The 56,644-nt window shown below is 61.5% G+C and carries 52 protein-coding genes (1 of these 52 cut by a window edge); 25 read left to right on the forward strand and 27 right to left on the reverse strand.

Annotated features, from left to right (window positions below; all coding sequences use genetic code 11):
* The first annotated feature begins 280 nt into the window (after positions 1–280).
* The gene (rhtA, locus tag H621_RS0121015; RefSeq protein WP_028945251.1) at positions 281–1,168 is read left to right on the forward strand and encodes a threonine/homoserine exporter RhtA; all 888 of its coding nucleotides are present in this window, start codon (positions 281–283) and stop codon (positions 1,166–1,168) included.
* A gap of 184 nt (positions 1,169–1,352) precedes the next feature.
* Complete coding sequence (locus H621_RS0121020) at positions 1,353–1,634, forward strand: hypothetical protein (RefSeq protein ID WP_028945252.1); 282 nt, start codon at positions 1,353–1,355, stop codon at positions 1,632–1,634.
* A 62-nt stretch (positions 1,635–1,696) separates the two neighbouring features.
* Here the strand turns inward: H621_RS0121020 and H621_RS0121025 are convergent, their stop codons facing one another.
* Positions 1,697–3,505, reverse strand: coding sequence for an aminopeptidase P family protein (locus H621_RS0121025; protein WP_028945253.1), 1,809 nt, complete (start codon positions 3,503–3,505; stop codon positions 1,697–1,699).
* A 197-nt stretch (positions 3,506–3,702) separates the two neighbouring features.
* Between H621_RS0121025 and H621_RS0121030 the strand changes: the two genes are divergently transcribed.
* On the forward strand, positions 3,703–4,812 hold the full coding sequence (locus H621_RS0121030; RefSeq protein WP_028945254.1) for a DUF3182 family protein: 1,110 nt from the start codon (positions 3,703–3,705) through the stop codon (positions 4,810–4,812).
* The gene (locus tag H621_RS0121035; protein WP_028945255.1) at positions 4,799–5,569 is read left to right on the forward strand and encodes an alpha/beta hydrolase family protein; all 771 of its coding nucleotides are present in this window, start codon (positions 4,799–4,801) and stop codon (positions 5,567–5,569) included. The genes H621_RS0121030 and H621_RS0121035 overlap by 14 nt, the downstream gene beginning before the upstream one ends.
* Here H621_RS0121035 and H621_RS0121040 read toward each other — a convergent pair.
* The 3 genes from H621_RS0121040 to H621_RS0121050 all read right to left on the reverse strand — a co-directional run bounded on the left by H621_RS0121040 (position 5,548) and on the right by H621_RS0121050 (position 8,543).
* Positions 5,548–5,928 carry an antibiotic biosynthesis monooxygenase gene (locus H621_RS0121040; protein WP_028945256.1) on the reverse strand — a complete coding sequence of 127 codons (381 nt, stop codon included), beginning with the start codon at positions 5,926–5,928 and terminating at the stop codon, positions 5,548–5,550. The two genes, H621_RS0121035 and H621_RS0121040, sit on opposite strands and share 22 nt — an antisense overlap.
* Before the next feature lie 132 nt (positions 5,929–6,060).
* Positions 6,061–7,485: an FAD/NAD(P)-binding protein gene (locus H621_RS0121045; protein WP_028945257.1), complete on the reverse strand. Its 1,425-nt coding sequence runs from the start codon at positions 7,483–7,485 to the stop codon at positions 6,061–6,063.
* A gap of 77 nt (positions 7,486–7,562) precedes the next feature.
* Positions 7,563–8,543: a GlxA family transcriptional regulator gene (locus tag H621_RS0121050; RefSeq protein ID WP_028945258.1), complete on the reverse strand. Its 981-nt coding sequence runs from the start codon at positions 8,541–8,543 to the stop codon at positions 7,563–7,565.
* A gap of 105 nt (positions 8,544–8,648) precedes the next feature.
* Between H621_RS0121050 and H621_RS0121055 the strand changes: the two genes are divergently transcribed.
* The gene (locus H621_RS0121055) at positions 8,649–9,206 is read left to right on the forward strand and encodes a cysteine hydrolase family protein (protein WP_028945259.1); all 558 of its coding nucleotides are present in this window, start codon (positions 8,649–8,651) and stop codon (positions 9,204–9,206) included.
* A 49-nt stretch (positions 9,207–9,255) separates the two neighbouring features.
* Here the strand turns inward: H621_RS0121055 and H621_RS0121060 are convergent, their stop codons facing one another.
* Positions 9,256–9,819, reverse strand: coding sequence for a helix-turn-helix domain-containing protein (locus H621_RS0121060; RefSeq protein WP_028945260.1), 564 nt, complete (start codon positions 9,817–9,819; stop codon positions 9,256–9,258).
* Positions 9,820–9,902: 83 nt separating this feature from the next.
* On the opposite strand from H621_RS0121060, the gene H621_RS0121065 reads away from it, so the two are divergent.
* From H621_RS0121065 to H621_RS0121095, 7 genes are all read left to right on the forward strand, one after another.
* Entirely contained in the window at positions 9,903–10,850 is a 948-nt protein-coding gene (locus tag H621_RS0121065; RefSeq protein WP_028945261.1) for a DMT family transporter, read from the forward strand.
* A 149-nt stretch (positions 10,851–10,999) separates the two neighbouring features.
* A complete protein-coding gene (locus H621_RS0121070) occupies positions 11,000–13,915 on the forward strand; it encodes a monovalent cation/H+ antiporter subunit A (RefSeq protein ID WP_028945262.1) in 2,916 nt (971 codons plus the stop codon).
* Complete coding sequence (locus H621_RS0121075; RefSeq protein ID WP_028945263.1) at positions 13,915–14,259, forward strand: Na+/H+ antiporter subunit C; 345 nt, start codon at positions 13,915–13,917, stop codon at positions 14,257–14,259. Before H621_RS0121070 ends, H621_RS0121075 begins: the two co-directional genes overlap by 1 nt.
* Positions 14,256–15,938, forward strand: coding sequence for a monovalent cation/H+ antiporter subunit D (locus tag H621_RS0121080; protein WP_028945264.1), 1,683 nt, complete (start codon positions 14,256–14,258; stop codon positions 15,936–15,938). Before H621_RS0121075 ends, H621_RS0121080 begins: the two co-directional genes overlap by 4 nt.
* Positions 15,935–16,423 carry a Na+/H+ antiporter subunit E gene (locus H621_RS0121085; RefSeq protein WP_028945265.1) on the forward strand — a complete coding sequence of 163 codons (489 nt, stop codon included), beginning with the start codon at positions 15,935–15,937 and terminating at the stop codon, positions 16,421–16,423. The genes H621_RS0121080 and H621_RS0121085 overlap by 4 nt, the downstream gene beginning before the upstream one ends.
* Positions 16,420–16,698, forward strand: a complete 279-nt coding sequence (locus tag H621_RS0121090) for a K+/H+ antiporter subunit F (RefSeq protein ID WP_028945266.1) — start codon at positions 16,420–16,422, stop codon at positions 16,696–16,698. Before H621_RS0121085 ends, H621_RS0121090 begins: the two co-directional genes overlap by 4 nt.
* On the forward strand, positions 16,695–17,066 hold the full coding sequence (locus H621_RS0121095; protein WP_028945267.1) for a Na+/H+ antiporter subunit G: 372 nt from the start codon (positions 16,695–16,697) through the stop codon (positions 17,064–17,066). Before H621_RS0121090 ends, H621_RS0121095 begins: the two co-directional genes overlap by 4 nt.
* Here H621_RS0121095 and H621_RS29030 read toward each other — a convergent pair.
* The gene (locus H621_RS29030; RefSeq protein WP_028945268.1) at positions 17,063–17,269 is read right to left on the reverse strand and encodes a hypothetical protein; all 207 of its coding nucleotides are present in this window, start codon (positions 17,267–17,269) and stop codon (positions 17,063–17,065) included. The two genes, H621_RS0121095 and H621_RS29030, sit on opposite strands and share 4 nt — an antisense overlap.
* The gene (locus H621_RS0121105; RefSeq protein ID WP_028945269.1) at positions 17,266–17,736 is read right to left on the reverse strand and encodes a hypothetical protein; all 471 of its coding nucleotides are present in this window, start codon (positions 17,734–17,736) and stop codon (positions 17,266–17,268) included. The genes H621_RS29030 and H621_RS0121105 overlap by 4 nt, the downstream gene beginning before the upstream one ends.
* A 317-nt stretch (positions 17,737–18,053) precedes the next feature.
* On the opposite strand from H621_RS0121105, the gene H621_RS28260 reads away from it, so the two are divergent.
* Positions 18,054–18,260: a hypothetical protein gene (locus tag H621_RS28260; RefSeq protein ID WP_084168021.1), complete on the forward strand. Its 207-nt coding sequence runs from the start codon at positions 18,054–18,056 to the stop codon at positions 18,258–18,260.
* Between the two features lie 11 nt (positions 18,261–18,271).
* Here the strand turns inward: H621_RS28260 and H621_RS0121110 are convergent, their stop codons facing one another.
* The 15 genes from H621_RS0121110 to H621_RS0121175 form a co-directional block, all read right to left on the reverse strand.
* Complete coding sequence (locus H621_RS0121110; RefSeq protein WP_028945270.1) at positions 18,272–18,487, reverse strand: hypothetical protein; 216 nt, start codon at positions 18,485–18,487, stop codon at positions 18,272–18,274.
* Positions 18,488–18,602: 115 nt separating this feature from the next.
* Positions 18,603–20,231 (reverse strand): methyl-accepting chemotaxis protein, encoded by a 1,629-nt coding sequence (locus tag H621_RS0121115; RefSeq protein ID WP_425337433.1) that lies wholly within the window; start codon positions 20,229–20,231, stop codon positions 18,603–18,605.
* Between the two features lie 145 nt (positions 20,232–20,376).
* Positions 20,377–20,781, reverse strand: coding sequence for a TraR/DksA family transcriptional regulator (locus tag H621_RS0121120; RefSeq protein WP_028945272.1), 405 nt, complete (start codon positions 20,779–20,781; stop codon positions 20,377–20,379).
* Between the two features lie 306 nt (positions 20,782–21,087).
* Positions 21,088–22,755 carry a PAS domain-containing hybrid sensor histidine kinase/response regulator gene (locus tag H621_RS0121125; protein ID WP_028945273.1) on the reverse strand — a complete coding sequence of 556 codons (1,668 nt, stop codon included), beginning with the start codon at positions 22,753–22,755 and terminating at the stop codon, positions 21,088–21,090.
* On the reverse strand, positions 22,739–23,902 hold the full coding sequence (ercA, locus tag H621_RS0121130) for an alcohol dehydrogenase-like regulatory protein ErcA (protein WP_028945274.1): 1,164 nt from the start codon (positions 23,900–23,902) through the stop codon (positions 22,739–22,741). The genes H621_RS0121125 and ercA overlap by 17 nt, the downstream gene beginning before the upstream one ends.
* 128 nt (positions 23,903–24,030) lie before the next feature.
* Positions 24,031–24,102, reverse strand: a complete 72-nt coding sequence (pqqA, locus tag H621_RS28265; RefSeq protein WP_009394664.1) for a pyrroloquinoline quinone precursor peptide PqqA — start codon at positions 24,100–24,102, stop codon at positions 24,031–24,033.
* Between the two features lie 110 nt (positions 24,103–24,212).
* Positions 24,213–25,733, reverse strand: coding sequence for an acetaldehyde dehydrogenase ExaC (gene exaC, locus H621_RS0121135; protein ID WP_028945275.1), 1,521 nt, complete (start codon positions 25,731–25,733; stop codon positions 24,213–24,215).
* A 164-nt stretch (positions 25,734–25,897) separates the two neighbouring features.
* Positions 25,898–29,791: a dermonecrotic toxin domain-containing protein gene (locus H621_RS0121140; protein ID WP_156905648.1), complete on the reverse strand. Its 3,894-nt coding sequence runs from the start codon at positions 29,789–29,791 to the stop codon at positions 25,898–25,900.
* 765 nt (positions 29,792–30,556) lie between these two features.
* Positions 30,557–31,330, reverse strand: coding sequence for an enoyl-CoA hydratase (locus tag H621_RS0121145; RefSeq protein WP_010224326.1), 774 nt, complete (start codon positions 31,328–31,330; stop codon positions 30,557–30,559).
* Positions 31,331–31,344: 14 nt separating this feature from the next.
* The gene (locus H621_RS0121150; RefSeq protein ID WP_028945277.1) at positions 31,345–32,472 is read right to left on the reverse strand and encodes an acyl-CoA dehydrogenase; all 1,128 of its coding nucleotides are present in this window, start codon (positions 32,470–32,472) and stop codon (positions 31,345–31,347) included.
* 8 nt (positions 32,473–32,480) lie between these two features.
* Positions 32,481–33,674, reverse strand: coding sequence for an acetyl-CoA C-acyltransferase (locus H621_RS0121155; protein WP_028945278.1), 1,194 nt, complete (start codon positions 33,672–33,674; stop codon positions 32,481–32,483).
* 19 nt (positions 33,675–33,693) lie between these two features.
* A complete protein-coding gene (locus H621_RS0121160; protein WP_028945279.1) occupies positions 33,694–34,461 on the reverse strand; it encodes an SDR family NAD(P)-dependent oxidoreductase in 768 nt (255 codons plus the stop codon).
* 12 nt (positions 34,462–34,473) lie between these two features.
* Complete coding sequence (locus H621_RS0121165; RefSeq protein ID WP_028945280.1) at positions 34,474–36,126, reverse strand: AMP-binding protein; 1,653 nt, start codon at positions 36,124–36,126, stop codon at positions 34,474–34,476.
* Between the two features lie 90 nt (positions 36,127–36,216).
* Positions 36,217–37,257 (reverse strand): AraC family transcriptional regulator, encoded by a 1,041-nt coding sequence (locus H621_RS0121170; RefSeq protein ID WP_028945281.1) that lies wholly within the window; start codon positions 37,255–37,257, stop codon positions 36,217–36,219.
* Between the two features lie 74 nt (positions 37,258–37,331).
* Positions 37,332–38,195: a LysR substrate-binding domain-containing protein gene (locus tag H621_RS0121175; RefSeq protein WP_028945282.1), complete on the reverse strand. Its 864-nt coding sequence runs from the start codon at positions 38,193–38,195 to the stop codon at positions 37,332–37,334.
* Positions 38,196–38,307: 112 nt separating this feature from the next.
* Here H621_RS0121175 and H621_RS0121180 point away from each other — a divergent pair, with 112 nt between their 5' ends.
* From H621_RS0121180 to H621_RS0121195, 4 genes are all read left to right on the forward strand, one after another.
* Positions 38,308–39,414, forward strand: a complete 1,107-nt coding sequence (locus H621_RS0121180) for a 2-aminoethylphosphonate--pyruvate transaminase (RefSeq protein ID WP_028945283.1) — start codon at positions 38,308–38,310, stop codon at positions 39,412–39,414.
* A 50-nt stretch (positions 39,415–39,464) separates the two neighbouring features.
* Positions 39,465–40,292 (forward strand): phosphonoacetaldehyde hydrolase, encoded by an 828-nt coding sequence (gene phnX, locus H621_RS0121185; RefSeq protein WP_028945284.1) that lies wholly within the window; start codon positions 39,465–39,467, stop codon positions 40,290–40,292.
* A 227-nt stretch (positions 40,293–40,519) separates the two neighbouring features.
* Positions 40,520–41,101, forward strand: a complete 582-nt coding sequence (locus H621_RS0121190) for a dermonecrotic toxin domain-containing protein (protein ID WP_156905649.1) — start codon at positions 40,520–40,522, stop codon at positions 41,099–41,101.
* A 20-nt stretch (positions 41,102–41,121) separates the two neighbouring features.
* On the forward strand, positions 41,122–41,454 hold the full coding sequence (locus H621_RS0121195; protein WP_256585949.1) for an NEL-type E3 ubiquitin ligase domain-containing protein: 333 nt from the start codon (positions 41,122–41,124) through the stop codon (positions 41,452–41,454).
* A gap of 89 nt (positions 41,455–41,543) precedes the next feature.
* Here H621_RS0121195 and H621_RS0121200 read toward each other — a convergent pair whose 3' ends face one another.
* Positions 41,544–42,098 carry an NADPH-dependent FMN reductase gene (locus H621_RS0121200; protein ID WP_028945287.1) on the reverse strand — a complete coding sequence of 185 codons (555 nt, stop codon included), beginning with the start codon at positions 42,096–42,098 and terminating at the stop codon, positions 41,544–41,546.
* A gap of 151 nt (positions 42,099–42,249) precedes the next feature.
* Here H621_RS0121200 and H621_RS0121205 point away from each other — a divergent pair, with 151 nt between their 5' ends.
* Complete coding sequence (locus H621_RS0121205) at positions 42,250–42,468, forward strand: hypothetical protein (RefSeq protein ID WP_028945288.1); 219 nt, start codon at positions 42,250–42,252, stop codon at positions 42,466–42,468.
* A 6-nt stretch (positions 42,469–42,474) separates the two neighbouring features.
* Here H621_RS0121205 and H621_RS0121210 read toward each other — a convergent pair whose 3' ends face one another.
* From H621_RS0121210 to H621_RS0121225, 4 genes are all read right to left on the reverse strand, one after another.
* Positions 42,475–44,730, reverse strand: a complete 2,256-nt coding sequence (locus H621_RS0121210) for an arginine/lysine/ornithine decarboxylase (RefSeq protein ID WP_028945289.1) — start codon at positions 44,728–44,730, stop codon at positions 42,475–42,477.
* A 77-nt stretch (positions 44,731–44,807) separates the two neighbouring features.
* Positions 44,808–45,557: a DNA polymerase III subunit epsilon gene (dnaQ, locus tag H621_RS0121215; RefSeq protein WP_028945290.1), complete on the reverse strand. Its 750-nt coding sequence runs from the start codon at positions 45,555–45,557 to the stop codon at positions 44,808–44,810.
* Positions 45,558–45,633: 76 nt separating this feature from the next.
* Entirely contained in the window at positions 45,634–46,077 is a 444-nt protein-coding gene (gene rnhA, locus H621_RS0121220; protein ID WP_028945291.1) for a ribonuclease HI, read from the reverse strand.
* Positions 46,078–46,125: 48 nt separating this feature from the next.
* The gene (locus H621_RS0121225; protein WP_028945292.1) at positions 46,126–46,884 is read right to left on the reverse strand and encodes a methyltransferase domain-containing protein; all 759 of its coding nucleotides are present in this window, start codon (positions 46,882–46,884) and stop codon (positions 46,126–46,128) included.
* Between the two features lie 79 nt (positions 46,885–46,963).
* Here H621_RS0121225 and gloB point away from each other — a divergent pair, with 79 nt between their 5' ends.
* The 7 genes from gloB to H621_RS0121260 form a co-directional block, all read left to right on the forward strand.
* Positions 46,964–47,743: a hydroxyacylglutathione hydrolase gene (gene gloB / locus H621_RS0121230; RefSeq protein WP_028945293.1), complete on the forward strand. Its 780-nt coding sequence runs from the start codon at positions 46,964–46,966 to the stop codon at positions 47,741–47,743.
* Positions 47,744–47,842: 99 nt separating this feature from the next.
* Positions 47,843–49,261 (forward strand): transglycosylase SLT domain-containing protein, encoded by a 1,419-nt coding sequence (locus tag H621_RS0121235; protein WP_028945294.1) that lies wholly within the window; start codon positions 47,843–47,845, stop codon positions 49,259–49,261.
* 122 nt (positions 49,262–49,383) lie between these two features.
* Positions 49,384–51,216, forward strand: coding sequence for an extracellular solute-binding protein (locus tag H621_RS0121240; protein WP_028945295.1), 1,833 nt, complete (start codon positions 49,384–49,386; stop codon positions 51,214–51,216).
* On the forward strand, positions 51,213–53,066 hold the full coding sequence (locus tag H621_RS0121245) for an extracellular solute-binding protein (protein WP_028945296.1): 1,854 nt from the start codon (positions 51,213–51,215) through the stop codon (positions 53,064–53,066). The genes H621_RS0121240 and H621_RS0121245 overlap by 4 nt, the downstream gene beginning before the upstream one ends.
* Before the next feature lies 1 nt (position 53,067).
* Positions 53,068–54,141 (forward strand): microcin C ABC transporter permease YejB, encoded by a 1,074-nt coding sequence (locus tag H621_RS0121250; RefSeq protein WP_028945297.1) that lies wholly within the window; start codon positions 53,068–53,070, stop codon positions 54,139–54,141.
* A 1-nt stretch (position 54,142) separates the two neighbouring features.
* Positions 54,143–55,162, forward strand: coding sequence for an ABC transporter permease (locus H621_RS0121255; RefSeq protein ID WP_028945298.1), 1,020 nt, complete (start codon positions 54,143–54,145; stop codon positions 55,160–55,162).
* A 1-nt stretch (position 55,163) separates the two neighbouring features.
* Positions 55,164–56,644: the 5' portion of an ABC transporter ATP-binding protein gene (locus tag H621_RS0121260; protein WP_028945299.1), read on the forward strand. 127 nt of this gene lie beyond the right edge of the window; the window shows 1,481 of its 1,608 coding nt (coding positions 1–1,481); it begins with the start codon at positions 55,164–55,166; its stop codon lies beyond the right edge, outside the window.

Consider the following 56,644-nt stretch of genomic DNA (forward strand, 5'->3'; position numbering starts at 1 on the left):
TCGCTGTCAACCACCTTTTTCACCGCTGCCGATCTTTCGACCGAAGCACTTCCAGCACCACCTGAAACCGCTAACTCTTTGAAACTCAAGGAGTTTTCGGTTCCGACTACGCCGTAAGTGGGGCGAATTATAGAGAGATTAAATTAAGCGTCAAGGGTTAATTGCAAAAATGGCAAATAAAAGAATAATGCGCACTATATTGCTCAAAAATCCCACATTGAGCATCATAAGCCAGGCCCGACCTTGTGCGCCCTCTATTAATAAGGAATACCCACCCCCGATGAAACCCCAACCCCGCAGCCTGGCCGCCACGTTGTTCCCCATCGGCCTGCTGTTGATCGCCATGGCCTCGATTCAGTCCGGTGCATCGCTGGCCAAGAGCATGTTTCCCGTCGTCGGAGCACAAGGCACCACCACCCTACGCCTGATCTTCGCCAGCGTCATCATGCTGTTGCTCTTGCGCCCCTGGCGTGCGCGCCTCACTGCCAGCACCCTGCGCACTGTCATTATCTATGGCATGGCCCTGGGCGGCATGAACTTCCTCTTCTATATGTCGCTGCGCACGGTGCCCCTGGGCATTGCTGTAGCGCTCGAGTTCACCGGCCCCCTCGCTGTCGCCCTTTATGCCTCGCGCCGGGCCGTGGATTTTCTCTGGATCGGACTTGCCGTGATCGGCCTTTTGTTGCTGATACCCATTGGGCAGACAGGCACCGGCATCGACCTTGTCGGTGCCGGCTACGCCCTGGGCGCCGGCGTGTGCTGGGCGCTGTACATTCTTTATGGCCAAAAGGCAGGGGCCGACAACGGTATCCAGACTGCAGCCCTGGGCGTGATGATCGCTGCACTGTTTGTCGCCCCCATCGGTATTGCCCATGCAGGCAGCGCCCTGCTCACGCCAGCGCTGCTGCCAATTGCGCTGGGCGTTGCAATATTGTCCACGGCCCTGCCCTACAGCCTTGAGATGGTCGCCCTCACGCGCATGCCTGCCAGGACCTTCGGTACATTGATGAGTATCGAGCCCGCCTTTGGCGCACTCTCCGGGCTACTGTTCCTGGGGGAGGTGCTGACGACGGCACAATGGCTGGCCATCGCCGCCATTATTACCGCATCCGTGGGCGCCACACTGTCGATGCGCAAGGCCCCCCCGGCGTTGGTTCCTGCTGACTGATTTGAGAAACATTTTCATTTAAATCAAAACAGAACGTTGTGCCGCGCCGCCTACGTCTTTAAGCTGTCATCTTACGTCAACCTTGAAGCTATCTAATCGACAAGACACGGACGCAACGGAGCATCAGGAAGACGCTACAGGTATTAGACCCGGGCGATAGATCCGGCACGTATTAAGGACGGGAATGAAACGAATTTTGCTCATCCTGGCCATGTTGGCCATTGCTGGGTGCGCGGCGACTGCAAAGACCGAAGTCAAGCGCGGCAAGAAAGGCCTGCACATCAACTGCTCGGGCCTCTCGTCGTCCTGGGACAAGTGCTATAGCAAAGCGACGGTGGCTTGCGGCGAAAAAGGCTACAGAGTCATTGCTCGCTCAGGTGAAGACGATTCCGAGCCCGGCGACTACCTCTTCGGGCTCAACCCTGCCGGCTACACCAGCCGCAGCATGATCGTGATTTGCAAATAAACCCTCTTCATCAAAACGGCAGCCACCAGGCTGCCGTTTTCATTCTGAACACACGCTCATGCTCAGAGGGCTTGGGTGCGCACCTGCAACCACTCTAGTGCGCTCCCTTCAAGCAGCGGCGCCAAGCGTTCGCGCACCTGCCGGTGGTAGTCATTGAGCCAACTGCGCTCCTGCTCGCTCAGCAGCTCTGGCAGCAAACAGCGGGTATCAATCGGGCAGAGCGTGAGGGTTTCAAACGCCAGGAAATCACCAAACTCGCTACGTCCCGCCTCACGGTTAAACACCAGGTTCTCGATGCGCACCCCCCAGTGACCGGGTCGATAGGTACCCGGCTCGATCGAGGTGATCATTCCCGCCTGCATCGCCGTCTGGGGAGCCGCACTGGCCTGATACGCAATGACTTGCGGGCCTTCATGCACATTCATGAAATAGCCGACACCATGCCCCGTACCGTGGCCATAGTCGACCTGGTCGGCCCAGATCGGCGCCCGCGCGATGGCATCGAGCAACGGCGAAAGAATGCCCCGTGGGAAGCGCGCCCGCGACAAGGCAATCACTCCCTTGAGCACCCGTGTGCAGTCCTGCTTCTGCTCGATGCTGGGTGTCCCCACTGGCACCATACGCGTGATATCTGTTGTCCCGCCCAGATACTGCCCTCCCGAGTCGATCAGCAGCAGGCCGTCGCCCTCGATACATGCATGCGATGCTTCGGTTGCACGATAGTGCGGCATCGCGCCATTGGCGTTGAAAGCCGCGATGGTCGAGAAGCTCAACGAAACGAAACCCGGGCGGCAGGCACGGGCAGCGCTGAGGCGCTCATCGACCGTCAACTCGGTCACAGGCTCGCGCCCCAGGGCCGACTCCAGCCAGGCGAAAAACTCGCACAGCGCCGCCCCGTCCTGCTCCATCGCCCGACGGATATGCTGCAGGTCCTCTGCGCTTTTTTGCGACTTGGCCAGGGTGGTCGGATTCGGCCCCTCGACCCGTCGCACTGCTGGCTGCAAGTGGTCGATCAAGCCTCGCGTGACTCGTGCGGGATCAACCAGCAAGTGGCTGCCTGCCGGGATGGCGGCCAACCCTGCGTGAATAGCGTCGTAGTCACGTACCTCTATACCGTCGAGTTCCAGTACCTGGCGCACCTGCGAGTCGAGCTTGCCGGGGGCAACGAACAAGATCGCCCGCTCCAGGCTGATCAGCGCGAACGCCACGAACACCGGGTTGTACGGGACATCACTGCCGCGCAGGTTGAACAACCAGGCTACATCGTCAAGGGTTGCGATAAAGTGCCAGTCGGCACCGCGCTCGCGCATTGTCTGGCGCAACTGGGCAAGCTTCTGGCCACGCGCCACCGTCGCCTCTGGAGGCAGGTGCTGGTACACCGGGCAACTGGGCAATTGAGGACGATCGAGCCAGACCTCGGCGAGCAGGTCCTGGTCGGTCAGCAAGCGTGCATTTCGGACAACAAGGCGGTCTTCAAGCTGACGCGCCGATGCCAACGCCATGACGGCACCATCCACCGCCACCACACCCGCCTCCGGAGTCTGCTCAGCCAGCCAGTCCAACGGACCCGGACTACCGGGACGCAGCTTCATCAATTCGATAGTGCTACCGGCAAGCTCTCGCTCTGCCTGCTCCCAATAACGGCTGTCAGCCCAAAGCCCGGCAAAATCCGCGGTTACCACCAAGGTCCCCACCGAGCCCTGGAAGCCGGAGAGCCATTGCCTGCCCTGCCAATACTCAGGCAGGTACTCGGAAAGATGCGGATCTGCCGAAGGCACCAGCAAAGCAAAGATGCCTTGCTGGCCAAGCACCTGACGAATAGCGGCCAGGCGTGTGCTCACCGCTTCCTGCGTTGAAGACTGAGTATTCATGCTGACTCCTGCTGCCACGGCATCCGATGGTTTAGGCGCAAATAATGGAGCAGCCTTCCATCCCCGGCAACCGCCCCACGGGCCTGTAGCCTTTTCCCCGATCCTTCGCAGTGAACTTCCGGGCGTTTGAGCCTTCACAACTCTTAGAGCCCTTAACGGGAAAGCCCAGCATTCCCCAAGCTGCCGAGGATGCGTCCATGCCCCGCTCAACCGACCGGAAACAAGGTGTTGTGCTACTCGACACCCGCGAACACACGCCCGAACACGAACATAGCGTGCACCTCAAGCTTGCCGAGCGGCTGGCGCAGTTGCTCCAGACCCAGGTCGTTACCCCCACCCAGGCGCCCACAGCACGCGACAACTTCTATTACCTGCCCACCGAAACCCTCATCGATCCGGCGCACTACCAGGCAATGGGCATTATCTCCACTGCGGATTTGTTCGGGGGCGTGGTCAGCCGTCCTTACATGGCCACCAAGGCTATTTCTCATCCGCTACCCGCCAATGCCCGTTTCCCCCTCGGCTGGACCAACGACTTTGCGCGCCAGGCCAGGGACGCCTTGCTGCGCGGCTACACCGTTTTCAGCCTGGAGGACGCTACTCAGGCAGCAGCGTTGTTGCTACGCGAAGGCCCGCTACGGATCAAGCCTGTGCGCGCCACAGCGGGACGAGGCCAAACGGTGGCCGCCTCAATGCTGGAAGTCGAGCAGGCGCTGCAAGGCCTGGACCCGCAGGAACTGGCACTCTGGGGCCTGACCCTGGAAGAGAATCTGACCCAGGTGCAGACCTTCAGCGTTGGCCAGGCGCTGGTTGCCGGAATGCTGTGCAGCTACTACGGCACCCAGCAATTGACACGCGACCACCACGGCGAAGAGATATATGGTGGTTCGGACCTGATTCTAATACGCGGCGATTACGACACCTTGTTGCAATTGCCGCTTGAAGATCACCTGCGCCTGGCCATCACCCAGGCCAGAACCTACGAGCAGGCAGCCCTCCAGACACTTCCCGGGTTCATGGCTTCACGCCGCAATTATGACGTCGCGCTCGGCCTGAACGACCAGGGCAAACCGCGCAGTGGCGTACTCGAACAATCCTGGCGTATTGGCGGCGCCAGCAGTGCCGAGGTTCTGGCATTGCAGGCATTTGCCGCCGATCCAGCACTCACACGCATTCGCGCCTCCACCCATGAGGCATTCGACACGCCTGAGCTGCCCACCGATGCGACCATCTTCTATCAGGGGGACGACAGTGAAATCGGAAGAATCTGCAAGTACGCACGGATCCGCGACTATGACCATCCATAGTGAGCCGATCGAAATCCCGGTCGATGACGAAAGCATCGCCGGCACCATCGTCAGCCCCGGCGACAAGATACCCGGCATTCTCTTCGTTCACGGCTGGGGCGGCAGCCAGCAGCGGGACCTGGCACGAGCCAAACAGATCACGGGCCTGGGCTGTGTATGCATGACCTTCGACTTGCGCGGCCATGAGAAAACCGAAAGCCAACGCTTGAGCGTCACGCGTGAGCAGAACCTGGCTGACCTGGTGGCCGCCTACGACCGCCTGGTCAGCCATCCTGCCGTAGACACCAGCGCCATCGCCGTCATCGGCAGCAGCTATGGAGGGTACCTGGCGACCCTGCTCACCGCCTTGCGCCCCGTCAAGTGGCTGGCCATGCGCGTTCCGGCGCTGTACTGGGACGATGAATGGACGATGCCCAAGCAGGGCCTTGATCGCAAACGTCTGACCGATTACCGCCGCCGACCACTGGGGCCGGCCGATAATCGTGCGCTAGGTGCTTGTGCCGAGTTTGCCGGCGATGTGCTGCTGGTCGAATCGGAGCAGGACGACTATGTGCCGCACAGCACCTTGATGAGCTACCGCTCGGCGTTTGTCAGTGCCCATTCACTGACCCACCGGATTGTCGACGGCGCCGACCATGCACTCTCCAGCGACCGCAGCCAGAAAGCCTACAGTTCAATCCTGACGGCCTGGATCAGCGAGATGGTCATCGGTGCTCGACTCGACCATTACCCGCATCATTCGCCCTGGTACTCTTGAGCGGGTGGCAATGGGCAATGCAGGCCATCCGTTGTGCTGCGCGCCAGGCTGCTGAATGTCTGGAAGGCGGCAAAGTTCACGCCCTTGGCCTGGTGCTGACGGATCAGTTGCAGAAATGGCTCCTGCTCGAAGCTGCTGGTCGCCACCTCCCAGGCAGAACGCGACTGCCATTGCAGGTATTGCAGTACACGGCTGCCATCATCACTGGCCTGGACGCTCGCGCCCATCAACCCCGAATGCTTCGATGCCAACAGCTCGCTGCGCTCGACCAATGCCAGGACCAGGGCGTGCTGGCAAGCGGGTATCACCTCGAACTCAATCATCTGGGTAAAGCACAAGCGGCGCTCTGGAACCATCATGGGCATTGTCTCCCTGCCATTGAACTTGAGATGCAACGGCAAGCAGGGTAAAACCTCTAGTTAACTCAAGGTCAAGAGGTTTTTCAGCAATCCGAGCAGTGGCGCCAGGACCTGGCCCGACACATCGGCAAATCATCCCTGAACGGTTGCCAGGCGCAAGGCCAGGGCCTTGGCCTGCAATGCGACATCGGTGACCGCGGTACTTTCCCACCACATCCCACGCAGCGGCGGCCCCAATGCAAACAGGCGATCGCTGAAGTGGCCGTCGGCATGCTGCACGGCCCCGCCAGCATCGGCGCCGATCCCGAGGGCCAACGGCCCCGGCTGAATCAGCCCACGCTGCAGCAATTGCCTTGGCAGAGCTCGGTCCACACGCCGCCAGTCATATTCGATGCCACTGGAATTGATCAGCGCTGCTGCGCGAACCTCCGTGATCGTCGATTGACCACGAAACCGCACGGCGATGCTCGGCGACCCGCCAGGCACCGTAATCACGCGCTGTAGCGAGGCGGCATGAATCCGCAAACGCCCCTCTTGCAGCAGGCGCTGCAACATTGCCGCGCCCTGGGGAGGCGAACGATGGTGATGACTTTCCCACCACGGGCGCACATGCCGCACAAACTGCCGGCGCTGGCGGTCGCTGGCCTGGCTCCAAAGCCTTGCTATATGCACGCGCACCGTGTCCAGCGGTGCCTGCCAGTCAATACCCTGCTCGTATGCCTGCCGACATTCGGCGCGCAATGCCCGCAGCAATTGCAACGGGCTGCGCACGTCGGGATCGGCCGCGAGAAAATCGTTCCAGGCCGGCGGCTGACGGCGCACCTGCGGCAACAGCCCGTGGCGGGAAAACACCTCGACAGGCCCACGATGCCCTGCCACGTCGAGGGAAACCAATGCGTCGACCATGGTCAGGCCAGAACCAATGATCAACACCCGTCCATCTGGATCGATGTTGCCCATGGCGGCTACATCCCAAGGGTCCACTGCAGCGACGTTGAACCCATCGTCGTCGACCCGCGCCGTACGGGCCGCCGCGAACATTCCGGTGGCCAACACCGCACGTGCGCCTCGCAAGGATCGGCCATCGTCCAAGGTGACAACGAGGCCCTGCTGTTCCACCTGCAGGTCGACCACCTCGGCCTGTACATGCTCAAGCCAGGACCCCTGCCGCGCCCCCCACGCCTGGGCTTCGGCCAAGCGCTGACGCGCATAACAGCCGAACAAACCCCGCGGTGGAAACAGCTCGGCAACCGGTACACCCTGCTCGGCGGATTCGGGCCATCCCCCGGCGGCAATGTGTTGCTCCAGCCACTGAGTGAGGTCGTCGGCATTGTCCGGGTCAACGCTCATGCGCGCCGCATTGCCGTTAAGGGTGTGGCCCAATTGGGAGGCGCTGTAGGCCTCACCGCGCCCCAGTGCCTGGCGCGGTTCGATGACCAGCAGGCGGCGGCGTCCAGGTTGACGCAGCAACTGCGCGCCAAGCAGGGCGCCACTGAGGCCGCCGCCAATGATTAACACATCGGCGCTCGAGGATTCGGGTTGCAGCGGCGCACTCATGGGCTTCTCCGTCTTGTTTGCCGGAATAATAAGCAGGCGAACGCGGAAAAAGCAGCCACATCGGTACCAAAGTAGGATTAGCCAGCACTACTTGCCATCTGGCGGCGATAATCGCTGGGGGCAACCCCCGTGACCTTGAAGAACACTTTGCGGAAAGCGCCCGGGTCCTGGTAACCCACCCCCCAGGCAATCTGATCGATGCTGCGATTGGTGAACTCGAGCATCCGGCAGGCACGGCCAACGCGCACCTGTTGGCAGTACTCGGTGGGTTTCAACCCCGTGGCATTGCGGAACCGGCGCAGGAAAGTACGCGATTCCAATCCGGCACACTCGGCCATCGCGGCAAGATTCACATCCCGGGCACCGCTGCTTTGCAGCCAGTGCTGGACCTTCAGCACCGCTTCGTCACCGTGATCCAGACGCGGCGTGAACACACTTCCCGGCCGCTGATTTTCAGTAATGCGCTCCACCGCCAGGAAACGCGCGGTCTCGGCTGCCAGCGTCTCGCCAAGATGACGCTCGATCAGCTTCAACCCCAGGTCGGTCCAGGCCATCAGGCCGGCCGACGTGATGATGTCGCCGTCATCGAGCAGCGGCAGGTTCGCTTCTACCTTGATCTTGGGGAACCGCTCGGCCAGAGACTGGGCAAAATTCCAGTGCGTGGTAGCTGCCCGCCCATCCAACAGGCCGCTGGCCGCGATAAAGAACACCCCCACACACACCGACACCAGCAGCACACCGCTGCCGTGCCACTGACGCAGGTCCTGACAATAGCGATCAAGCAATTCGGGTGCAGGCGCCTGGGTCAGGCTGGGTGGGATGATCATTACACGGGGGGCATGAGAGGAACCTGGATGGCTGTCATATGACACCGCAAGCTGCCCGCTTTCACCTTCACTCCAGTGGGTGACACGTAAAATCGGCCGCTCCAGGGCACCCAGGTCATGTCGCAGCCGACTGGCCACGGCAAACAGGTCGGTCAGCCCATGCACCGCTGCCAGCTGCGCGCCGGGGTACACCAACACCCCGATCTCGGCAACGTCGCACTCTTTAGCCATTGTCAGTTTTTCCCGCCAAATTGTCGTTTGCGCCAATCCGCAAGCACACCGCTCAAGCCTATAACTATCACCACACCGCAACCACTCCCCTACGAGGCTTTTGCAATGAGCAAGCATGCACTGATCGTCATTGATATTCAGAACGACTACTTCCCCGGCGGCAAATGGACCCTGGATGGTGCAGACACGGCTGCAGACAATGCCGGCAAGGTGATCGCCGCTGCACGCGCCAAGGGTGACCTGGTGGTGCATGTGCGTCATGAGTTCGAGTCCAGCGATGCCCCCTTCTTCACCCCAGGCTCCGAGGGCGCGCAGATCTATCCCAAGGCCGCCGCCCTGCCGAGCGAGCCAGTAGTGCTCAAGCACAAGGTCAACGCGTTCCTCGACACCAACCTCCAGTCGCTCCTGGACCAGCACCAGACAGAGGCAGTTACGGTCATCGGCAGCATGAGTCATATGTGCATCGACGCCGCCACCCGGGCCGCTGCCGACCTTGGCTATGCCACAACTGTTATCCATGACGCCTGTGCCACCCGCGCACAGGAGTTCAATGGCGTGACCACTCCGGCTGCCCAGGTCCATGCGACCTATATGGCTGCTCTGGCATTTGGTTACGCCCAGGTGATTTCAACCCAGGACTTTCTGGCGCTGAACAGGGATTGAGCATCGCGGGGCAAGCCTGCACCTATAGGGAGAGAGGCTTGCCCTGCGATCAGATAACCACATTGCGCACAAACCGCGTGGCAACATCGCCTTCATTGCGATAGGCATGCACGCGGTTACTGGCATAGCTGAAAAAGTCTCCCGCCTGCAGCTGATGACGCAGGTCTTCGATGACCAAGGTCAGGCAACCTTCAAACACATACAACTGCTCGCTCCAGCCATCGGCATCGGCTTCGCACTGGTAGACCTCGCCTGGTTCAAGGCGCCATTCCCAAAGCTCGACCTCCCGACTGGCCTGCGAACTCGCCAGCAGCACAGCCTTGCTGCCAGGATGAACACCGGCCCAGGCAAGCTCGTTGATTCGGCTGGGGTCGCGGTTGTCTGGCGCCTGGATCAAATCGGTGAAGGCAACATCGAGCGCCTCGGCAATACGATCCAGCGTGGTCAGGCTGACATTCTTCTCGCCCGCCTCGATGGCCACCAGCATGCGTCGGCTGACCCCGGACTTTTCTGCCAGGGCACTCTGGCTGAGCTCGGCGGCATGACGCAGGCGGCGGATGTTCTGGCTGACATGTTGCAGCACCGAGGCGCGCTGGCTGGAATCTTTGTGCACTATATTGCTCACTGATAGGGTTTGCGCAGTATACTGCCCACTTCGCCGCAATTGTGCGTCGCTCCTCTTCCGTGTGCAAGGCCATGACCCCTACCAACACTACCGAACGCCCTTCCGTTACCTTCCGGCTGAGCAAGGCCGAACTGGTCCTGGTGTTCATCACCATGCTTTGGGGTGGCACATTCCTGCTGGTGCACAACGTCATGACGGTGAGCGGGCCGATGTTCTTCGTTGGCCTGCGCTTCGCCTTTGCCGCCTTGTTCGTCGGCCTGGTTTCGGCACGCGCGCTGTCGGGACTCACTGCGACCGAACTCAAGGCCGGTGTTTTGATCGGTGTCTCGATCATGCTGGGCTACGGCTTGCAGACCTATGGACTGCAGACCATCAGCAGCAGCCAGTCGGCTTTCATTACCGCGCTGTACGTACCGTTCGTGCCCTTGCTGCAATGGCTGGTGCTGGGTCGTCGCCCTGGCCTGATGCCGACCCTCGGGATCGGCCTGGCATTTGTCGGCCTGATGTTGCTGGCGGGGCCTGAAGGCGGCTCGCTGCACATGAGTGCGGGGGAGATTGCCACGCTGGTCAGTGCGGTGGCCATCGCGGCGGAAATCATTCTGATCAGTCGCTATGCCGGCAAGGTCGATGTCCGCAGAGTGACCGTGGTGCAACTGGCGACCGCCTCGGCGCTGTCGTTCATGATGGTCGTCCCCACCCAGGAGCCGCTGCCGGACTTTTCCGGGTTGCTGTTGCTCAGCGCCTTGGGGCTTGGCGCGATGAGTGCGGTGATCCAGGTCGCGATGAACTGGGCGCAGAAGTCGGTTTCACCCACCCGCGCCACCTTGATCTACGCCGGTGAGCCGGTGTGGGCGGGGGTGGTCGGGCGTATTGCCGGCGAGCGACTGCCGGGCATCGCGCTGGTCGGGGGCCTGCTCATTGTGGTTGCGGTGATCGTCAGTGAGCTGAAGATCAAGCGCCGCGAGCCGGAATCCGCGGCGCTCGAAAGCCGGGGCCAGGAGCAGGAAGCAGGGCGCTAGTCGGCAAAACCGGTCTATCCTTTGAAAAAAACTGTTATAAAAAAATCGTTTAATACGCCCTAATCTTAGGGATCTAGCGCCGCTTGTGTGTTGGTGATCGACAGTGCGCCACGTATGATCCCTTACAAACTCCTGCAGATTAGAAATCTATGTCCTTGATAGTGCTACTGCTTCTGCCGTTCGTCGGCAGCTGCCTGGCGGCTGTCTTGCCGCACAACGCACGCAACAGCGAGTCGCTGCTGGCCGGTCTTGTCGCCCTGATCGGCACCGTCCAGGTCGCCTTGATGTACCCGCAGATTGCCCATGGCGGCGTGATCCGGGAAGAGTTTCTGTGGCTGCCGAGCCTGGGCCTGAACCTGGTCCTGCGCATGGACGGTTTCGCCTGGCTGTTCTCACTGCTGGTGCTGGGCATTGGCACACTGGTGTCACTGTATGCACGCTACTACATGTCACCACAGGACCCGGTGCCACGCTTCTTTGCCTTCTTCCTGGCCTTCATGGGCGCAATGCTCGGCCTGGTGATCTCCGGCAACCTGATCCAGATCGTGTTCTTCTGGGAATTGACCAGCCTGTTTTCATTCCTGCTGATCGGCTATTGGCACCACCGCGCCGACGCCCGTCGCGGCGCCTACATGGCCCTGATGGTCACCGGTGCCGGTGGTTTGTGCCTGCTGGCGGGGGTACTGCTGCTCGGCCATGTGGTCGGCAGCTACGACCTGGACAAGGTCCTTGCTGCCGGCGAGCAAATTCGTAGCCACGCCTTGTACCCCATCCTGCTTCCCCTGATCCTCCTCGGCGCCTTGACGAAAAGCGCACAGTTTCCTTTCCACTTCTGGCTGCCCCATGCCATGGCGGCGCCGACGCCGGTATCGGCCTATCTGCACTCTGCAACCATGGTCAAGGCTGGAGTGTTTCTCCTGGCGCGCCTGTGGCCGGTACTCTCCGGCAGTGAGGAGTGGTTCTGGATCGTCGGCGGTGCCGGTGCCTGCACCCTGCTGCTGGGTGCATTCGCAGCCATGTTCCAGAATGACCTCAAGGGGCTCCTGGCCTACTCCACCATCAGCCACCTGGGCCTGATTACCCTATTGCTGGGCCTGAACAGCCCGCTGGCAGCCGTCGCGGCAGTGTTTCACATTCTCAACCATGCCACCTTCAAGGCCTCGCTGTTCATGGCCGCCGGCATCATCGACCATGAAAGCGGTACCCGTGATATTCGCCGCCTGAGCGGCCTGTTCCGGCTTATCCCGTTTACCGCGACCCTGGCCATGGTAGCCAGTGCGTCCATGGCCGGGGTGCCGCTGATGAACGGCTTCCTGTCCAAGGAGATGTTCTTCGCTGAAACCGTGTTCATCACGTCCAGCGCCTGGATCGAAACAGCCTTGCCGGTGATCGCCACGCTCGCGGGGACCTTCAGCGTGGCCTATGCCTTGCGTTTTACCGTCGACGTGTTCTTCGGCCCGCCCGCTACCGACTTGCCCCACACCCCTCACGAGCCACCGCGGTGGATGCGTGCCCCGGTAGAACTGCTGGTGCTGACGTGCCTGGTGGTAGGCATGTTCCCTGCCCAGTCGGTTGGGCCGCTGCTGGCCGCCGCGGCCCTGCCGGTGGTGGGTGGCACATTGCCGGAGTACAGCCTGGCGATCTGGCACGGCTGGAACGCACCGCTGATCATGAGCCTGATCGCCATGAGTGGCGGTGTAGTGCTCTACCTGTTGCTGCGCAACCAGCTCAAGCTGGGGCGCTTCCCTCAACCACCATTGATCGAACGCTTCAATGGCAAGCGCATGTTCGAGCATGGTCAGGTGCTGCTGATGCGCATGGCGCGGCGCATCGAGCGCACCTTGACCACCCGACGCCTGCAGAAGCAGCTGTTCATGCTGGTGCTGGCCGCCCTTCTGGCAGGCCTGCTGCCGATGCTGCAGAGCGGACTGAGCTGGGGCGACCGCCCGAAGATCCCGGGCTCCGGTGTGTTCGTCATGCTCTGGCTGATTGCCATTGCCTGCGCCCTCGGCGCGGCCTGGCAAGCCAAGTACCACCGCCTGGCGGCATTGACCATGGTCAGTGTCTGCGGCTTGATGACCTGTATCACCTTCGTCTGGTTCTCGGCGCCAGACCTGGCGCTCACCCAGCTGGTGGTCGAAGTGGTCACCACCGTCTTGATCCTGCTCGGCCTGCGCTGGCTGCCCCGGCGTATCGAAGGCGTATCGCCCTTGCCGGGCAGCCAGGAGCGGGCTCGCCTGCGGCGCCTGCGCGACCTGATCCTCGCGGTCATGGTCGGTGCCGGCATGGCATTGCTGTCCTACGCAATGCTGACCCGTCCGACGCCCAATATCATCTCGTCGTTCTACCTGAGCCGGGCATTGCCAGAAGGTGGCGGTACCAACGTGGTCAACGTCATGCTGGTGGACTTCCGCGGCTTCGACACCCTCGGCGAGGTGACCGTGCTGGTGGCCGTTGCCCTGGCCGTGTTCGCCCTGTTGCGACGCTTCCGCCCGCCTCGCGAGAGCATGCAACTGCCGGCTCAGCAACGCCTGCTGGCGCCGGACGTGGTAACCGATCTGGTCAACCCTCGTCAGGCCGCAGATACGGCGCTGGGCTTCATGATGGTGCCAGCTGCGCTGGTTCGCCTGCTGCTGCCGATTGCCCTGGTGGTATCGATGTACCTGTTCATGCGCGGGCACAACCAGCCAGGCGGTGGTTTTGTCGCCGGCCTGGTGATGTCGGTCGCCTTCATTCTCCAGTACATGGTCGCCGGCACCCAATGGGTCGAGGCGCAAATGAGCCTGCGGCCGCTACGCTGGATGGGCACGGGCCTGCTGTGCGCCACACTCACCGGCGGCGGCGCGATGCTGCTCGGCTACCCCTTCCTGACCACTCATACGGCACATCTGCATCTACCGGTTCTGGGTGACATCCATTTTGCCAGCGCGCTGTTCTTCGATGTCGGCATCTTCACCGTGGTGGTCGGCTCGACCCTGTTGATCCTCACTGCCCTGGCCCACCAGTCGGTACGTGGACACCGTCCTGCCAGCCAACCCAAAGCCACACAGACAGGAGCCGCCTGATGGAAGAAGTCATCGCAATCGCCATTGGTGTGCTTGCCGCCTCCGGGGTCTGGCTGATCCTTCGGCCACGGACGTTCCAGGTGGTGATGGGCCTGTGCCTGCTCTCCTATGGCGTCAATCTGTTCATCTTCAGCATGGGTAGCCTGTTTATCGGCAAAGAGCCGATCATCAAGGATGGTGTGCCCCAGGACCTGCTCAACTACACCGACCCGCTGCCCCAGGCCCTGGTGCTCACCGCCATCGTCATCAGCTTCGCCATGACCGCACTGTTCCTGGTGGTGCTCCTGGCGTCGCGTGGGTTGACCGGCACCGACCACGTCGATGGCCGGGAGTCCAACGAATGAGCTTCATGAACCAACTGATCATCGCCCCCATCCTGCTGCCCCTGCTGACGGCGGCATTGATGCTGCTGCTAGGCGAAAAGCGCCGCCCCCTCAAGGCCCGCCTCAACCTGTTCTCCAGCCTGCTGGGACTGGCGATCTCCATCACCTTGCTGCTGTGGGTACAGGGCCAGGGCCAGGCCAGCTCCATCGGTGTCTACTTGCCCGGCAACTGGCCGGCGCCGTTTGGCATCGTGCTGGTGGTCGACCGTCTTGCTGCCCTTATGCTGGTGTTGACCGGGATCGTCGGGGTCAGTGCCCTGTTGTTTGCCATGGCCCGCTGGGATGGCGCCGGGGCCAGCTTCCACGCCTTGTTCCAGATCCAGCTGATGGGCTTGTACGGCGCCTTCCTGACCGCCGACCTGTTCAACCTGTTCGTGTTCTTCGAAGTGCTGCTGGCAGCGTCCTATGGCCTGCTGCTGCACGGTTCGGGCCGGGCCCGGGTGAAGGCCGGCCTGCACTACATTGCCATCAACCTGTTCGCCTCTTCGCTGTTCCTGGTGGGCGCGGCCATGCTCTATGGTGTCACCGGCACGCTGAACATGGCCGACCTGGCTGTGAAAATCCCGCTGGTACCCGAAGCCGACCGTGGCTTGCTGCATGCCGGCGCGGCAATTCTGGCCACCGCGTTCCTGGCCAAGGCGGGCATCTGGCCGTTGAATTTCTGGCTGGTGCCGGCCTACTCCGCCGCCAGCGCTCCGGTGGCGGCACTGTTCGCGATCATGACCAAGGTGGGTATCTATACCGTGCTGCGCCTGTGGACCTTGCTGTTTTCCGGGCAGGCAGGGGCCTCGGCTTTCTTCGGTGGCGAGTGGCTGATCTATGGCGGCCTGGCAACCCTGGCCTGTGCCGCCGTGTCGATCCTTGCCGCCCAGCGCCTGGAACGCATGGCCAGCCTGAGCATCCTGGTGTCGGCAGGCACCTTGATGGCTGCCATCGGCTTCGGCCAGGTGGCGTTGACCGCGGGCGCCTTGTTCTACCTGGTCAGCTCCACCCTGGCACTGTGCACCCTGTTCCTGCTGGCGGAGTTGATCGAGCGCTCCCGCTCTGCCAACGAGTTGCCGCTCGATGACGACGATTGCCACCCTTCACCGCTGGAATCGTTGCATCCTCCCAAAGGCATCAACCTCGATGACGAGCAAAAGGCCGTGATCGGCCAGGTGATCCCCTGGACCATGGCATTCCTGGGCTTGAGCTTCATCGCGTGTGCGCTACTGATCATCGGCATGCCGCCACTCTCGGGCTTCATCGGCAAGGTCAACCTGATCGCTGCGCTGTTCAATCCCCAAGGCCTGGGCGTTGCCCCCGAGCAAGCGCTTTCAGTACAGGGCTGGACACTGGTAGCGCTGCTGGTGCTGTCGGGCATGGCCTCATTGATCGCCTTGACCCGGGTCGGCATCCAGCGCTTCTGGACCCCTCAGGAACGCCCATCGCCGCTGCTGCGTCGCTACGAATGCATTCCCATCGTTGCCTTGCTCGGCCTGTGCATTGTCCTGAGCGTGCGTGCAGAGCCCTTGCTGCGTTACACCCAGGACACCGCCGCCAGCCTGCAGGATCCTGAGCAGTACATCAGCGCGGTATTCGGTACTCGGCCGATCCCCGGCCCGACCACCCTGGCCACCCGTACACAGGTGCAACCATGAGACGCCTGTTCCCCGCCCCCCTGCTGTCGTTGTCGTTGTTGCTGCTGTGGCTGGTCCTGAACGTGTCGGTGAGTCCCGGCAACCTGTTGCTGGGAGCCTTGCTGGGCATTCTGGCGCCCATCCTGATGGCACCGCTGCGGCCCTTGTCTGTACGCATCAGTCACCCGGGGACGGTAGTGCGCCTGATCGTGCGGGTCGGCATCGATGTACTGGTGTCCAACCTCCAGGTTGCCAGGAGTGTCTGGACGGCCAAGCGCCACCCACCGCGCTCGCGCTTCGTGCATATTCCACTGGAACTGCGCGACGCCCACGGCCTGGCGGCGCTGTCGATGATCACCACCGTGATCCCAGGCACTATCTGGTCGGAACTGGCACTGGACCGCAGCGTCCTGCTGTTGCATGTGTTCGACCTGGACGATGAAGCGCAGTTTATCGAGCACTTCAAACATACCTATGAACGCCCGCTGATGGAGATCTTCGAATGACTGGCCTGCTTGCCAACGCCATTCTCGCCAGCCTGTTCATTTTTGCCCTGGCCATGGCCCTGACACTGTTCCGGCTGTTTCGCGGCCCTTCGGCCCAGGACCGCGTCCTGGCACTGGACTACCTCTATATCCTGGCGATGCTGACCATGCTGGTGCTGGGCATCCGCTATGCCAGTGATACCTATTTTGAAGGGGCGTTGTTGATCGCGTTGTTTGGCTTTGTCGGCTCGTTTGCCCTGGCCAAGTTCCTGCTGCGCGGAGAGGTAATCGAATGAACAACCTGAACGAGTTGCCGTTCTGGATCGAGTTGCTGGTCGCGATATTGCTGCTGCTTAGCAGCCTGTTTGCCCTGAGCGGGGCACTGGGCCTGATTCGCCTGAAAGATTTCTTTCAACGCATGCACCCGCCTGCCCTCGCCTCGACGCTGGGCACCTGGTGTGTCGCACTCGCTTCGATCCTGTACTTCTCGACGCTCAAGCAGACACCGGTGCTGCACGCCTGGCTGATCCCGATCCTGATGGCAATCACCGTGCCGGTGACCACCTTGCTACTGGCCCGCGCCGCGCTGTTTCGCAAGCGCATGGCAGGTGACAAAGTCCCGGGGGAAATCAGCAGCACCCGTGAGCGGGCAACCAAAGCCTAAGCCGTCAGTTTTTGCAGCTCACGGCGAACCATCGCAGCGAATTCAGGGGGGCCCAGCTGATATAGCTGGGTGGCGACCCAGTCCAACCAAGCCCCTTGCAAACGCGGACGCTGTGCCAACCACTGCTCAGCTTGCTCTCGCGCCTTGGCCTGGTGGCGTGCATGAAACTCGGCGCGCCCACGGGTCTCTATCGGTGCGTTCACTCGCTGGCCTTGAAGGTGGTCAGCTCACCCTTGCGCCATTTGGCGGCCTTGCCGGTGGCAGCCTTCAGAATTTTGCTCAAGCCTTCCTGCAACTGCTGGTGTGCGGCAAAAACCAACACCACACCCTGGCCTTCACGCAAGACGATACCTTCGCCCTCAGGCACAGAGACAAAGGCATAGTCGCCCAGGCCATAAACTGTCAGTTTGATGTCACGAAAACGTACTTCCAGTTTGCCACCTTCGCGGCTGGGCAACACGGCGGCGCGAAAGTGATCGCCAACCTTCAGCTCCAGACGTTGTTTGTCATCGACCACCATTGCAACATCGGTATCGATCTCGGCCATGTACAGGCCTTCCGCGTTTTGCTCGGTAACATAGACAAAACGCGATTGAAACTGTTTGACCAATTTGGCCCGAAGATCGCCCAGGACAAACAGGGCATGGGTATCCAGATTACTGACTGCCAATGAAGAATTCCTCAAAACCGATTACACATCGCCGCCACACGGAAACCAAGGTTCCGTGAAGGCACCGGCACTTCAATTTGAAGTCTGAAAGACTAATGGATAAGCGTACGAATAGCCTGAGCTGACAGCCGCGCAAGTGAGCGGGATTAATTACCTTTCTCTGCCAGCCCAGGCCTGGTGGCGGATGTTCAGCAGAATTCCTCAATCAGAACAGCCATGTCTGACAGCACTAGCGCAATAAAAATGCGATAGATAAAGGCAGGCTCTTCAACAGAATGAGTGCCGGAAAATCATCCGCAATACACAGGGGAGTGAATATGCACGAAAACACCGATTTACGTCGAGAGCTCAATACCCATTCCTGTGCAGATTGTTCTACCACCACGGTGTCGACACCCCGCTACGTGGTGATCCCCGCCGGCAAGTCTTTTTTCCATGTCACCGAGCATGCCACTGGAAGAGTCAAGGGCTTCCGTCGTGAGCACAACCAGGCCTGTGCCCTGGCCCGCGACCTGGAAAGTTGATTGCCACGACCTCAGCCGGCCTGGCGCGCCACGACGGGTCGGCTGCCTGCATTCAATTGCTCAAGCCACGCCGCACGGCACTCCTGGGCTTCGGCGCGGCAGGCAAAGGCCGTACCACGGCGCTCGCCGTTGACCAGCACCACCCAGCACACTCGCTTGCCCAAGGCCTGCAGAGACGGGGGCACACCACTTCCAATCATCACAGCTACATCGACTTGGCTATGCATCATTCCCTCCGGAATTTATTAGCAACCTAACGATATGGCCATGATAAGGCCTGCACCACTGCGGAAAAAGCTATCCACCGCATAGCTGTTTTGCATCAGCGGTAACAAAGCTGACTCAGTTAAATACCGCTTGCTGTGGTCGGTAGCCCAGCCGCAACCCGCCCCAATGACGTCCCTTGACCCGAATAGGTACCGACAAATCGTGCATCAACTCACCCGTGTCGCGCGTGTAGGTCTGTAACAGGACCGCCTGCTGATGGCTGCCGCAGCGAATGCCTGTGCGGTCGTCGAACTTGCGCTTGCTGCGATTGTGCGCGGTATCCACCGCCTCATCGCCGGTCAACGGCTGGTTGAATGCCATGTTATGGGTGGGGACGTAGCCTTGCTGGGTACAGGCGATGGCAAATACCAGCCCCTCATGCTGCTTCAGCAAGGGCTCCTGGATGGCGGGCAGGACCTGATCGGTGTAGCGGTCGAGTCGCGTCTGGTAGCGCGCTGGCGAGGTACTCGCAATGCGCTGGTAATGACGATCGAACAGATCCTCCAGGCCGATTCGCCCCAAGGTAACATCGGCCTCGAACTGTGCCTCGATCTGCTGGGCCCCTTGCCGGGCCAGGTCATAGACCCGCTGGTGGTAATCGTCCAGGCCGACCTCGGCCAGTCGCTCGCTGATACTCTCTGCCTGGCCTTCCAGCTGCACCGCGGCCTGGGCCAGCCGCTGGGTTTGCTGGTCACTGGCCTGCAGATCACTGCGCATGCGTGCCACTGCCTCGAACAGGCTGTCCAGTTGGACCCGGTTGGTCTCGGTACCCTCGGCGATTTCGCCGATCTGCTGCTCCACCCCGGCAGCCAGGCTGGCAATGCTGTCCAGCTGCTCACCGGTGTGCTCGACCTGGTCAACACCGCTGTGCAGGTCATCCGACAATGTGCGGATCTGCTCGACCACCTGGGCCGTACGCTCCTGAATGTCAGCGACCATCAGGCCGACCTCCTGCGTGGCACTGGCCGTGCGCCCGGCCAAGCCACGAACCTCATCGGCCACCACGGCAAAGCCACGACCGTGCTCCCCTGCCCTGGCCGCCTCGATGGCCGCGTTGAGCGCCAACAAATTGGTCTGGCTGGCAATGGACTGTATCACCAGGGTGACCCGGGCAATGTCTTCACTGCGCTGGTGCAAGGCCTCGATCAACTCGCGGCTGGCGCTGGCACGCGCGCTCAGCTGGTGCATCCGCTGGATCGACTCCGCCAGCACTTCGCGCCCACTGGCGCTGCTCTGGTGAGCGGTGCGCGCAGCAGCCAAAGCATGCTGGCTCAGTTGGGAGGTAGCCTTCTCGGTGCCGATCATGACTTCGGCACTGCTGACGATCTGCGCCGCAGCGTCCAGTTGCGACTGCAGCTTGCTCGCCAGCTGTTGCACTGAGAACGCCACACCCGCAGCCGACAGGGCGTTGTGGCTGGTGGTCCTGGCAAGGTCGCGTGTCAAGTCACCCAGTGGGTCGCTGTCAGCCTGGACAACTGCAAGGGGCTTGCGCAAGCGAGGAACCCACAAGGCCAACAATGCCAACGGCAAGCAGACATAGACTGACACCCCGGCAAACGCCATGGCCGCCAGTACCCCCGTCAGCACCAGGCTTTGCAGTAACAGCATCGACCAGGGCGCAGTACCACTCGACGCAACTTCAGGCTCCAGCAAGTCACCAGACAGCGATTCATTTCGCAGCATGTTCGAGCTCCAACGCGGCATGTTGTTATTGTACGGCCATTAAAAGCCACTATAACGCCATTATCCATGCTCCTTTCGGTGTACAGCCTTTACCCTTGATGCAGGACAACAAACGCAAAAACCCCGGGGAGCGATTCCCGGGGTTCTTGTTGGACACCTGTGTCTGTCAGGCTTGACGCTGGTGCTTGTCGATCTGCTCGTGACGCTCTTGAGCTTCGATGCAGTACTTGGTGGTCGGGCTGATCAGCAGACGCTTCAGGCCGATTGGCTCACCGCTGTCGTCACACCAGCCGAAGCTCTCGTCGGCAATACGGCCCAACGCCATTTCCAGTTGTGGCAGCAGACGCTGATCACGTTCGATCGCGTTCACCAACCAGTGGCGCTCTTCTTCGACCGAGGCGGCATCGGCAGGATCGGCAGGCGTATCCAGGCTTTCGATGGTTACACGGCTCTGCTCGATGCGCTCATGGGTCTCAACCTTCATCGACTGCAGCAGCGCGGTGAAGTAAGCCAGTTGCTCAGCGTTCATGTAATCATCGGCCGGCATGGCCAGCAACTTTTCCTTTGTCATTGATTTCTCTATAAAAAATACGTGCATTAAGGCGAATCGGGTGCTCCTGGCGAACAGCTCGCCAGCAGCGGAATTCTTCAAGCACCATCCGGCACTCAATTTACAGGGGGCGGCAGTCTACGGCCGAGATTCGCACTGGGCAACAGGAATGACGGTGCAATTGACCGAAAAGGCCCACAAGTGCTTCCCCTGGCGCGGGTTTATAACAAAAAAACTACCTGCGCGGCGCTTTCCTGGGGACAAACGGTGTATTGGCGGCAAAAAGCTTGTAACAAATTCTCGTCTGCCGCTGTAAGCAGGTTTCCCTCAACCCAGCAACTGGCTCAACACCGCGCGCAACTTGCCCGGCTTCACAGGTTTGTTCAGCAACGGTACACCGAGGCGCTGCATGGCCCGGCGACTCTGCTCGCTGCGGTCGGCGGTGATCATCACGGCAGCGATGCGCTGGCCGAAATGACCACGCAGGTCACGCACCACCTCGCACCCGGTCACCCCATGGTCGAGGTGAAAATCTGCCAGGATCAACTCCGGCACCTGTCCCGCAAGCACTGCCAGCGCTTCACTATAGTCAGCGGCGGTCACCACTTCACATCCCCACTGCTGCAACAGCGCCGCCATACTCTGCTGGATACTCGATTCGTTATCCAGCACCAGCAATCGCCGCCCCGGCAACGGATCACCAAGCGCAGCGTGCACGAAGGCCGTCGCAGCCGGGGCTTGTGGCAGGTACGGCGACAACGGCACCTCGATGCTGAACACCGAGCCACAGCCCGGCCAGGAGCGCACCTGAACCCGGCACTCGAGGATCCGCGCAATGCGCTCGACAATGGCCAAGCCCAGCCCTACCCCCTTGCGATCGGCAGCCCGGCCCACATCCAGTTGGTTGAACTCGAGAAAGATGGATTCGAGGCGATCGGCTGCAATGCCTCGCCCGGTGTCCCAGACCTCCAGCCGCACATGCGCGCCCTGTCGGCGGGCACCGAGCAGAATGTGCCCCTGTTCGGTGTAGCGGCAGGCGTTGCTGATGAAGTTGCGCAGAATTCGCGTCAACAGACGCAGGTCGGTACGAACGGCCAACCGGCCACTGCGAACCCGCAAGCCCAGGCCAGCAGCTTCGGCCACCGGCTGGAACTCCGAGGCCAGGGGAGCCAGCACTTCGTCCAGGCTGTAGAGATCCAGGTCCGGTTTGACTGCGGCCTGGTCCAGCCGGGAAATATCCAGCAGGTCGGTCAGCAAGTCTTCGGCGCCTTCCAGCGCCTGGTGCGCGCGCTCGACCAGCTGTTGCTCGGCAGCGGGCAAACTGCGCTCGCGCAGGGTGGAAATCAGCAACCGCGCGGCATTGAGCGGTTGCAACAGATCGTGGCTGGCGGCCGCCAGGTATTTGTCTTTGCTGCGATTGGCCGCCTGGGCGGCATCACGGGCCTCGATCAGTTCGTTGGTGCGCTCGGCGACCCGCTGCTCCAGTTGATCGTTGAGCTGCTGCAGGCGTTGCTGGGCCAGTTTGCGTTCGGTGATGTCAGCCACAAAGCCTTCCACCACACCCGGCTCGTCCGGACGCAGCAGCAGGTTCATCAGCACGTCGATATGGCTGCCGTCACGCCGGCGCAACTGGGTTTCATAGCCGATTAGCGCTTGCTCGCGTTGCAGTGCCTGGGCAATGGTCCGCAGTTCATCCTGGCCACCGGCGAACAGGTGGCTGGCCAGGTCCCGGCGCGAGAGCAACAGCGCAGGTGCGTCAGGGTAGCCCAACATACGTGCCAGCGCAGGGTTGGCGGCGCGCATGCCATCGACGAGGCTGGCCTGGAAAATGCCGTGCACAGCATGCTCGAACAACCATTTGTAGCGATTGCGCTCTGCTTCCAGTTCCTCCAGGCGTACGGCCAGCTCCGGATAATGACTTTTGCGTACGGTGTGATTGCTCAGCCCCAACAACCCAGCCAGCGCGTCACCCTGGAGGTCAGAGGGCCTCGCCATACACCACCTCGACGTCGCGCTGACTGGAACTGCGCGGGTTGGTGAGGATGCAGGGATCGCCCATGGCGTGCTGGGACAGGAACGGGATGTCGGTCATTCCCACCCCGTGCAGGCTCAAGGTTTCATGAAAGCCAACCGCATGTTTGAGAGCGATCAGGTGCTCGACCAGGCGCTGGCTGATCTGCTTGTGGTTAAGACCCCGGCAATCGATGCCCAAGGTCTGCGCGATCACTTTGAAGCGATCGGGTGCTGCGCTGTAGTTGAATGCCACCACATGCTCGACCAGCACCGCGTTGCACAGCCCATGGGGCAGGTCGAGAAAGCCTCCAAGGCTATGGGACATGGCATGTACCGCGCCAAGAATCGCATTGGAAAAGGCAAGCCCGGCCTGCATGCTGCCAAGCATGATTTTTTCCCGCAGGGCAATATCGCTCGGGTTGGCAATCATCTCCACCAGGTTACCGTTGATCAGGCGCATGGCTTCCAGCGCGTGAGGATCCGTCAAGGGGCCGTGACCGGTGGACACGAACGCTTCGATGGCATGCACCAGTGCATCGATACCGGTACAGGCCGACAGGAACGGGTCCATGCTCAGGGTGGTTTCCGGGTCGATCAACGACACGTCGGGCACCACCGCCTTGCTGACGATAGAGAACTTCATCCGCTCCTGCTGGTTGGAGATAATCACGAACTGCGACACGTCGGCGGAGGTGCCGGCCGTGGTGGGGATGAGGATCAATGGGGGGCTGGGCACACGGATGGTGTCGACACCTTCGAACTCGAGGATGTGGCGACCGTGGGCCACCACAATGCCGATGCCCTTGGCACAGTCCATCGGGCTGCCACCGCCGACGGCGACGATCACGTCGCACTGCTCACTGCGATAGCGCTCGGCACCGCTCATCACTTCCTCGACCCGCGGGTTGGGCGAGACCTCGGTGTACAGGCAGTAGTCAATGCCCTGCCCTTGCAGACTGGCCTCGATATCGGTTACCCAGCCAGCAGCGATCACGCCCGGGTCACTGACCAGCAGTACCTTGCGCGCGCCGAAGGTTCTGGCGTAGTTGGCCACATGATGCCGGCAACCGGCGCCAAAGATGATTTCCGGGGAAACGAATTTGCGCAACTGGCTCAATTTCGGGCTCATGCGAGGCCTGTATCGTTGTTGTAGTCGTAAGCGCCAGCCTACTGCATCCGGGTATGAATGCAATCAGGCCCGAAAGGGCCTGAAACGACAACGCCGGCTGCTGCAAACAACAACCGGCGCCAGAGGGATCAACGATTGGCGAAGTACATCGTCACTTCAAACCCGATACGCAGATCAGTGAACGCAGGCTTTTTCCACATAGGTCCATCCTCTAATGGCACCACAGGATTGCGGTGCTTCTATTAATACACCGTTGTCGGTACGGGTCGAATGCTACTTTGGAAGCGATTTGGTACAGCTACCCGGGCGATCAGAAGAACCCCAGCGGATTGATGTCGTAGCTGACCAGCAGGTTCTTGGTCTGCTGGTAGTGGTCGAGCATCATCTTATGGGTCTCGCGACCGACCCCGGATTTCTTGTAGCCACCGAACGCGGCGTGCGCCGGGTACAGGTGGTAACAGTTGGTCCACACACGGCCCGCCTTGATGCCCCGGCCCATGCGGTAGGCGCGATTGATATCGCGGGTCCACACCCCGGCGCCCAGCCCGAACTCGGTATCGTTGGCAATGGCCAATGCCTCGGCCTCGTCCTTGAAGGTGGTCACGCCCACCACCGGACCGAAGATCTCCTCCTGGAACACGCGCATCCGATTGTGCCCCTTGAGCAGGGTCGGCTGGATGTAATAACCCGTGGACAGGTCGCCGCCCAGTCGCTCGCAGTCGCCGCCAGCCAGCACTTGAGCGCCCTCTTCCTGGGCTATCTGCAGGTAGGAAAGAATCTTGTAGTACTGTTGCTCCGAGGCCTGGGCGCCCACCATGGTTTCGGTGTCCAGGGGGTTGCCGCGCTTGATCTGGCTGATTTTCTTCAGCACCTGCTCCATGAACGGCTCATAGATCGACTCTTGCACCAAGGCTCGTGACGGGCAGGTACAGACTTCTCCCTGGTTGAAAAAGGCCAGCACCAGGCCTTCAGCGGCTTTCTCGATGAACGCCGGCTCGGCCTGCATGATGTCCTCGAAGAAAATGTTCGGCGATTTCCCTCCCAGTTCCACCGTTGATGGAATGATGTTTTCGGCGGCGCACTTGAGAATATGCGCGCCCACCGGGGTGGAGCCGGTAAAGGCAATTTTGGCGATGCGCTTGCTGGTGGCCAGGGCTTCGCCAGCTTCGCGTCCAAAGCCCTGGACAATATTCAGTACACCCGGCGGCAGCAGGTCACCGACCAGCTCCGCAAACACCGTGATCGACAACGGCGTTTGCTCAGCCGGCTTCAGAACCACACAGTTACCCGCCGCCAGGGCCGGGGCCAGCTTCCAGGCCGCCATCAGCAGCGGGAAGTTCCACGGAATGATCTGCCCGACCACACCCAGCGGCTCGTGAAAGTGGTAGGCCGCGGTCATGTCGTTGATTTCGGCAGCGCTGCCCTCCTGGGCGCGAATGCAACCGGCAAAATAGCGAAAATGATCGGCAGCCAGCGGCACATCGGCATTGAGCGTCTCGCGGATGGCTTTGCCGTTGTCCCAGGTTTCGCTGATGGCCAGTACTTCAAGATGTGCTTCGATACGGTCGGCAATCTTCAGCAAGATGCGCGAACGCTCCTGGACCGACGTACGTCCCCAGGCATCGGCGGCGGCATGGGCAGCGTCCAGGGCACGCTCGATATCATCGGCGTTCGAGCGTGGGAACTCTGCAATCGGCTGGCCGTTGACCGGAGAACTATTGGTGAAGTACTGGCCACTGAGCGGCGCAACGAAATCACCGCCGATGTAATTGCCATAACGTGATTTGAAATTTGCAATTGCATCCGGCGTACCGGGGGCTGCATAGATCATGATGGGGCCTCTGCTGATCGAGGCCTGTCGCAACGACAGGCAGTGAGTCGATCTTATTCAGCGAGGCAGGCGGGACGAATCGGCCCTTGGCAGGGAACGACTACTCATTTGGTAGTAAGGCACAGTCCGGGGTAGCAAGGTTGCCTGCCACCCCGGCAACGCTGCTAAAGCCCCAGGAACAAGGCATCGGCGGAAGCCCTGTCGATCAGGCTGCGGTAGATCTGGATCACCACCTGGCTGTTCTGCTCGGCTTTCACTCGATACTGCCCACCATCAAATCGCTGTTCACGGGTTTTCAGGTGGGCTGCGGTAAAGTCACTGGCCGCCGTGTCCATGCTTGGGTAATGAAAGTGGGCATACCACAGGGGTTGCCCGGTTGTGTCGCTGATCACATATTCTTGCAGGTAGTCTTGAGGCCGGCCTGTGCGCCGTGCGCTCGGTTCACGTCCTTTGGGCCGGGTAATACTGATCTCACCCTGACGCTTGAGATAGACGAGGCGACCTACCGTCGGAGGTTGCGCCCTGGTGATCGAAATGCGCAATTCGCGCCCCAGGGCACGCATTGCCACCGCCTTGTCACTCAAGGCCTTGGCTTCGATCGCTGCGTCATGTTCCTGGGTAGCGCGGTCGACCTCGTTCACCGCGGTCAGGGCCTCTTCGATATCGTTGGCCAGCGCCTCCAATGGCGTCGCCTGCTGCACCAGAATCTCCTCCATTTCTACACCGATCGTTGCCGTTCGGGCCTGGCTCCGGGCCTGCAGCATCTGCCGCTCTGCGCCGGCCAAAAGTTTGCCGACACGTTTGAGCAGGTTGCCCAGACTTGCGCGGGGTGCCGCAGTTTGCACGGGTGTGGCGGGAGCGACAGGCTGCCAGACACCCGCTTCGCTGGACTCCTGATAAACCGCCAATTCGCTGTTCTCGATCGGATCAAGCACGACCACTGAATCCGGATTGCTGCCCGTCCCCACCCGCCGCTGACCAACCACCCCTCCTCGATTGCGCGTCTTGATCACTGCATGCCTGCTGTTCGCCCTTGGCTGGGCTGGCTCGCTTTCGCTGGATAACACGCGAATATGCCTGGCCAACTCGCCTTCGGCTTCCAGCAACATCCTTTGAAGCGAATGCACATACGCCTCGACCAAAGGTTTGGCGGCTTCACTCCTCGGCCCCGCTTGATAGTTACGCGCCACCTCCAAGGCAACGGCAAAGTTGCGAACGCTGCCATCGAGCACCTCAACGCGTTCCTGGCTCGTAAACGAGGTATCGCCTTCAAGCGTGGCCTGCATCTGCAGTGCAATACGTGACGACTTCACCGTATCCAGCAACTGCCACACTTCGCCTTGGTCGGCCTCCAGAATCAACACACCTTGCAGGCTGATCTCGCTGGATTGCCATGACCTGTAGGAGTTTGCTCTCCCAAGTTGCTCATCGATTTCGGCGATATTCTGCGGCCCCGTTGGTAATAAGCCGCGCAATTGTCGACGTACCTCACGAATGGCTTCAAAGCTCGCCAAAGCCTCTTTGATGAGTGCCTTGGCGTGACGGGACGCCTGGACAAACCGTTCACGCCTGCCCGCCACACCATTGCCCCCCGCCTGCTGCAGCGGCGGCTCTTGCACGCTTGGCAGTGTACGTGCCCGCGTGACGCTATCGATAAACTGTAAGCGCAACATACGAACCAGATGGATTTGAGCACTCGCCAGTTCGAACAGATTGCTGGCGCGAGCCCGGTTGAAGTTGGCCTGGCTCTTCAGCTGGTTCAATGCCTGAAAACTTTCGTCGGCCTTGATCAACTGCTGACAGTGGTGACGTATGTCGTCGACATACGCCCGCAGGTGCTGCTCGCCTGGATGTTTGTCGAAGCCGAATTCCGCCTCGTTCCGAGCAAGCCGCGCAATTCGCGCCTCGCGTTCGATACTCAAACCAGCAAGCTCATGCTCCAATGCTGTCACCCGCTGCCGATTGGCTTCACGCATTTGCTCGATGCGCCGATTCAGCGGCATGCCACCCCGCAGGCGCAGCCCTAGGTCGAAGGCCCAGACGCCGGGCGTCTGCTGACGCAACCAGGGGCCCAACTGCCCTTGCCCGTCGACGATGCGTGTTCCATCTTCGGTGATCGCGACCTCATATACATTACTGTCGACGCTCGCCCACAGGTGATCGGCGTGCAGGTACAAACCCTGTCGCGGCCCGTGGGGCAGCGCCTCGCCCAATCGACCCAGGGTCAACTCAGCCTTGAACGGCTCCAGCGCCGTGCGCTGCGCACTGGTCAAGCCGGGCCTGGCCGACGACCAACTGAAATCCAGGCCCGCCAGTGACGCAGCGGAGGGCGAACTCGGCGCACGCTCGACAGCGTCATCGACAAGACGCATGGGCACTAACGTCTCGTTGTTCTCCGGCGCACGAGACGGTGCTTTCAACAGCGGCGGCTCGTTCCTGAACGTGAACAGTATCGACGCGACATTGAACAACAACACGGCCAGCCGCTCGCCGTCCTCCTGCGCCTCAGGTAACTGAAGTTCACTTTGCAGGCTGGCGAAAAACTGCAGCATCCAGGCGGAAACGGTCACAGGGCCATTGAAGAAGGGCAACAGGGTGTTGAACATCAGCCATCCCAATTCTTCATAAGCGATCCAGCGGTTCTCACTGTTGGATACCGACTGAGCCTCGGCCAGGGCAACCAACTCCCGCGCGCAAGAAAGGTACAGCTGTCCCAGCATATTTTCGCCCAGGGCCTCCTCGGCCAGGGTGGAAGGTGCAGAGACCTCGATGGGCGAGAATTCCGCACCTTGCGTGAATCGAACGATATGCGGTTGCTCGAATCCGCCTCTGGCATAAAGAGGCCGTGCATTTTCATCAAGGCGCGACAACACGTCATCCTGCAATGCCCCGCCGTCGTACAACGCCTCGCAAAACCCTTGTTCCGTGGTGAACTCGAGCAGCGGCTGTGGATGCAGCGGACGGTACAGCACACAGGGTCCGCCTTCGGACTTCCTGGCGTCGATCAAGTACGCATTCAGGGCGACATCCGCCTTGGCACCGGCGCGACGCCGGAACGCCAGCGGCCGCATCCGCGCCAACGCGACATGACCAGGCACAACGTCACAGATCGATTGCACCAGCTTGACGCCTCGAGAGGTAATGCCATCGGTCTTGCGCAGGTACTTCTCAAGTGCCAGCAGTGGCAGTTGCTCACGCACCTGATCAACGAACAACGTCTGGCGGGCAGCCCGCGCCGACGCATCATCGAGCAACTGCTGGCGTAGCAAGTCCGGATACGCTTTGCCAAGGTCCAGCCGGCTGACCAAGGTTTCAAGGTAGCCGCGCGTCAGCCAGTCGGGCACCGGGGCACCGTTGCGAGACTGCACCGTCACCGATCCTGCCCGCAATGCCGAGCGGTTCTCCAGCGCGAGCTGTGCCAGGCTCAAGCGCACTACCGTGACCGAACCCACCGGGTACAGGTTGCCGCCGCTACCCGCTGCAGCAGCGTCCACCCGTTCGTTGACCACCTCAAAGTCCTCGAGATTCAACCTCGCCGATTGCGGGTGATCGGCCAGAACTGCCGCGCGCACTGCGTCTTTTGCGTAGTCGAGGATCCCAGGTATGTCGAACAGGAATGATCTGCCCGCACCGCGTCGCTGCGCCCTGGCCAGTCGCACCAGGCCGCTGGCATAGGCGTGACGATCGGCGATACTGGACTGCTGCAGCCACAGGGGCAGTTGACGCTGATACAGCAGGCGGGTCTGACGCTGATTGACCGCACAGATATCGATCAGCGACGTGGCCTCATCCAGATACTGCATCAGCAGGTCCGGCAAGTCGGGATCGGTGCCTCGAGTCGCCTGCGCGATGCGCTCAATCAACACCAACAATTGCTCGAACAGCATCGTCACCTGTGCCTGGAACATCGGCCCAGCGATCTTGTGCAGGGTCAATGTAACAGGAGCGCCGTGCCGACTCCCGCGCAGGGCGTTGACCAACGCCTCGCGCGATTCAAAACGGTGCAGCTTGCCCGCCAAGGTATAGACCAACTCCATAGTGCGCTGCTGCTCGGGCACTGCTCGTTCGATCAGCAGCGCACTGGTCCATTCCGGTTCCAGCGCCTGGGTCGTTGTTGCATCGGCGTTGAGCAGCCATACCGTGACATCGGCCATGTTGTCCAGCTGCGCACGCTGCGCCGCCTCCGGGAACGCAGCCACGGCGTTGGCCGTGACAGCCTCGAAGGCGCTGAGCGTACCTGCACTCAGTTCAAGATCGCAGTCCGTCACGAACTGGTTGTGCAGGTAATTCACCAGCCATCCCCAAGGACTGTTTGGTCGATCCCCGCGATAGCTCCAGAACTCAGCGAGCACCCGCTTGTACTCATCGAGCAGGAATGGGCCGCACTCGTCGAGCAACGTCTGGACCTGGTACAGGTCGACGTCCGTGGCGCGCGGGGTTTGTGATGCGCGGTCCGTGCTGAGCAGATCGACACCCGCGGTGAGGTTGAGACTGGATGCCTGACAGTAACGAACGATCAAGGCATCGGCCAGGCTGCCGAGGCGCCAGCCCTGCCCGGGCACCCTACGGTACAGCGTCAGGGTAGAGGGCGCGGGACCCTTGATACCGCGCTCGCGCCATTGCTGCTCGATGATCTGCGCAGCAACGCTTCGCAGTGAGGGTCGCAGAGCGAAGTGCCGGGCAATCGGACCGCAGAGTTTGGCACTCAGGGCCATCTGCCCGAGGGGGGATGGGATCAGCGTCATGAGCGAGCTTCCTGTTGTTGAAAGGAAGCTGTATCTCAACGCTACCCACCCTCACCCGGGTGGTACATGATGCTACGCTCAGCGGTCCTTGAACTGCGCTTCGCGCTTGGCGATGAACGCGGCCATACCCTCTTTCTGGTCTTCGGTGGCGAAGGCAGCATGGAACACCCGGCGCTCGAAACGCACGCCTTCGGCGAGGTTGACCTCAAAGGCACGGTTGACGCTTTCCTTGACCATCATGGTCATCGGGATCGACTTGCTGGCGATGGTCGCAGCTACCTTCAATGCCTCTTCCAGCAGCTCGGCCTGCGGCACCACGCGAGCCACCAGGCCAGCGCGCTCAGCCTCTTCGGCGCCCATCAGGCGACCGCTCAAGCACAGTTCCATGGCCTTGGCCTTGCCCACCGCACGGGTCAGGCGCTGGGTGCCGCCCATGCCCGGCAGCACGCCGAGGTTGATCTCGGGCTGGCCGAACTTGGCGTTGTCAGCCGCCAGGATGAAGTCGCACATCATGGCCAGTTCACAGCCACCACCCAGAGCAAAACCGGACACGGCAGCGATGATCGGCTTGCGACGGTTGGCGATGCGGTCAGCATCGCTGAACAGGTCATCGACGTAGATCTGCGGGTAACGCAAGTCGGCCATTTCCTTGATGTCGGCGCCTGCGGCAAAGGCTTTGGCCGAACCTGTCAGCACCACGCAACCGATGTTCGGGTCGGCTTCGAGCTGGTCCAGCGCCTGGTTGATCTCGCCAACTATCTGCGCGTTGAGCGCATTGAGCGCCTGCGGGCGATTGAGGGTGATCAGGCCGACCTTGCCGTGGATGTCCAACAGAATGGTTTCAAAACTCATGCAAGCTGCTCCGTTCAAAGATTGCGCGCAATGACCATGCGCTGAATATCGCTGGTGCCTTCGTAGATCTGGCAGACCCGCACATCGCGGTAAATGCGCTCCAGCGGAAAGTCACTCAGATAGCCATAACCGCCCAGGGTCTGCAAGGCATCCGAACAGACCTTTTCGGCCATTTCCGAGGCAAAAAGCTTGGCCATCGACGCTTCGACCAATGCCGGACGCCCGGCATCACGCAGCGCAGCGGCGTGCTGGACCATCTGCCGGGCCACCGCCACACGGGTGGCCATGTCGGCCAGGCGGAAGGCCACCGCCTGGTGTTCGATCAGCGGCTTGCCGAAGCTCTGGCGCTCGCGGGCATAGTCGCGGGCCACTTCAAAGGCGGCCCGGGCCATGCCCACCGATTGCGATGCAATACCGATGCGCCCCCCTTCAAGGTTTGCCAAAGCGATCTTGTAGCCTTCGCCCTCCTCGCCGAGGCGGTTGGCCACCGGCACACGTACATCGTCAAAAACGATCTGGCAGGTGTCGGAGGCGTGCTGGCCGAGCTTGTCTTCAACCCGTGCCACCTGGTAACCCGGTGAATCGGTCGGCACGATGAAGGCACTGATGCCGCGCTTGCCGGCGGCCGGGTCAGTGACGGCAAACACGATCACCACCCCGGCGTTCTGCCCCGAGGTGATGAACTGCTTGCAACCATTGAGCACATAGTGATCGCCGTCGAGGCGGGCACGCGTCTTCAGGCTGCTGGCATCGGAGCCGGCCTGGGGTTCGGTCAGCGCGAAGGCACCGAGCATCTGGCCGCTGGCCAGTGGCACGAGGAACTGCTGTTTTTGCGCGTCGCTGCCAAACTTGAGGATCGGCACGCAGCCCACCGAGTTGTGGACGCTCATGATGGTCGAGCAGGCGCCATCGCCGGCGGCGATTTCTTCCAGGGCCATGGCATAGGCCACGTAGCCCGTGTCACTGCCGCCCCACTGCTCCGGCACCAGCATGCCGAACAGGCCCAGTTCGGCCATTTCCCCGATCGCTTCCTTGGGGAAGCGGTGCTCACGGTCCCACTGCTCGGCGAAAGGGCGCAGGCGCTCCTGGGCGAACTGGCGGACGGCGTCGCTGATTTGCTGTTGTTCGTCGTTAACTAGCATGGTGCACCTCAATACAGACACTCGACCGCCATGGCCGTCGCTTCACCGCCGCCTATGCAGATGGCGGCCACGCCACGGCGCAGGCCTTTCTGGCGCAAGGCAGCCAGCAGGGTGACGAGAATTCGTGCGCCCGAGGCGCCGATCGGATGGCCCAGGGCACACGCGCCGCCATGCACGTTGACCTTGTCGTGGGGCAGGTCCAGGTGCTTCATGGCCGCCAGGGTGACCACGGCAAAGGCTTCGTTGATCTCGAACAGATCGACCTCGGCCAGGTTCCAGCCGGTGCGTTTGATCAGCTTGTCGATAGCGCCGATCGGTGCGGTGGGAAATAGCGCCGGGGTGGCGGCGAACGCGGCGTGGCCGTGGATTACAGCCAGTGGCTTGAGCCCCTGTTTTTCGGCCTGCGAGCGGCGCATCAGCACCAGTGCCGCGGCACCGTCGGAGATAGAACTGGCGTTGGCCGCCGTGACCGTACCGCCATCACGGAAGGCGGGCTTGAGCTGAGGAATCTTGTCCAGGCGAGCCTTGGGCGGCTGCTCGTCGTCGCTGATCAGGCGCTGTTCCTTGCCCACGGTCACTTCGACCGGAACGATCTCGCTGGCAAAGCTGCCATCCTTGATTGCCTGTTGCGCACGGGTCAGCGAGGCGATGGCGAAATCATCCTGCTGCTGGCGGGTGAAGCCATTGTGCTCGGCGCAGTCCTCGGCAAAAGTGCCCATCAGGCGACCCTTGTCGTAGGCATCTTCCAGGCCGTCGAAAAACATGTGGTCGATGATCTTGCCGTGGCCCATGCGGTAGCCGCTACGGGCCTTGTCAAGCAGATACGGTGCGTTGGACATGCTTTCCATGCCGCCGGCCACTACCACATCGGCGCTGCCGGCCAGCAGCAGGTCATGGGCCATGATGGCCGCCTGCATACCCGAGCCGCACATCTTGTTCAAGGTGGTGCAGGTGGTGCCCTTGTTCAGGCCTGCGCCCAGGGCAGCCTGGCGCGCAGGCGCCTGGCCAAGGCCTGCGGCCAGAACGCAGCCGAACAGTACCTGTTCGACGCTGTCAGGGGTTACGCCAGCACGCTCGACGGCAGCGCGAATGGCCACGGCGCCCAATTGCGGCGCGGTGAGGCTTTTCAGGTCGCCCTGCAGTCCCCCCATTGGGGTGCGCACGGCGCTGACGATGACGATCGGATCGTTGGCAAGGGTCATGATTTCAGTCCTCCTGCAGTTATTTGGCGGCCATGCGCAAGGCACCGTCGAGACGGATCACCTCGCCATTGAGCATGCTGTTTTCGATGATATGACGGGCCAGTGCCGCATATTCCTGCGGGCGGCCCAGGCGTGGCGGGAACGGCACGCCAGCGGCCAGTGAATCGCGCACTTCCTGGGTCATGCCGGCCATCATCGGGGTTTCAAAAATCCCGGGGGCGATGGTCATGACGCGGATGCCGAAGCGTGCCAGTTCGCGTGCTGCGGGCAGGGTCAGGCTGGCAATCGCACCCTTGGACGCGGCATAGGCGGCCTGGCCGATCTGGCCGTCGTAGGCGGCGATCGAAGCGGTATTGATGATCACCCCGCGCTCACCTTCGCTGCTGGCCTCCCCTTCTGCCATGGCCGCGGCGGCCAGGCGCAACAGGTTGAAGCTGCCGATCAGGTTGACGTTGATCACCCGGCTGAAGCTTTCCAGGCCATGGGGACCATTCTTGCCCAGCACCTTCTCGGCGCCGACGATGCCGGCGCAGTTGATCAGGCCGTGCAGGCTGCCGAATGCAGTCACTGCGGCATCGACAGCAGCCTTGGCAGCAGCCTCCTGGCTGATATCGGCGACTGCAAAGCGGGCGTTCGGCCCCAGTTCCTGAGCCTTGGCGGCAACGGCTTCGGCGTTGAGGTCGACCAGCATCACCTGGGCGCCGGCCTCGATAAGCATCTGCGCGGTAGCAGCGCCCAGGCCCGAGGCCGCGCCGCTGACAATGAAGTTCTTGTTGGCGATCTGCATGATGTTCGTTCCTCAGGCGCTGGCGGTCTGGGCCAGCGCAGCTTGTTGTTTGGCGATTTCCTGGTTGCGCAGGATAAAGCGCTGCAGCTTGCCGCTCGGGGTCTTGGGCAGCTCGCTGACGAATTCGATCTCCCGTGGGTAGGCATGGGCATAGAGGCGTTGGCGCACGTGCTGTTTCAGCGCTTCGGCCAGCGCTTCGCTAGGCTTCTGGCCGCTGCCCAACACGACGAACGCCTTGATCAGCTCGGTACGCTCAGGGTCTGGTTTACCCACCACCGCCGCCTCGATCACCGCTGGGTGCTCGATCAGCGCACTCTCGACATCGAAAGGCCCAACCCGGTACCCGGAGGTGGTGATCACATCGTCACTGCGACCGACAAAGCTGATACTGCCATCGGTGTTGAGCTCGACGGTGTCGCCGCTCAGGTAGTACTTGCCGACGAAAGACTTGGTCGGCAGGCCGTGATAACCCCCGAACCAGCACAGCGGCGACTGCTCGCGGTCGACCGCCAGAATGCCCGGCTGCGCCGCGGGCAGTTCGTTGTGTTGCTCATCGAGCACGACGATTCGGTGCCCGGGGATGGCAAAGCCGGCCGACCCCAGGTGTACCGGATGCGCCAGGCCATGGTGGTTGCACAGCACCATGCCCAGTTCAGTCTGGCCGTAATGGTCGTGGATGGTCACGCCAAGCTCATCGGCGAACCAGCGGATCACTTCCGGGTTCAGCGGTTCGCCGGCGCTGCTGACCACCCGCAGGCGGCCCTTGATGGGCGCGCTGAACTCGCCGCCGGCGGCAATCAGCAAGCGGTAGGCGGTAGGCGATCCGGCCAGGTTGGTGATGGCGTATTTGTTGATGACTCGGCAGGTGCTATCGACGCTGAACGGGCCATCGAAAAAGGTCGTGGAATGCCCCAGCGCCAGCGGGCCGGTTACCGCGTAATAAAGACCGTAGGCCCAACCCGGATCGGCCAGGTTCCAGAAGTTGTCTTCGGGGCGTAGGTCGATGGCATCGCGCATGTAGCCCTGGAAGGCGACAATGGCGCGCAACGGTACTTCCAGCGGCTTGGCCGGGCCCGTGGTGCCTGAAGTGAACATCAGCAGGAACGGTGCATCGCACCCCAGCAGCACAGGCTCGCAGTGATTGCTGGCGGCATTGAGTTCGGTATGGAAATCCAGGTCGCTGGCGCCGGCCTGGGCACCGACGCAGATGATCGTCGGACAGCCATGCACGTCATCTAGCTTACTGCGGTTGAGCGGCTCGGTGACCACCACTCTGGCCCCGGACTGCTCCAGGCGGTGCTCGATAGCCTTGGGCCCGAAGGCGGTGAACAGGGGTTGATAGACCGCACCCAGGCGCCAGGTGGCGAGCACGGTTACCAGCAGCTCGACAGTACGCGGCATCAAGCCTGCAACCCGATCGCCAGCGCCAACGCCTTGCGCCTTGAGCACATTGGCCAGGCGCGCGGCGGCCTCCTGCAATTGCTCGAAACTGTACTGCGCGCTGTCGCCCTCGCGGTTTTCACAGTTGAGCGCTATGCGGTGGTCGCCGACATGCCGGTCACAGCACTCGACACAGGCATTGAGTGCTTCCAGGCTGCCCTGCAGTACAGCTGCAGCGGTCTGCTGATAGTTGAAACCCTTCGCTGCGCCGCGGTAATCACGCATCGCCAGACTCCTCGTTTCTTATTGTTGGAATAAAACGAATGATCTGGAGATAGTCGCGCTAGCGCCGGGGCAGGACAATGGCCAAAGCTGTCAATCTGGATGACTGGTTTGGCGCTCGGGCTGGTCTTGGCCGATCAACGTGCGGTAATGACCCGGGTTGCAGCCGTACCATTTGCGAAAGGCCTTGTAGAACGAACTGCTGTCGGCAAACCCCAGGCGGTCGGCAATTTCGGCAAAGCTCACCTGGTCTTCGGCCAGCCAGGCGATGGCCAACTCCTTGCGCACACTGTCCTTGAGCCCTTGGTAGGTCTGGCCTTCTTCAGCCAGGCGCCGGCGCAGGGTCGAGGCCGAGATGCACAGTTGCTGGGCCTGGCCTTCGGTCTCGGGCCACTCGCCTGCCGGCAGTTGGCGCAACGAAGCCTTGATGCGCCGGGCCAGGCTCGCAGGGTCGCGGTACTTCACCAGGATGTTGCCAGGTGCCTCGGCTAGGAACCGCTGCAGCTCCTCCGGGGTGCGCTTGAGCGGCAGGTCCAGGCAGTCGGCGGCAAAGATCATGCGCGTGCGTGGGCGTCCAAACTGCAGGTTTTCCGAGAACATTACCCGGTAATCGTCGCAGAACGGTGGCTCATCGCAGCGCAGTTCGATGGCCAGGATCGGAATCCGTCGCCCGGCCAGCCAGCAGGCCACACCGTGGACGATCATCCAGAAGGTGAAATAGGTGAAGGGTCGACGCGGCGCTTCCTGCGGTTCGCCAATGACGATTTCGGCCAGGCTTTGCTGACGCACCAGCACCGGCTGCAAGTGTTCGAGCATCAGCCCCAGAAACGCCAGGGCGGATTCGATTGCCGCGCCCAGGGTCGGCTGGGTCATCGAGGAACGGCAGAGGAAGGCCAGGCTACCGGTGCGCAGGCCACGCGGGTCCATGCAGAAGAACTCATCGTGACAACGGCGCGCCAGCAGGCGCCAGAGCTCTGCGTAGGCACTAGCCGGCACCCGGGCGCTGGCCTCGTGCAGCTGCGCCGGATCGATGCCGACGCGGCTGAGCATGGCCAGGCTCGGCGCGCCGGGGGCGCAAGTCTGCAACAGCGCTTCACGCACCAGTTGCATCGAGATGGTGTCTTTCTCCGCCATCAGCCGTCGTTCACCCTGCCTGTCTTTATGTGAGGGCCATCTTAGGGGCCCGCCCGGAAAATGCCAGCCCCGCCTCAAATGGCCGCGGCCAGGCTCAGGAACGCCTGGATCAGGCGCAGTTCACGACGCCGCTCCAGGCAGCCGAGCATGTGCTGGTTGACCAGGCCAGGCCCGACTATGGGCCGGGCGACCACCCGCGGGTCGTGGCTGATTTCAACCGAGGAGACTATGCCGATACCCAGCTCTGCCGCCACCGCCTCGGTCACCGCCTCGCGGCTGTCCAATTCGAGCAGCACCCGTGGCTGCACCTGGGCCTCGCTGCAAGCCTGATCGAACGTGCGCCGGGTGATCGAACTGGGCTCGCGCAGCACCATGATCTGCTGGTTCAGCGCACTGATCTGCAGCGCCCAAGGCTCCTTCGCCCACGGGTGGCCGGCAGGCAGCAAGGCACAGATCCGTGAGTCGCCAAGATTCTGCAAATGCAGCCCCTTACGAGGTTCCACTTCGGTCATGACCGCCACGTCGGCATGTTCGGACAACAGTGCAGCCAGGGTTTCCTGAGCATTGCCCAGGCGCAGGTTGACAGTAACCCCCGGGTAACGCGCGCGCAGCTTGGCCAGCATCGGCATGACCCGGTGCGGGCCGTCGGCGGCCACCTCCAGGCGCCCGGTGAGCAGCTGGCGATTGGCCTCGAGCATGGCTTGTGCTTCTTCAGCCAGGCCAAACATGGCGCGGGTGATCGCCGCCAGGCGAATCCCCTCCTCCGTCAGCTCGACCCGACGCGCGGTACGCCGCAACAGGGTGATCTGGTAGTGCTCCTCCAGCGCCTTGATATGCCCGGTGACGGCCGGCTGGCTGATGAACAAGCGGCTGGCCGCACGGGTAAAGCTGCCCTCACGGGCGACAGCATCGAAAGCGCGGAGCTGGAACAGGTTCATATCTATCAGCCTGACTTATGGTTGGCATAACAACAAACAATTTGATTGATGGCGCGCAGAATTGCAACTTAGGTCCCGTAGATTCAGCCCACCGCTTGTGAGGACCACCGGAATGAGTAACGCCCCAATCCTGCTGACCCCCGGCCCACTGACCACCTCAGCCCGCACCCGCCAAGCAATGATGGTGGACTGGGGCTCCTGGGATCGTGACTTCAACCAACTGACCGCCAGCCTGTGCGAGCAACTGCTGGCCATCGTCGGCGGCGCCGACAGCCACCACTGCGTCCCCTTGCAGGGCAGCGGAACCTTTGCCGTGGAAGCCGCAATCGGCACCCTGGTGCCCCGCGATGGCAAGGTCCTGGTACTGATCAACGGTGCGTACGGCCAGCGCCTGGCAAAGATCTGCAAGGTCCTGGGTCGCGCCTACAGCACCTTTGAAACCGCTGAAGACGAACCCACTACCGCCGCCGACGTCGACCGCTTGCTGGCCGCCGACAGCACCATCACCCACGTGGCGCTGATTCACTGCGAGACCAGCACCGGCATCCTCAATCCGCTGCCAGAGATTGCCCAGGTCATCGCCCGTCACAGCAAGCGCCTGATCATCGACGCCATGAGTTCCTTCGGCGCACTGCCGATCGATGCACGCGAAGTACCGTTCGACGCGCTGATCGCCGCCTCCGGCAAATGCCTTGAAGGTGTGCCGGGCATGGGCTTTGTTTTTGCCAACAAAGACTCGCTGGCCGCAGCCGAGGGCAACTCGCCGTCGCTGGCCATGGACCTGCAGGACCAACACGCCTACATGGCCAAGACCGGCCAATGGCGCTTCACCCCACCGACCCACGTGGTGGCGGCGTTGCACGAGGCCCTGCTGCAATACAACGAAGAAGGTGGCCTGCCGGCCCGTCACCAGCGCTATGCCAGCAACTGCAAGGCCCTGCTCGATGGGATGGCGGCCATTGGCCTGCGCAGTTTTCTGCCGGCCGAGATACAGGCTCCGATCATCGTCACCTTCCACGCCCCGACAGACCCGCGTTATCAGTTCAAGGACTTCTACGAACGGGTCAAGGCCAAGGGTTTCATCCTCTATCCAGGCAAGCTGACCCAGGTCGAAACCTTCCGCGTCGGTTGCATCGGCTGCGTCGGCCCGGATGGCATGCAGGCCGCGGTCAATGCCGTGGCCGAGGTACTGCGTGAAATGGAAGTGCTGGAAATCTGAAGTCTGCCCTTTACCTAACCTGCGAACCGACCCGCTCAAGGAATCTTCACATGAACTACAACAACCCGACTCAACTGCAAGCCGCCATCCTCGACTGGGCCGGCACCGTGGTCGACTTTGGCTCCTTTGCTCCGACCCAGATTTTCGTCGAGGCCTTCGCCGAATTCGACGTCGAAGTCTCCATCGAAGAAGCCCGTGGCCCGATGGGCATGGGCAAGTGGGACCACATCCGTACCCTGTGCGACCAACCGCAGATCGCCGAGCGTTATCGCAAGGTATTTGGTCGCACGCCGACCGACGATGACGTCACAGCCATCTACAACCGCTTCATGCCCCTGCAGATCGAAAAGATCGCCGTACACTCGGCGCTGATTCCGGGCGCCCTCGACACCTTGACCGGCTTGCGCAAGGATGGCCTGAAGATCGGTTCGTGCTCCGGCTACCCGAAAGTAGTGATGGACAAGGTGGTAGAACTGGCAGCGCAGAACGGCTACGTCGCCGACCATGTGGTCGCCACCGATGAAACGCCAAACGGCCGCCCGTGGCCGGCCCAGGCCCTGGCCAACGTGATTGCCCTGGGCATCGACGATGTCGCCGCGTGCGTGAAAGTCGACGACACCGTACCGGGCATTCTTGAAGGCCGCCGCGCGGGCATGTGGACCGTGGCGCTGGTGTGCTCGGGCAACGCCCTGGGCTTGACCTATGAAGGCTATCGCGCCCTGGCCTCGGACAAACTCGACAGCGAGCGCAAGCGCATCCATGCCCTGTTCGAAGGCTCGCGCCCGCACTACTTGATCGACACCATCAATGAGCTGCCGGAGGTGATTGCCGATATCAACCGTCGTCTGGCGCGCGGCGAAATGCCACAGGCGGTATAAGCGTTCTGACTGAGCAGCCATAAAAGAGCACGTAGCGCCTACTGGCCTACGTGCTCTTTTCATTTACCCGGCCATCATCACATTCAAATCATGCGGCGTTATGTATAGTCTGAATGCACTCAAGTATTAGATCGAGCCGATCGATCTACCCTGTATAAATTGAACTTTTTTCGTTGAGATCACGCCGCCATGCTCATAGACCCACTCAAGGAAGAAGGTTATTTAGCATGTCCACATCCAATGAGTTTCCTACACCCTCCACCGCACAATCCGGCAAAACCAATCCTCATTACGACTTGCTGAAATATTCTCTACCGACTTGGCTCATCAATGCGCCGTCGGCAATGCACCAGGCACTTCGCCAGACCGCCCCTGAAATGCCAGCGTGGCTGGCTGTGGCACGACGCGAAAAGCCAGGCATTGTTCAGGCGCTTGTGGAGTCCTCTAGTCGCCATTACCAACTTGAACAGCAGATCAAAACCGTTCTCGCGCAACTGCCATCACCTGAAAACTATGCCGAGCCTTTACTCAAGGCGACGCTCAAAGAGCGCTTCGGCCTGGACGTCGATGTCCGCAACACCTCGCTGTTTCACGCCAGACGGGTAATCGACACCCAGTCCTTCCTTATGGCCTATCGGGAACCGCTTGTCGAGAAGTCCAAGGCCATAAATGCCGCCACTCAATCAGTACTGGTTTCAGCCTTACAAAACTTTGAAGACTGGGAAACCACGTCAGGGGGAATGACCGATAGCAGCGCTCGGATCGACGTGCCGTCGACTTCTAGCTACGTTGACCCGGCAAGCAAATAACCTGGCTTCTACCCCCCCAGCTGTATCAAGCCGCTGCCGACATACAGTCAGGTGAGCTGGATGCTGCCTTGAACCGTGTGCGCCAGGGGGAGAGCAGCCAGCCGTTCCTTGACTACGCCAGACATCGAGACTTTTGGGTCGGCTATTTTCGTGAAACGCATGCCGATCAGTTCAACGCGATGAAAGTCGCTTATGAGGCGCAGGTTCTGGAAGTTCACGAGCTGTATCCCGATGACAATCCAGACCCGACGTCGATGCGCATTATGGCGCTGGAGCACATTTACAAAAACAACGAGCGCAACTTGATCGAATCACTGACCAACCGCGCCGGATTGGAGCAGCCGCAACCATGAACAAACATCACGGGCACTGGCCGCCCAAGCCAGAAACCGGGGCGCCAGCCCTGGCTTCTGGTTCTTGAGCCCGCCCCAGGTTGAACGACTCAAGCCTGATGACGTTCGACCCATACTGCGTATTTATCGATGAAGCCCTGCAGGAATGGCCGGACTTTCTCCGACAGCTTGCCATTGTCATCGAACAGCGTCGCGGCCCCGCCGATATACGCCTCGGGCTGTTGCATGCAGGGGACATCAAGGAATACCAACGACTGGCGCAGGTGATGGTTGGCGCCAAAACCACCCACGGCGCCCGGCGACACGCTGATCACCGCCCCGGGCTTACCGCTCCAGGCACTTTGACCGTAGGGCCGCGACCCCACGTCTATGGCATTTTTCAAGACACCAGGCACTGAACGGTTGTACTCCGGCGTCACAAACAATACCGCGTCACTGGTGCGGACCTGTTCGCGAAAGGTCTTGTAGGCTGCCGGTGGATCGACATCGATATCTTCGTTGTAGAGCGGCAGGTCGCCGATCTCGACAATCGTCAACTTGAGGTTCGAGGGCGCAAGCTCTGCCAGCGCACGGGCGACCTTGCGATTGAACGACTCCTTGCGCAAACTGCCGACGACGACGGCTACCGAATACACCTGGCTCATGGCGATTTCCTGACGTGAAAGGTATTAGGAAGTTGTAGGTATAGATGATCCAATCCGGCGCTGAAGTTTTTTTCCCAATGGGCAAAACTTACCCGGTAAAACAGTGGTCTATGCCTGACAGATTCTCACTTCATCAGAGGTTGCACGGTAAATGACAGCAGTACTGGTCGGACAGTTTCATGCACGGGACGCAGAAGGCCGCATCTATCCCGTCCATGAGTTTCAGGAAGCCACCCTCGAAGCCGACGGTAGTGCCGCATCCCTGCCTATCACCACCTATAAATTGGCCATCGGCGACCGGGTCAACCACTTGGGCGAAGATCGCTTCGAATTGGCCCGCACAGGCGTGGAGATCATCCGCATCCCTTGAACGGCTTCAGGCCTTGATGCAATCGACGGTATAGACCCGCCCCTGTTCGCGGGTCTCGTGCTGCAGGCCATGCACGTCGGCGACAAAACCCGGAAACCCCGTGTCAAAGGCTGCAGCAAAGGCCAGGTAATCAATGATCGCGTGCGTTGCCTCGGTAAAGCGCTCGCCGGGCATGATCAATGGAATGCCCGGGGGATAAGGCACCAGCATCACCGCGCAAATGCGCCCCAGCAGTTGATCGATCGGTACGGCTTCCACCTCCCCACGCACCAGCTTGTCGTAGGCATCTGCGGGCTTCATCACCACCTCCGGCAAACGGGTGAACAAACGCTTCAACTGCTTGGCGGTGGCGTTGCTGCGATAGCAGGCATGCAGTTGGTCGCACAGGTCACGCAACCCCAATCCCTGGTAACGCACGGGGTCCAGCTGGGCGACACAGGGCAGGCAGTCGAGCAGGTCGGTATTGGCGTCATAGCTGCGCTTGAATTCCAGAAGCTCGGTCAACAAGGTGCTCCACTTGCCCTTGGTGATGCCCATCGAGAAGAGCACCAGAAAGGTGTAGAGCCCGGTCTTCTCCACCACCAGCCCCCGTTCCCAGAGAAACTTGCTGACCACCGCGGCCGGAATACCGTGCTCGCTCAAGGCACCGCCAGCGCTGAGGCCGGGCATCACCAGGGTGACCTTGATCGGATCGAGCAGCACGTAGTCATCCCCGACATCGCCAAAGCCGTGCCATTCGGCCTGCGGCTGCAGCAGCCAGTCCGCGGTGCGCACCTGGTGCGCGCCTTCGACCTGCGGTGGCTGCCAGATACTGAACCACCAGTCATCAGTAGCGAGGTGCTCGCGCAGCTTGGCCATTGCCCGGCGAAACCCCAGCGCCTCATCGAACATTTCCTGTAGCAGCGAACGGCCAGCCGGGCCTTCCATCATGGCTGACGCCACATCCAGCGAGGCGAGGATGCTGTATTGCGGTGAGGTGGATATATGCATCATGAAGGCTTCGTTGAAGCGATCGCGGTCCAGTTGTCGGGCACCGCCGTCCTGCACATGAATCATCGAGGCTTGGCTGAAGGCTGCCAGCAGCTTGTGGGTCGAGTGAGTACTGAACACCAGGGGGCTGTCGGCGCTGCGTGAGGTACCCATGGCGAATCGACCGGCAAAGAATTCGTGAAACGCCGCATAGGCATACCAGGCCTCATCAAAATGCAGCACCTCGACGCTATTGCCGAGCACCTGCTTGATCAGCTCGGCGTTGTAGCACAGGCCGTCGTAGGTCGAGTTGGTCACCACCGCCATCTTGACCTTGGCAATGCGTCCCTTGGCCAAGGGGTTACCATCGATCTTGGCGCGAATGGAGTCGGGGCTGAACTCGCTCAGGGGAATCGGCCCGATGATGCCCAGTTCGTTGCGCTCCGGGCACAGGTACAAGGGGATGGCACCGGTCATGATGATCGCGTGGACCACCGACTTGTGGCAGTTGCGGTCCACCAGCACCAGGTCATCGCGCCCGACCATCGAGTGCCAGACGATCTTGTTGGCAGTTGAGGTGCCGTTGATCACAAAGAAGGTGTGATCGGCGCCAAAATTCTTTGCCGCCCGCGCTTCGGCTGCCGCCAAGGGACCGGTGTGGTCCAGCAGCGAACCCAGTTCAGGCACCGACACCGACAAGTCCGAGCGCAACGTGTTCTCACCAAAGAACTGATGGAACGCCAGGCCCACCGGGCTTTTCCGGTAGGCCACGCCACCACCGTGCCCCGGCGTGTGCCAGGAGTAGTTGGATTGCGCAGTGTGCTGCACCAGCGCCCTGAAAAATGGCGGCAGCAGCGCGTCCAGGTAGGTGTGTGCTGCGCGCGCCACCTGGCGGGCCAGGAAGGGGACGGTGTCCTCGAACAAGTAAAGAATGCCGCGTAGCTGGTTCAGCTCACTCATCACGTCGGCAGGGGCGTTTTCCAGTGTCACTTGCTCGCCCAGCGCGAAGATCGGCAAATGCGGCGCACGCAGCCGGGCCAGGCGAATCAGATCGACCAGGTTATGCAAGAGGTGGGGGTTTTCTTCGGCGCCTTCGGCAGCGATCAACATGCAGGCGAGGCCGTGATGACTAGATACGACCTGGCGGCCTTCGGCGTAGTCGGTGGCGGCAAGAATGGTGAAGCCGTCCTGGGCCAGCTCCTGGGCAATACCGCGGACACGCTCGCCGGCTACCGTATCGGCCTTGATATCGCGGTGAACGATCAGGACAGGAAACTTGAGGTCCTTGTACATGAGGGGGTGCCTGCTCCGAATGACGGGTCGGTCATTTCAGGGTAGAAGCTGGCTGCCCCCCTTGCGCGGCGATTGCCTCAGTTGGCCTCGGACATCTGCTGCCACAATGCCGGGCTACCCGCCGATTTGGCGACAGCCTCCAGGCGTGCTACGTGGGCTTCCAGTTCTTGCTCGGTAACGCGGATGATCCGCCCCGGCTGACGACCCACGAGGCGGCGGATTTCGCTGCCGCGACTGTTTTCACTGTTTTCCTCGCCATCAGCCCCCTGCCCGGCCAGCGACAAGCTGGTCTGGCCACCGGTCATGTTCAGGTAAACGTCGGCCAGCAGCTCCGAGTCAAGCAAGGCGCCGTGCAGGTCGCGACCGGAGTTGTCGACGCCATAGCGTTTGCACAGGGCGTCGAGGCTGTTGCGCTGCCCTGGATGACGGCCACGGGCCATCACCAGGGTATCGAGGATGGTGCAGTGCTGGGAGATATCGGCGCGATCAGGTTGGCCGACCAGGGCGAACTCGTTGTTGATGAAGCCAACGTCGAACGCCGCGTTATGGATGATCAGCTGGGCGCCCTGGATGAAGTCGAAGAACTCATCGGCGACTTCGGCAAAACGAGGTTTGTCGACCAGGAAAGCGTCGGTGATGCCGTGAACGCCAATGGCGCCCTCGTCACTTTCGCGGTCCGGCTGCAGGTAGACGTGAAAGTGCCGTCCGGTGAGGCGCCTGCCGATCAGCTCGACACAGCCGATCTCGATGATCCGGTGGCCGTCGGTAACCGGCATACCGGTGGTTTCGGTGTCCAAGACGACCGACCTGTTGTTCTGAATCTCCACGCCGGTGGTCTCCTGTTGCGTACAGCGGTCTGGTGAAAGCCGGGCATTCTACCTCAGCGTGATGCCGGTGTGCGTTTCAGCGGCCACGCAGCTCTTCGACGCCGCGGTTGGCCAACTGGTCGGCACGCTCGTTGCCGTGATGGCCCACATGCCCGCGCACCCACTTCCAACTCACCTTGTGTCGATTCACCTGCTCATCGAGCAGTTGCCAGAGGTCGGCGTTTTTCACCGGTTCCTTGGCAGCGGTCTTCCAGCCGCGCTTCTTCCAGTTGACCATCCACTCGGTGATGCCCTTCATCACATACTGCGAGTCGGTGACCAACAACACCTCGCATTCGCGCTTGAGCGCTTCGAGCCCCTTGATCGCAGCCATCAGCTCCATGCGATTGTTGGTGGTGTTGGGCTCGCCGCCCCACAACTCTTTCTCGACGCCCTTGCACACCATCAGCACACCCCAGCCGCCCGGGCCGGGATTGCCCTTGCAGGCACCATCGGTAAAGATTTCGACGCTATCGCTCATGTACAGCCTATTTAACAGTGAGGACACCCGCACCCAAGGGGCTCGGGCTCAAGGTTCGGAATGGCGCCGGTTGACCTTGGCCATCGGCAATGGCAGCAGTTTGCCCATCGGCTCGCGGCGCTCCAGGCGCAGCGGTCGCAAGCCAACCACCATCTTGCGCGCCACCAGCAGGTAGACACCGCCGCCGGCACCCTGCCAGCCACCGGCAATCCGCTCCCAGCCAGCCAGGCGCTGCTGCCAGGCGGGGGACGCGAGCGGCGGACGATAGCACCCGAAGCGGCGTTTCTCCAGCGCAAAGCCCAACAGGTTGAGCCAGTCACCGACCCGCGAAGGGGAAATGCAGCGGGCCTTGCGCAAGGCATCATGGGCGAACACGCGACGCACGCCCCAGCTGCTCCAGGGATTGATCCCGATGATCAGCAGGTGACCACCCGGACGGACGCTGCTGGCCGCTTCGCGCAACAACCCATGGGGCGAGAGGCTGAAGTCCAGGCCGTGCTGGAGCACCACCACGTCGGCCGCATGCTCGCTCAGCGGCCAGGCCTGCTCTTCGCAGACGATCTCCACGCCCGGCAACGGCGCGCCCAGACGCACGTTGCGCTGCACCTGCGCAGCCTTGGGTGGCGCTTCGGCGCAAGGGCCGTAATGCACCAGGTAACCACCGAAGTAGCGCCCCAGTTCTTCTTCGAGCAAGCGTTGTTCTTCGTGAAGCATCAACTGCCCCAGAGGGCCGGCGAACCAGTCGCGGGCCAGGCTGATCAGCTCCAGCCACTGCGGATCGGCCTGGGCAAAGGCTTGATCGGTCATTGCAGTCTCCCTTGAAGGTTCTCGACAGCGTGCATAGCTACTAAGATGCACCCATGTCCAACGTTTGGCGAATCGCACCATGATACAGATCGATGCCCTGCCCGCTTTCACCGATAACTACATCTGGTTGTTACAGGATTCTGCCAACCAGCGCTGTGCAGTGGTCGACCCGGGCGATGCGGCGCCGGTACTGGCCTGGCTCAAAGGCCATGCGGGGTGGCAACTGAGCGACATTCTTGTCACCCATCACCACCATGACCACGTGGGCGGTGTCGAGCAGCTCAGGGCCGCCACGGGTGCCCGGGTGTGCGGCCCCGCGCACGAGCGCATCCCCGGCCGTGACTTGGCCCTGGACGATAACGCCAGCGTGCGCGTTCTGGGCCTGGAATTCCAGATCATTGCAGTGCCCGGCCATACCCTCGGGCACATTGCCTATTATTGTGGGCAAACTGCCACGCCACTGCTGTTCTGTGGCGACACCTTGTTTGCTGCCGGCTGCGGCCGCCTGTTCGAGGGGACGCCCGAGCAGATGCACCACTCCCTGGAGCGCCTGGCAGCGTTGCCTGCCCAGACCCTGGTGTACTGCACCCACGAATACACCCTGAGCAATCTGCGCTTTGCCAAGGCAGTGGAGCCGGAAAACCAGCACATTGCCCAACGCTTCGACGACGTTACCCAACTACGCGCACACGATCGCATCACGTTGCCCTCAACCCTGGCCCTGGAAAAGCTCACCAATCCCTTCCTGCGTACTGCCGAAACATCCGTTAAAGAAAAACTAGACGAACGGACCGGCCCGATAAACCCCACTCCAAGTGCTGTTTTTGCTGGGTTGAGGGCGTGGAAGGACAAGTTCTAAACAGCCGCTGCTAGGACCCGGAAGTTCTCAAAGGTTGACCACAGGGGGGCTGCTTTCTAGAATCGCCCGACATTTTTGCCCGGAACTTTGTCCCAGCCAATGTCGTCGACTAGCCGCAGAACCTTCAATTCCGTCACCCTGACGCGCCTGGCCCAAGCCAGTGCGCTGGCCCTGGCCGCCACCCTCGTGGGCTGCCAGAGCACCCGTCAGATCGACGAATCCGAGAGCGTTCGCGCGCACAACTACCAGGCGCGGATGAAGCAAAAGCCGGTGTTCGTCCCGGTCAAGCAAGCCGAGCAGGCGCCCCAGGATGTCTGGGAACGCATGCGCCAGGGCTTCGCCCTGCAAGACGACATGGCCGTCAACCCGCGCATCGAACAACAACGCCTGTGGTTCGCCAGCAACCCCTCCTTCCTGGAGAACGCCGGCGACCGTGGCAGCCTGTACATCCATTACATCGTCGAGCGCCTCGAAGAGCGCAACATGCCGCTGGAACTGGCCCTGCTGCCAGCCATCGAAAGCGCCTACAACCCGATGGCCTATTCGCGGGCCCATGCAGTGGGGTTGTGGCAGTTCATCCCGTCCACCGGCCGCTATTTCAACCTGCGCCAGACGCGTTTCTATGATGGTCGACGCGACATTACCGCCTCGACCAACGCCGCACTGAACTACCTGACCCGCCTGCACGACATGTTCAACGGCGACTGGTTGCTGGCCCTGGCCGCCTACAACGCCGGCGAAGGCACGGTCAGCCGGGCCATCGAGCGCAACGAAAGGCTCGGCCTGCCGACCGATTACTGGAACCTGCCGCTGCCCCAGGAAACCCGCGACTACGTGCCCAAGCTGCTGGCCCTGTCGCAAGTGGTCATGACACCACAAGCCTATGGCGTCAACCTCAACCCGATTGCCAACGAGCCCTACTTCGAGGCCGTCGCGATCAAGGACCGCCTGGACCTGTCGCGGGTCGCGGCCCTGGCCGAGATCGACGAAGACGAGCTGTTCCAGCTCAATCCGGCGTTCAAGAAACGCATGACCGTCGACGGTCCCCAGCAACTGCTGGTACCGACCGCCAAGGCGCAACTGCTGACCGCCAGCCTGTCGAACATGAAGCCTGAAGAGCTGCTGTCGTTGCAGCCGAAAAAAGCCGTGTTCGAGGCTGCCCTGGCCGAAGCCTCGGCGCCCAAGGCAAGCCGCAACAGCCGCTACCGAGTCAAGCGTGGCGACAGCCTGGGCGCGATCGCCAGGGCCAACAAGGTCAGCGTCAAGGACCTGCAACGCTGGAACAAGCTTTCCGGTCATAGCCTCAAGGCTGGCCAGACCCTGGTGATGCAGGGTGCCCAGCCTGTCCAGGGCAAGGACTCGAAAAAGCCTACCCAGTACAAGGTCCGCAAGGGCGACTCCCTGTACCTGGTCGCCAAGCGCTTCAACGTTGAGATGCAACACCTCAAACGCTGGAATCCACGCAGCGGCCACGCCCTCAAGCCGGGCCAGACCCTGACCGTCTACGTACCGCATTGAGCACCCGGCGCCAGCCAATGACTGGCGCGGCATCAAGCATCCTGGCGGCCTCTTTTTCCAGCCGATACAAGCTGTTACTGTAGTTGGAACAAAGCCCAAGCCGCCTGGATCGGATCGCCGACTTGATACGTCCCCTCCTGTTGCTGTCATTCAGCCTGGCCTTGAGCTTTCCTGCGGGCGCGACAATCACCGAAAGCCACGGTTACGCCCAGTTTGGCACGCTCAAGTATCCAGCCAAATTCACCCACTTCGACTGGGTCAATCCGCAAGCGCCCAAGGGCGGCACCTTGCGTGCCATGGCTTTTGGCACCTTCGATACCCTCAACCCCTACACCTTCAAGGGTTCAAGCCCGGTCACCACCCCTAATTTCCTGCAGTACGGGGTAAACGAGTTCAACGAAACCCTCATGGTCGGCACCGGCCAGTACGACCCCTCAGGCGACGAACCCACCTCCAGCTATGGCCTGATCGCCGGCTCGGTCGAGTACAGTGACGACCGCAGTTGGGTGGTGTTCAACCTGCGCCCTGAAGCCCGCTTTCACGACGGGCACCCGATCACCGCCGACGACGTGGCATTCTCGTACCGCACGCTGCTCAAGGAAGGTCACCCGATCTACCGCACCAACCTGCAGGAAGTGCAGCGAGTCGACATTCTCAACCCGCGCCGTATCCGTTTTGTCTTCAAGCGCGCCGGCAACCCCCTGCTGATCCTGCGCCTGGGTGAAATGCCGGTGTTGCCGGCACACTACTGGAAGGGTCGCGACTTCAAGGCCACCACCTTCGAGCCACCGCTGGGCAGTGGCCCGTACCATATCACCCAGGTCCAGCCCGGGCGCCGGCTGGTATTCGAGCGGGTCAAGGACTACTGGGGCAAGGACCTGGCCGTCAATCGCGGCAAATACAACTTCGCTAAGGTCGAGTACGAGTTCTACCGTGACGCTGCCGTGGCCTTCGAGGCGTTCAAGGCTGGCGAGTTCGATATCTACATCGAGCACCAGGCCAAGAACTGGGCCAATGGCTACAACTTCCCGGCCGTGCGTCGCGGCGAAGTGATCAAGGCGCAGATACCGCACAAGATCCCGACCCAGACCCAGGGCTTGTTCATGAACAGCCGCCGCGCTGCCTTCAGCGATGCGCGGGTACGCCAAGCCTTGAGCCTGATGCTGGATTTCGAGTGGACCAACCGCGCCCTGTTCAGCAGCGCCTACCGTCGCGCCAGCAGCTATTACCCCAACAGCGAGTTTGCTGCCAGCGGCCTGCCGGTGGGTAAGGAATGGTTGCTGCTGGCCCCCTATCGCGACCAGTTGCCCGCCGCCCTGTTCACCGAGCCTTACAAGGTCAGCCATACCGATGGCCGCGGCATCAACCGCCAGACCCTGCGCCAGGCGCTGAACCTGCTGGCCCAGGCCGGCTGGAAACTGAACGGCCAGCGCCTGCTCGACAGCCATGGCAAACCGTTGAAGCTCGAATTGCTGCTGGTTAATCCGAACCTTGAACGGATCCTGCAACCTTATGTCGAAAATCTCGCCAGCATCGGCATCGAAGCGCGCTTGCGCACTGTCGACCGGGCCCAGTACAAACAGCGCCTGGACCAATTCGACTTCGACATGATTCTGATGACATTGAACCAGACCCTCAGTCCCGGCCTTGAACAATGGTTGTACTTTCACTCAAGCCAGGCCACGACCAAGGGCAGCAAGAACTATGCTGGCGTGAAGGACCCGGTGGTCGATCACCTGCTCGACACCCTGCTTGCCGCCCAGAGCCGCGATGAACAAGCGGCGGCGGCTCGCGCCCTGGACCGGGTATTGCTCTGGCACTACTACATGATCCCCAACTGGTACCTGGACAATCACCGCCTGGCCTACCGCAACCGGTTCGCCTTCGTCACCACGCCGCCCTATACCCTGGGGCTCAACAGCTGGTGGATAAAGCCTTCGGAGAAAGCCCAATGATGTCACTGCAAAGCCTTCGCCTGAAGGCCTGCGCCTTGCTGCTGGCCTGCTTCAGTGCCCAGGCGCTGGCCGCCCCGCAACATGCCCTGACGCTGTACGACGAGGCCCCGAAATATCCGGCCAACTTCAAGCACTTCGACTACGTCAACCCGGATGCGCCCAAGGGCGGTACCTTCCGCCAGGCTGGCTTTGGCGGCTTCGACAGTCTCAACCCTTTCATCAACAAGGGTGTGCCGGCCGATGACATCTCGCTGATCTACGACACACTGATGACTCAGAGCCTGGATGAGCCGTTCACCGAGTACGGTCTGGTCGCAGGCAAGATCGAAAAGGCGCCGGACAACAGCTGGGTGCGTTTCTACCTGCGCCCCGAAGCCCGCTTTCATGATGGCCATCCGATTCACGCCGACGATGTAGTGTTCACCTTCAACACCCTGATCAAGAGCGGCGCACCGTTGTTTCGCAACTATTACGCCGACGTTGCCGAAGTCATCGCCGAAGACCCGCAGCGCGTGCTGTTCAAGTTCAAGCACAGCAACAATCGCGAGTTGCCATTGATCCTCGGCCAGTTGCCGGTGCTGCCCAAGCACTGGTGGGAAAACCGCGAGTTCACCAAGGGCAACCTGGAAATCCCGCTGGGCAGCGGCCCTTACAAGGTTGCCGATGTCAAAGCCGGGCGCTCGATCCGCTACGAGCGGGTCAAGGACTACTGGGGCAAGGACCTGGCCGTCAACCGCGGTTTCTATAACTTCGACGTCATGACCACCGACTACTACCGTGACAGCTCCGTGGCACTTGAGGCGCTGAAAGCCGGTCAGTTCGACTATCGCCTGGAAACCGCAGCCAAGAGCTGGGCCACCGCCTATGATGTGCCCGCCGTGCGGCAAAAACGGCTGATCCTCGAAGATCTGCCCAACGGCAACCCGACCGGCATGCAGGGCTTTGTCTACAACATCCGCCGCCCCGTATTCCAGGACGTGCGTGTACGCGAGGCGCTCAGCCTGCTGATGGACTTCGAGTGGACCAACAAACAGCTGTTCAATGGCGCCTACACCCGCACCGGCAGTTACTTTGAAAACTCGGAGATGGCCGCCCGGGGCCTGCCGGATGCCGCAGAGCTGAAAATCCTCGAACCGTTGCGCGGCAAGATTCCCGAGCAAGTGTTCACCCAGGCCTTTGCCAACCCGGTCACCGATGGCAGTGGCATGATCCGCGAGCAACAACGCAAGGCCTACAAACTGCTGCAGGATGCCGGCTGGCGCATCGTCGACGACAAGATGGTCGACACCCAGGGCAAGCCGGTATCCATTGAGTTCCTGCTGGCCCAGACCGAATTCGAGCGTGTCCTGCTGCCCTTCAAGCGCAACCTCGCCGACCTAGGCATCGACCTGGTGATTCGCCGGGTCGACGTCTCCCAGTACATCAATCGCCTGCGTTCGCGTGACTTCGACATGATTGTCGGTGGCTACCCTCAGTCCAATTCGCCTGGCAACGAGCAGCGCGAGTTCTGGCAGAGTGCTGCGGCCGACAATCCCGGCAGCCGCAACTTCATCGGCTTGAAGGACCCTGCCATCGACAGCCTGGTCGAAGGCCTGATCAACGCCGACTCCAGGCAAAGCCTGATCGAGTACTGCCGTGCCCTGGACCGGGTACTGCAATGGGGCTACTACGTGATCCCCAACTGGCATATCAAGACCTGGCGGGTGGCTTACTGGAACCATATCGGTCACCCGAAGGTGTCGCCCAAGTACGACATCGGCATCAATACCTGGTGGATAAAGCCTGACGTCCAACCCGCCGTGCAACTGACACCTGCACCTGAAGCGCCACCTGCAGAAGGTGCACACTAGGATGCTGGCCTATATCTTTCGCCGCCTGCTGCTGATCATCCCGACACTGCTGGGCATCCTGATTATCAACTTCGTGATCATCCAGGCCGCCCCGGGTGGCCCGGTCGAGCAGATGATCGCCAAACTTGAAGGCTTCGAGGGCGCCACCAGTCGCATCGCCGGCGGCGGTGCCGAGGTTTCGGTAGCGGGCTCCAACTATCGGGGCGCCCAGGGACTGGACCCGGCCCTGATCAAGGAAATCGAAAAGATGTACGGTTTCGACAAGTCGGCGCCGGAACGCTTGTGGATCATGATCAAGAACTACGCCCGGCTGGACTTTGGCGACAGTTTTTTTCGCGACGCCAAGGTCATCGACCTGATCATCGAGAAGATGCCGGTGTCGATTTCCCTGGGGCTGTGGAGCACCCTGATCATGTACCTGGTCTCGATTCCCCTGGGGATTGCCAAGGCCACCCGCCACGGCAGCCATTTCGACGTCTGGACCAGCTCGGCGATCATCATCGGCTATGCCATTCCGGCGTTCCTGTTCGCCATCCTGCTGATCGTGGTGTTCGCAGGCGGCAGCTACCTGGACTGGTTCCCACTTCGCGGCCTGACCTCCAACAACTTCGACGAGCTGAGCACCACCGGCAAGATCCTCGACTATTTCTGGCATCTGGTTCTGCCGGTCACGGCCCTGGTGATCGGCAACTTCGCGACCATGACCCTGCTGACCAAGAACAGCTTTCTCGACGAGATCAACAAACAGTACGTGGTCACCGCCAAGGCCAAGGGGCTGAGCCCTAACCGGGTGCTCTACGGTCATGTGTTTCGCAACGCCATGCTGCTGGTGATCGCCGGTTTCCCTTCGGCCTTCATCGGCATCTTCTTTACCGGCTCCCTGCTGATCGAGGTGATCTTCTCCCTCGACGGCCTCGGCCTGATGAGCTTCGAGGCAGCCATCAACCGCGACTACCCGGTGGTCTTCGGCACCTTGTTCATCTTCACCCTGCTGGGGCTGGTGGTGAAGCTGATCGGCGACCTGACCTACACCCTGGTCGATCCACGCATCGACTTCGCCAGCCGGGAGAACTGAGATGAACTTGTCCCCTCTCAATCGCCGGCGCTTCGAGCGCTTCAAGGCCAATCGCCGTGGCTGGTGGTCGCTGTGGCTGTTCCTGATCCTGTTTGGTCTGAGCCTGGGCGCCGAGTTGATTGCCAACGACAAACCGCTGGCCGTTCGCTATGACGGTGAGTGGTATTTCCCGGCGCTCAAGCGCTATCCGGAAACCACTTTTGGCGGTGAGTTCCCCCTGGAAGCCAACTACAAGAGCCCTTACATCCGCGAACTGCTGGCCGCCAAGGACAGCTGGGTATTGTGGGCACCAATCCCGTTCAGCTACCAGAGCATCAACTACGACCTCAAGGTACCCGCCCCCGCACCGCCCTCGTCACAGAACTGGCTGGGCACCGACGACCAGGGCCGCGACGTGCTCGCGCGGGTGATCTACGGCTTTCGCATCTCGGTGCTGTTCGCCCTGACCCTGACCATTCTCAGCTCGATCATCGGCGTGCTTGCCGGCGCGCTGCAGGGTTTCTACGGCGGCTGGGTAGACCTGGCCGGGCAGCGCTTCCTGGAGATCTGGTCTGGCCTGCCGGTGCTGTACCTGCTGATTATCCTCGCAAGCTTCGTCCAGCCCAACTTCTGGTGGTTGCTGGGCATCATGCTGCTGTTCTCCTGGATGAGCCTGGTGGACGTGGTGCGCGCCGAGTTCCTGCGCGGGCGCAACCTTGAATATGTGCGGGCAGCACGTGCCCTGGGGATGCAAGATGGCCCGATCATGTTCCGCCACATCCTGCCCAACGCCATGATCTCGACCATGACCTTCATGCCGTTCATCCTCACCGGCGCCATCGGCACTTTGACCGCCCTGGACTTTCTTGGCTTCGGCCTGCCACCGGGCGCACCGTCCCTGGGCGAGCTGGTTGCCCAGGGCAAGTCCAACCTGCAGGCACCCTGGCTGGGCATCAGCGCCTTCGCCGTGCTGGCCCTGATGCTCAGCTTGCTGGTGTTTATCGGTGAATCCGCCCGCGATGCCTTCGACCCGAGGAAATGACATGAGCAACGAAACCTTGATCGAAGTGCGCGACCTGGCTGTCGAGTTCGTGAGCGGCGAGCAGGTCCAGCGCGTGGTCGAAGGCATCAGCTTCGACATTCGCCGCGGCGAGACCCTGGCACTGGTCGGCGAGAGCGGCTCGGGCAAGTCGGTCACCGCCCACTCGATCCTGCGCCTGCTGCCCTACCCCCTGGCCCGGCACCCGTCCGGCACCATTCATTACGAAGGCAAGGACTTGCTGACCCTGGACGAGAAGCAGATGCGCCGCATCCGTGGCAACCGCATCGCGATGATCTTCCAAGAGCCGATGACTTCGCTGAACCCGCTGCATAACATCGAAAAGCAAATCAACGAAATCCTGTTGCTGCACAAAGGCCTGCGTGGCAAGGCGGCCACTGAGCGCACCCTGGAGCTGCTTGACCTGGTAGGCATACCCGAGCCACACAAACGCCTCAAGGCCCTGCCACACGAGCTCTCAGGCGGTCAGCGGCAACGCGTGATGATCGCCATGGCCCTGGCCAACGAACCCGAGCTGCTGATCGCCGACGAACCGACCACGGCCCTGGACGTAACCGTCCAACTGAAAATCCTCGAACTGCTCAAGTCGCTGCAGGCGCGCCTGGGGATGGCCCTGCTGCTGATCAGCCATGACCTCAACCTGGTCAAGCGCGTTGCCCACCGAGTCTGCGTGATGCAGCGTGGCTGTATCGTCGAGCAAGCCGACTGCGCGACCCTGTTCAAGAGCCCGAAGCACGCCTACACCCAGATGCTGCTCGGCGCCGAGCCTAGCGGTGGCCCGGCTGACAACCCCGCCGGAAAACCCATGCTGGAAGTCAGCGACCTGCGCGTGTGGTTTCCAATCAAGAAAGGCCTGTTGCGCCGCACCGTCGATCACGTCAAGGCAGTCGATGGCATCAACTTCAGCCTGCCCCAGGGCCAAACGCTGGGGATCGTGGGTGAGAGCGGTTCAGGCAAGTCCACCCTCGGCCTGGCCATCCTTCGCCTGCTTGGCAGCCAAGGCGACATTCGCTTCCAGGGCACCGCACTTCAGGGCTTGAGCCAACAGCAAGTGCGTCCGCTGCGCCGGCAGATGCAGGTGGTCTTCCAGGACCCGTTCGGTAGCCTCAGCCCGCGCATGTGTGTCAGTGATATCGTAGGCGAAGGGCTGCGCATCCATCGCATCGGCACTGCGGCGGAGCAGGAAAAGGCCATTATTGCCGCCCTGCACGAAGTGGGGCTCGACCCCCAGGCCCGCCACCGTTATCCCCATGAATTCTCCGGCGGCCAGCGCCAGCGCATCGCCATCGCCCGGGCACTGGTACTCAAGCCGGCACTGATCCTGCTCGATGAGCCCACCTCGGCGCTGGACCGTACCGTGCAGCGCCAGGTGGTCGAGCTGCTGCGCTCACTGCAGACCAAGTACAACCTGACCTACCTGTTCATCAGCCACGACCTGGCGGTGGTCAAGGCATTGAGTCATCA

Origin of the sequence: Pseudomonas vranovensis DSM 16006 (assembly GCF_000425805.1) — a bacterium.
Lineage (GTDB): Bacteria > Pseudomonadota > Gammaproteobacteria > Pseudomonadales > Pseudomonadaceae > Aquipseudomonas > Aquipseudomonas vranovensis.

What these genes read in the sequence shown, in the direction of transcription:
- H621_RS0121225 (WP_028945292.1), bottom strand. Translation starts at nt 46,884, where the DNA reads ATGACCGATCAAGCCTTTGCCCAGGCCGATCCGCAGTGGCTGGAGCTG.
- H621_RS0121065 (WP_028945261.1), top strand. Translation starts at nt 9,903, where the DNA reads ATGACCCCTACCAACACTACCGAACGCCCTTCCGTTACCTTCCGGCTG.
- H621_RS0121145 (WP_010224326.1), bottom strand. Translation starts at nt 31,330, where the DNA reads ATGAGTTTTGAAACCATTCTGTTGGACATCCACGGCAAGGTCGGCCTG.
- H621_RS0121055 (WP_028945259.1), top strand. Translation starts at nt 8,649, where the DNA reads ATGAGCAAGCATGCACTGATCGTCATTGATATTCAGAACGACTACTTC.
- H621_RS0121110 (WP_028945270.1), bottom strand. Translation starts at nt 18,487, where the DNA reads ATGCATAGCCAAGTCGATGTAGCTGTGATGATTGGAAGTGGTGTGCCC.
- H621_RS0121155 (WP_028945278.1), bottom strand. Translation starts at nt 33,674, where the DNA reads ATGACCCTTGCCAACGATCCGATCGTCATCGTCAGCGCCGTGCGCACC.
- H621_RS0121035 (WP_028945255.1), top strand. Translation starts at nt 4,799, where the DNA reads ATGACCATCCATAGTGAGCCGATCGAAATCCCGGTCGATGACGAAAGC.
- H621_RS0121205 (WP_028945288.1), top strand. Translation starts at nt 42,250, where the DNA reads ATGACAGCAGTACTGGTCGGACAGTTTCATGCACGGGACGCAGAAGGC.
- rhtA (WP_028945251.1), top strand. Translation starts at nt 281, where the DNA reads ATGAAACCCCAACCCCGCAGCCTGGCCGCCACGTTGTTCCCCATCGGC.
- exaC (WP_028945275.1), bottom strand. Translation starts at nt 25,733, where the DNA reads ATGATCTATGCAGCCCCCGGTACGCCGGATGCAATTGCAAATTTCAAA.
- H621_RS0121165 (WP_028945280.1), bottom strand. Translation starts at nt 36,126, where the DNA reads ATGCGTGATTACCGCGGCGCAGCGAAGGGTTTCAACTATCAGCAGACC.
- phnX (WP_028945284.1), top strand. Translation starts at nt 39,465, where the DNA reads ATGAACTACAACAACCCGACTCAACTGCAAGCCGCCATCCTCGACTGG.
- gloB (WP_028945293.1), top strand. Translation starts at nt 46,964, where the DNA reads ATGATACAGATCGATGCCCTGCCCGCTTTCACCGATAACTACATCTGG.
- H621_RS0121095 (WP_028945267.1), top strand. Translation starts at nt 16,695, where the DNA reads ATGAACAACCTGAACGAGTTGCCGTTCTGGATCGAGTTGCTGGTCGCG.
- H621_RS0121050 (WP_028945258.1), bottom strand. Translation starts at nt 8,543, where the DNA reads ATGGCTAAAGAGTGCGACGTTGCCGAGATCGGGGTGTTGGTGTACCCC.
- H621_RS0121190 (WP_156905649.1), top strand. Translation starts at nt 40,520, where the DNA reads ATGTCCACATCCAATGAGTTTCCTACACCCTCCACCGCACAATCCGGC.
- H621_RS0121090 (WP_028945266.1), top strand. Translation starts at nt 16,420, where the DNA reads ATGACTGGCCTGCTTGCCAACGCCATTCTCGCCAGCCTGTTCATTTTT.
- H621_RS0121180 (WP_028945283.1), top strand. Translation starts at nt 38,308, where the DNA reads ATGAGTAACGCCCCAATCCTGCTGACCCCCGGCCCACTGACCACCTCA.
- H621_RS0121210 (WP_028945289.1), bottom strand. Translation starts at nt 44,730, where the DNA reads ATGTACAAGGACCTCAAGTTTCCTGTCCTGATCGTTCACCGCGATATC.
- H621_RS0121030 (WP_028945254.1), top strand. Translation starts at nt 3,703, where the DNA reads ATGCCCCGCTCAACCGACCGGAAACAAGGTGTTGTGCTACTCGACACC.
- H621_RS0121080 (WP_028945264.1), top strand. Translation starts at nt 14,256, where the DNA reads ATGAGCTTCATGAACCAACTGATCATCGCCCCCATCCTGCTGCCCCTG.
- H621_RS0121040 (WP_028945256.1), bottom strand. Translation starts at nt 5,928, where the DNA reads ATGATGGTTCCAGAGCGCCGCTTGTGCTTTACCCAGATGATTGAGTTC.
- H621_RS0121075 (WP_028945263.1), top strand. Translation starts at nt 13,915, where the DNA reads ATGGAAGAAGTCATCGCAATCGCCATTGGTGTGCTTGCCGCCTCCGGG.
- H621_RS0121250 (WP_028945297.1), top strand. Translation starts at nt 53,068, where the DNA reads ATGCTGGCCTATATCTTTCGCCGCCTGCTGCTGATCATCCCGACACTG.
- H621_RS0121120 (WP_028945272.1), bottom strand. Translation starts at nt 20,781, where the DNA reads ATGACAAAGGAAAAGTTGCTGGCCATGCCGGCCGATGATTACATGAAC.
- H621_RS0121025 (WP_028945253.1), bottom strand. Translation starts at nt 3,505, where the DNA reads ATGAATACTCAGTCTTCAACGCAGGAAGCGGTGAGCACACGCCTGGCC.
- H621_RS0121020 (WP_028945252.1), top strand. Translation starts at nt 1,353, where the DNA reads ATGAAACGAATTTTGCTCATCCTGGCCATGTTGGCCATTGCTGGGTGC.
- H621_RS28260 (WP_084168021.1), top strand. Translation starts at nt 18,054, where the DNA reads ATGCACGAAAACACCGATTTACGTCGAGAGCTCAATACCCATTCCTGT.
- H621_RS0121070 (WP_028945262.1), top strand. Translation starts at nt 11,000, where the DNA reads ATGTCCTTGATAGTGCTACTGCTTCTGCCGTTCGTCGGCAGCTGCCTG.
- ercA (WP_028945274.1), bottom strand. Translation starts at nt 23,902, where the DNA reads ATGAGCCCGAAATTGAGCCAGTTGCGCAAATTCGTTTCCCCGGAAATC.
- H621_RS0121245 (WP_028945296.1), top strand. Translation starts at nt 51,213, where the DNA reads ATGATGTCACTGCAAAGCCTTCGCCTGAAGGCCTGCGCCTTGCTGCTG.
- H621_RS0121235 (WP_028945294.1), top strand. Translation starts at nt 47,843, where the DNA reads ATGTCGTCGACTAGCCGCAGAACCTTCAATTCCGTCACCCTGACGCGC.
- H621_RS0121175 (WP_028945282.1), bottom strand. Translation starts at nt 38,195, where the DNA reads ATGAACCTGTTCCAGCTCCGCGCTTTCGATGCTGTCGCCCGTGAGGGC.
- H621_RS0121160 (WP_028945279.1), bottom strand. Translation starts at nt 34,461, where the DNA reads ATGCAGATCGCCAACAAGAACTTCATTGTCAGCGGCGCGGCCTCGGGC.
- H621_RS0121085 (WP_028945265.1), top strand. Translation starts at nt 15,935, where the DNA reads ATGAGACGCCTGTTCCCCGCCCCCCTGCTGTCGTTGTCGTTGTTGCTG.
- H621_RS0121045 (WP_028945257.1), bottom strand. Translation starts at nt 7,485, where the DNA reads ATGAGTGCGCCGCTGCAACCCGAATCCTCGAGCGCCGATGTGTTAATC.
- H621_RS0121125 (WP_028945273.1), bottom strand. Translation starts at nt 22,755, where the DNA reads ATGGCGAGGCCCTCTGACCTCCAGGGTGACGCGCTGGCTGGGTTGTTG.
- rnhA (WP_028945291.1), bottom strand. Translation starts at nt 46,077, where the DNA reads ATGAGCGATAGCGTCGAAATCTTTACCGATGGTGCCTGCAAGGGCAAT.
- H621_RS0121255 (WP_028945298.1), top strand. Translation starts at nt 54,143, where the DNA reads ATGAACTTGTCCCCTCTCAATCGCCGGCGCTTCGAGCGCTTCAAGGCC.
- H621_RS0121170 (WP_028945281.1), bottom strand. Translation starts at nt 37,257, where the DNA reads ATGGCGGAGAAAGACACCATCTCGATGCAACTGGTGCGTGAAGCGCTG.
- H621_RS0121115 (WP_425337433.1), bottom strand. Translation starts at nt 20,231, where the DNA reads ATGCCGCGTTGGAGCTCGAACATGCTGCGAAATGAATCGCTGTCTGGT.
- H621_RS0121150 (WP_028945277.1), bottom strand. Translation starts at nt 32,472, where the DNA reads ATGCTAGTTAACGACGAACAACAGCAAATCAGCGACGCCGTCCGCCAG.
- H621_RS0121200 (WP_028945287.1), bottom strand. Translation starts at nt 42,098, where the DNA reads ATGAGCCAGGTGTATTCGGTAGCCGTCGTCGTCGGCAGTTTGCGCAAG.